At 70.8% G+C, this 56651-nt stretch carries 54 protein-coding genes and 1 pseudogene (1 of these 55 running past the window's edge); 22 read left to right on the top strand and 33 right to left on the bottom strand.

Annotated features, from left to right (window positions below):
- A protein-coding gene (locus ACWDSL_RS05190; RefSeq protein WP_450481864.1) for a TIGR02680 family protein crosses the window boundary here: on the top strand, nt 1-3095 show its 3' portion. It extends 1180 nt beyond the left edge of the window; 3095 of the gene's 4275 nt are visible here — the last part of the coding sequence; its start codon lies off the left edge, out of view; the stop codon is at nt 3093-3095.
- The gene (locus ACWDSL_RS05185) at nt 3092-4366 is read left to right on the top strand and encodes a TIGR02679 family protein (protein ID WP_450481863.1); all 1275 of its coding nucleotides are present in this window, start codon (nt 3092-3094) and stop codon (nt 4364-4366) included. The genes ACWDSL_RS05190 and ACWDSL_RS05185 overlap by 4 nt, the downstream gene beginning before the upstream one ends.
- Before the next feature lie 101 nt (nt 4367-4467).
- Here the strand turns inward: ACWDSL_RS05185 and ACWDSL_RS05180 are convergent, their stop codons facing one another.
- The 5 genes from ACWDSL_RS05180 to ACWDSL_RS05160 form a co-directional block, all read right to left on the bottom strand.
- The gene (locus ACWDSL_RS05180; RefSeq protein WP_450481862.1) at nt 4468-5661 is read right to left on the bottom strand and encodes a sensor histidine kinase; all 1194 of its coding nucleotides are present in this window, start codon (nt 5659-5661) and stop codon (nt 4468-4470) included.
- Between the two features lie 157 nt (nt 5662-5818).
- Nucleotides 5819-8350: an FtsX-like permease family protein gene (locus tag ACWDSL_RS05175; protein ID WP_450481860.1), complete on the bottom strand. Its 2532-nt coding sequence runs from the start codon at nt 8348-8350 to the stop codon at nt 5819-5821.
- Nucleotides 8347-9144, bottom strand: a complete 798-nt coding sequence (locus ACWDSL_RS05170; RefSeq protein WP_450481858.1) for an ABC transporter ATP-binding protein — start codon at nt 9142-9144, stop codon at nt 8347-8349. Before ACWDSL_RS05170 ends, ACWDSL_RS05175 begins: the two co-directional genes overlap by 4 nt.
- Nucleotides 9145-9400: 256 nt before the next feature.
- Nucleotides 9401-11077 (bottom strand): SWIM zinc finger family protein, encoded by a 1677-nt coding sequence (locus tag ACWDSL_RS05165; RefSeq protein WP_450481856.1) that lies wholly within the window; start codon nt 11075-11077, stop codon nt 9401-9403.
- Nucleotides 11078-11151: 74 nt separating this feature from the next.
- Nucleotides 11152-12585: an ATP-binding protein gene (locus ACWDSL_RS05160; RefSeq protein WP_450481854.1), complete on the bottom strand. Its 1434-nt coding sequence runs from the start codon at nt 12583-12585 to the stop codon at nt 11152-11154.
- 246 nt (nt 12586-12831) lie between these two features.
- Here ACWDSL_RS05160 and ACWDSL_RS05155 point away from each other — a divergent pair, with 246 nt between their 5' ends.
- From ACWDSL_RS05155 to ACWDSL_RS05125, 7 genes and pseudogenes are all read left to right on the top strand, one after another.
- Nucleotides 12832-13311: a hypothetical protein gene (locus ACWDSL_RS05155; RefSeq protein WP_450481852.1), complete on the top strand. Its 480-nt coding sequence runs from the start codon at nt 12832-12834 to the stop codon at nt 13309-13311.
- Nucleotides 13312-13324: 13 nt separating this feature from the next.
- On the top strand, nt 13325-14818 hold the full coding sequence (locus tag ACWDSL_RS05150) for a hypothetical protein (RefSeq protein ID WP_450481850.1): 1494 nt from the start codon (nt 13325-13327) through the stop codon (nt 14816-14818).
- 33 nt (nt 14819-14851) lie between these two features.
- The gene (locus ACWDSL_RS05145; protein ID WP_450481848.1) at nt 14852-15433 is read left to right on the top strand and encodes a hypothetical protein; all 582 of its coding nucleotides are present in this window, start codon (nt 14852-14854) and stop codon (nt 15431-15433) included.
- Nucleotides 15434-15964: 531 nt separating this feature from the next.
- Nucleotides 15965-16375: pseudogene (locus ACWDSL_RS05140) on the top strand (lytic polysaccharide monooxygenase); the annotation flags it as partial.
- A gap of 182 nt (nt 16376-16557) precedes the next feature.
- A complete protein-coding gene (locus tag ACWDSL_RS05135; protein ID WP_450481846.1) occupies nt 16558-17097 on the top strand; it encodes an RNA polymerase sigma factor in 540 nt (179 codons plus the stop codon).
- Nucleotide 17098: 1 nt separating this feature from the next.
- Entirely contained in the window at nt 17099-17737 is a 639-nt protein-coding gene (locus ACWDSL_RS05130) for a hypothetical protein (protein ID WP_450481844.1), read from the top strand.
- A gap of 243 nt (nt 17738-17980) precedes the next feature.
- Nucleotides 17981-18205 (top strand): hypothetical protein, encoded by a 225-nt coding sequence (locus ACWDSL_RS05125; protein WP_450481843.1) that lies wholly within the window; start codon nt 17981-17983, stop codon nt 18203-18205.
- A gap of 4 nt (nt 18206-18209) precedes the next feature.
- On the opposite strand, the gene ACWDSL_RS05120 is transcribed toward ACWDSL_RS05125, so the two are convergent.
- From ACWDSL_RS05120 to ACWDSL_RS05105, 4 genes are all read right to left on the bottom strand, one after another.
- Nucleotides 18210-18671: a hypothetical protein gene (locus ACWDSL_RS05120; RefSeq protein ID WP_450481841.1), complete on the bottom strand. Its 462-nt coding sequence runs from the start codon at nt 18669-18671 to the stop codon at nt 18210-18212.
- Between the two features lie 37 nt (nt 18672-18708).
- Nucleotides 18709-19107 carry a DUF427 domain-containing protein gene (locus tag ACWDSL_RS05115; RefSeq protein ID WP_450481839.1) on the bottom strand — a complete coding sequence of 133 codons (399 nt, stop codon included), beginning with the start codon at nt 19105-19107 and terminating at the stop codon, nt 18709-18711.
- An 85-nt stretch (nt 19108-19192) separates the two neighbouring features.
- Nucleotides 19193-20923 (bottom strand): PHP domain-containing protein, encoded by a 1731-nt coding sequence (locus ACWDSL_RS05110; protein WP_450481837.1) that lies wholly within the window; start codon nt 20921-20923, stop codon nt 19193-19195.
- A 170-nt stretch (nt 20924-21093) separates the two neighbouring features.
- Nucleotides 21094-21642: a MarR family winged helix-turn-helix transcriptional regulator gene (locus tag ACWDSL_RS05105; protein WP_450481835.1), complete on the bottom strand. Its 549-nt coding sequence runs from the start codon at nt 21640-21642 to the stop codon at nt 21094-21096.
- Between the two features lie 184 nt (nt 21643-21826).
- Between ACWDSL_RS05105 and ACWDSL_RS05100 the strand changes: the two genes are divergently transcribed.
- Nucleotides 21827-24136 (top strand): MFS transporter, encoded by a 2310-nt coding sequence (locus ACWDSL_RS05100; protein WP_450481833.1) that lies wholly within the window; start codon nt 21827-21829, stop codon nt 24134-24136.
- A gap of 95 nt (nt 24137-24231) precedes the next feature.
- On the opposite strand, the gene ACWDSL_RS05095 is transcribed toward ACWDSL_RS05100, so the two are convergent.
- Nucleotides 24232-24498, bottom strand: a complete 267-nt coding sequence (locus tag ACWDSL_RS05095; RefSeq protein WP_450481831.1) for a hypothetical protein — start codon at nt 24496-24498, stop codon at nt 24232-24234.
- A gap of 230 nt (nt 24499-24728) precedes the next feature.
- Between ACWDSL_RS05095 and ACWDSL_RS05090 the strand changes: the two genes are divergently transcribed.
- Nucleotides 24729-25490 (top strand): thioesterase II family protein, encoded by a 762-nt coding sequence (locus tag ACWDSL_RS05090; RefSeq protein ID WP_450481829.1) that lies wholly within the window; start codon nt 24729-24731, stop codon nt 25488-25490.
- Nucleotides 25491-25543: 53 nt separating this feature from the next.
- Here ACWDSL_RS05090 and ACWDSL_RS05085 read toward each other — a convergent pair whose 3' ends face one another.
- From ACWDSL_RS05085 to ACWDSL_RS05040, 10 genes are all read right to left on the bottom strand, one after another.
- Nucleotides 25544-26758, bottom strand: coding sequence for an MFS transporter (locus ACWDSL_RS05085; RefSeq protein WP_450481827.1), 1215 nt, complete (start codon nt 26756-26758; stop codon nt 25544-25546).
- 80 nt (nt 26759-26838) lie between these two features.
- The gene (locus ACWDSL_RS05080; RefSeq protein WP_450481825.1) at nt 26839-27351 is read right to left on the bottom strand and encodes a GNAT family N-acetyltransferase; all 513 of its coding nucleotides are present in this window, start codon (nt 27349-27351) and stop codon (nt 26839-26841) included.
- A gap of 37 nt (nt 27352-27388) precedes the next feature.
- On the bottom strand, nt 27389-27952 hold the full coding sequence (locus ACWDSL_RS05075; protein WP_450481823.1) for a GyrI-like domain-containing protein: 564 nt from the start codon (nt 27950-27952) through the stop codon (nt 27389-27391).
- Complete coding sequence (locus tag ACWDSL_RS05070; RefSeq protein ID WP_450481821.1) at nt 27949-28791, bottom strand: MerR family transcriptional regulator; 843 nt, start codon at nt 28789-28791, stop codon at nt 27949-27951. Before ACWDSL_RS05070 ends, ACWDSL_RS05075 begins: the two co-directional genes overlap by 4 nt.
- 59 nt (nt 28792-28850) lie before the next feature.
- Entirely contained in the window at nt 28851-29333 is a 483-nt protein-coding gene (locus ACWDSL_RS05065; protein WP_450481819.1) for a hypothetical protein, read from the bottom strand.
- A 119-nt stretch (nt 29334-29452) separates the two neighbouring features.
- On the bottom strand, nt 29453-29977 hold the full coding sequence (locus tag ACWDSL_RS05060; protein ID WP_450481818.1) for an RNA polymerase sigma factor: 525 nt from the start codon (nt 29975-29977) through the stop codon (nt 29453-29455).
- Nucleotides 29978-30128: 151 nt separating this feature from the next.
- Entirely contained in the window at nt 30129-30329 is a 201-nt protein-coding gene (locus tag ACWDSL_RS05055) for a DUF397 domain-containing protein (RefSeq protein ID WP_450481816.1), read from the bottom strand.
- 26 nt (nt 30330-30355) lie between these two features.
- A complete protein-coding gene (locus tag ACWDSL_RS05050) occupies nt 30356-30556 on the bottom strand; it encodes a DUF397 domain-containing protein (protein ID WP_450481814.1) in 201 nt (66 codons plus the stop codon).
- A gap of 19 nt (nt 30557-30575) precedes the next feature.
- Complete coding sequence (locus ACWDSL_RS05045; RefSeq protein WP_450481812.1) at nt 30576-30785, bottom strand: DUF397 domain-containing protein; 210 nt, start codon at nt 30783-30785, stop codon at nt 30576-30578.
- A 9-nt stretch (nt 30786-30794) separates the two neighbouring features.
- Nucleotides 30795-31676 (bottom strand): helix-turn-helix domain-containing protein, encoded by an 882-nt coding sequence (locus ACWDSL_RS05040; RefSeq protein ID WP_450481810.1) that lies wholly within the window; start codon nt 31674-31676, stop codon nt 30795-30797.
- Between the two features lie 225 nt (nt 31677-31901).
- Between ACWDSL_RS05040 and ACWDSL_RS05035 the strand changes: the two genes are divergently transcribed.
- Both ACWDSL_RS05035 and ACWDSL_RS05030 read left to right on the top strand, forming a co-directional pair.
- Nucleotides 31902-32336: an ATP-binding protein gene (locus tag ACWDSL_RS05035; RefSeq protein ID WP_450481808.1), complete on the top strand. Its 435-nt coding sequence runs from the start codon at nt 31902-31904 to the stop codon at nt 32334-32336.
- Nucleotides 32337-32426: 90 nt separating this feature from the next.
- Nucleotides 32427-33134, top strand: a complete 708-nt coding sequence (locus ACWDSL_RS05030; protein WP_450481806.1) for a hypothetical protein — start codon at nt 32427-32429, stop codon at nt 33132-33134.
- A gap of 26 nt (nt 33135-33160) precedes the next feature.
- Here the strand turns inward: ACWDSL_RS05030 and ACWDSL_RS05025 are convergent, their stop codons facing one another.
- The 5 genes from ACWDSL_RS05025 to ACWDSL_RS05005 all read right to left on the bottom strand — a co-directional run bounded on the left by ACWDSL_RS05025 (nt 33161) and on the right by ACWDSL_RS05005 (nt 38129).
- Complete coding sequence (locus tag ACWDSL_RS05025; RefSeq protein WP_450481804.1) at nt 33161-35470, bottom strand: ATP-binding protein; 2310 nt, start codon at nt 35468-35470, stop codon at nt 33161-33163.
- An 84-nt stretch (nt 35471-35554) separates the two neighbouring features.
- Entirely contained in the window at nt 35555-36190 is a 636-nt protein-coding gene (locus ACWDSL_RS05020; RefSeq protein ID WP_450481802.1) for a DUF6879 family protein, read from the bottom strand.
- Nucleotides 36183-36452, bottom strand: a complete 270-nt coding sequence (locus tag ACWDSL_RS05015) for a hypothetical protein (RefSeq protein WP_450481800.1) — start codon at nt 36450-36452, stop codon at nt 36183-36185. The genes ACWDSL_RS05020 and ACWDSL_RS05015 overlap by 8 nt, the downstream gene beginning before the upstream one ends.
- A gap of 107 nt (nt 36453-36559) precedes the next feature.
- The gene (locus tag ACWDSL_RS05010) at nt 36560-37525 is read right to left on the bottom strand and encodes an ADP-ribosylglycohydrolase family protein (RefSeq protein ID WP_450481798.1); all 966 of its coding nucleotides are present in this window, start codon (nt 37523-37525) and stop codon (nt 36560-36562) included.
- 64 nt (nt 37526-37589) lie between these two features.
- A complete protein-coding gene (locus ACWDSL_RS05005) occupies nt 37590-38129 on the bottom strand; it encodes a YceI family protein (protein WP_450481796.1) in 540 nt (179 codons plus the stop codon).
- Between the two features lie 130 nt (nt 38130-38259).
- On the opposite strand from ACWDSL_RS05005, the gene ACWDSL_RS05000 reads away from it, so the two are divergent.
- Nucleotides 38260-38775 (top strand): MarR family winged helix-turn-helix transcriptional regulator, encoded by a 516-nt coding sequence (locus ACWDSL_RS05000; RefSeq protein WP_450481794.1) that lies wholly within the window; start codon nt 38260-38262, stop codon nt 38773-38775.
- Nucleotides 38776-38841: 66 nt separating this feature from the next.
- On the opposite strand, the gene ACWDSL_RS04995 is transcribed toward ACWDSL_RS05000, so the two are convergent.
- Nucleotides 38842-39951, bottom strand: coding sequence for a ferritin-like domain-containing protein (locus tag ACWDSL_RS04995; RefSeq protein WP_450481792.1), 1110 nt, complete (start codon nt 39949-39951; stop codon nt 38842-38844).
- Between the two features lie 251 nt (nt 39952-40202).
- Here ACWDSL_RS04995 and ACWDSL_RS04990 point away from each other — a divergent pair, with 251 nt between their 5' ends.
- From ACWDSL_RS04990 to ACWDSL_RS04975, 4 genes are all read left to right on the top strand, one after another.
- Nucleotides 40203-41132, top strand: a complete 930-nt coding sequence (locus tag ACWDSL_RS04990) for an AurF N-oxygenase family protein (protein ID WP_450481790.1) — start codon at nt 40203-40205, stop codon at nt 41130-41132.
- 55 nt (nt 41133-41187) lie between these two features.
- A complete protein-coding gene (locus tag ACWDSL_RS04985) occupies nt 41188-42081 on the top strand; it encodes a TetR/AcrR family transcriptional regulator (protein WP_450481788.1) in 894 nt (297 codons plus the stop codon).
- Between the two features lie 34 nt (nt 42082-42115).
- The gene (locus ACWDSL_RS04980; RefSeq protein WP_450481786.1) at nt 42116-42382 is read left to right on the top strand and encodes a hypothetical protein; all 267 of its coding nucleotides are present in this window, start codon (nt 42116-42118) and stop codon (nt 42380-42382) included.
- A 208-nt stretch (nt 42383-42590) separates the two neighbouring features.
- A complete protein-coding gene (locus ACWDSL_RS04975) occupies nt 42591-44009 on the top strand; it encodes an NlpC/P60 family protein (RefSeq protein WP_450481784.1) in 1419 nt (472 codons plus the stop codon).
- 1 nt (nt 44010) lies between these two features.
- Here the strand turns inward: ACWDSL_RS04975 and ACWDSL_RS04970 are convergent, their stop codons facing one another.
- From ACWDSL_RS04970 to ACWDSL_RS04950, 5 genes are read right to left on the bottom strand one after another with little or no spacing between them, the layout of a single operon-like run.
- Nucleotides 44011-45378, bottom strand: a complete 1368-nt coding sequence (locus ACWDSL_RS04970) for a styrene monooxygenase/indole monooxygenase family protein (RefSeq protein ID WP_450481782.1) — start codon at nt 45376-45378, stop codon at nt 44011-44013.
- A 12-nt stretch (nt 45379-45390) separates the two neighbouring features.
- Nucleotides 45391-46017 carry a GTP-binding protein gene (locus ACWDSL_RS04965; RefSeq protein WP_450481780.1) on the bottom strand — a complete coding sequence of 209 codons (627 nt, stop codon included), beginning with the start codon at nt 46015-46017 and terminating at the stop codon, nt 45391-45393.
- A 7-nt stretch (nt 46018-46024) separates the two neighbouring features.
- Nucleotides 46025-46402 (bottom strand): DUF742 domain-containing protein, encoded by a 378-nt coding sequence (locus tag ACWDSL_RS04960; RefSeq protein ID WP_450481779.1) that lies wholly within the window; start codon nt 46400-46402, stop codon nt 46025-46027.
- On the bottom strand, nt 46399-46884 hold the full coding sequence (locus tag ACWDSL_RS04955) for a roadblock/LC7 domain-containing protein (protein WP_450481777.1): 486 nt from the start codon (nt 46882-46884) through the stop codon (nt 46399-46401). The genes ACWDSL_RS04960 and ACWDSL_RS04955 overlap by 4 nt, the downstream gene beginning before the upstream one ends.
- Nucleotides 46881-50102: a nitrate- and nitrite sensing domain-containing protein gene (locus ACWDSL_RS04950; protein ID WP_450481775.1), complete on the bottom strand. Its 3222-nt coding sequence runs from the start codon at nt 50100-50102 to the stop codon at nt 46881-46883. The genes ACWDSL_RS04955 and ACWDSL_RS04950 overlap by 4 nt, the downstream gene beginning before the upstream one ends.
- A 347-nt stretch (nt 50103-50449) precedes the next feature.
- Here ACWDSL_RS04950 and ACWDSL_RS04945 point away from each other — a divergent pair, with 347 nt between their 5' ends.
- Nucleotides 50450-51223, top strand: a complete 774-nt coding sequence (locus tag ACWDSL_RS04945; protein ID WP_450481773.1) for a protein phosphatase 2C domain-containing protein — start codon at nt 50450-50452, stop codon at nt 51221-51223.
- Between the two features lie 163 nt (nt 51224-51386).
- On the opposite strand, the gene ACWDSL_RS04940 is transcribed toward ACWDSL_RS04945, so the two are convergent.
- On the bottom strand, nt 51387-51869 hold the full coding sequence (locus ACWDSL_RS04940; protein ID WP_450481771.1) for a MarR family winged helix-turn-helix transcriptional regulator: 483 nt from the start codon (nt 51867-51869) through the stop codon (nt 51387-51389).
- A gap of 262 nt (nt 51870-52131) precedes the next feature.
- On the opposite strand from ACWDSL_RS04940, the gene ACWDSL_RS04935 reads away from it, so the two are divergent.
- A complete protein-coding gene (locus ACWDSL_RS04935; RefSeq protein ID WP_450481769.1) occupies nt 52132-52980 on the top strand; it encodes a lysozyme in 849 nt (282 codons plus the stop codon).
- A 174-nt stretch (nt 52981-53154) separates the two neighbouring features.
- On the opposite strand, the gene lon is transcribed toward ACWDSL_RS04935, so the two are convergent.
- Nucleotides 53155-55602 (bottom strand): endopeptidase La, encoded by a 2448-nt coding sequence (gene lon / locus ACWDSL_RS04930; RefSeq protein WP_450481767.1) that lies wholly within the window; start codon nt 55600-55602, stop codon nt 53155-53157.
- A gap of 161 nt (nt 55603-55763) precedes the next feature.
- On the opposite strand from lon, the gene ACWDSL_RS04925 reads away from it, so the two are divergent.
- Both ACWDSL_RS04925 and ACWDSL_RS04920 read left to right on the top strand, forming a co-directional pair.
- Nucleotides 55764-56363, top strand: coding sequence for an RNA polymerase sigma factor (locus ACWDSL_RS04925; RefSeq protein ID WP_450481766.1), 600 nt, complete (start codon nt 55764-55766; stop codon nt 56361-56363).
- Nucleotides 56360-56651 (top strand): zf-HC2 domain-containing protein (locus ACWDSL_RS04920; RefSeq protein ID WP_450481764.1); only part of this gene is annotated, 292 nt, incomplete at its 3' end. The genes ACWDSL_RS04925 and ACWDSL_RS04920, both read left to right, overlap by 4 nt.

Genomic DNA, 56651 nt, shown 5'->3' with positions numbered 1-56651 from the left:
CGGCGGAGCGGCTGGCCGAAGGGGTCGACCACCTCGGGAGTCGACTTGCCGAACTCGGCACAGAACACCGGGAGTTGCTGACGCACGCGGAGAAGGCTGGGCTTCCCACCGGCCATCTCGGCGAGACGGTGGCCCTGTCACGCACGGTCCTCGCCCCGGCCGCCGAGACGGAGCTGACGACTCCGGACGGGGAGACGCGCACCGTACGGCACCGGTCGGCGGCCCGGGCGGACACGGCCACCACACAGGAAGGACTGCGATCCTGGCAGAACCAGCTGGAGGATGCCGAGACGGTCGCGAAAAACCGGGCCCGGATGGTCCAGGAAGTGACCCGCCTCATCTCACGGGCCGACGCGGCCCGCGCCGGAGCGGCTCAGGCCGATGCCGAGCGGGAACGGCTGGAGGGCGAGGCGGAAGACGCCGCCGGCCGTCTCGACGTCAGCCGCCAGAAGGTCGCCGAGGAGAGCGGCACCTATGCCCGCCGCGTCGCTGAGTGGGCGGCGCACACGCGGGCCGCGTTGGGGCCCGACTGCCCGCCGCTGGACGCCGTCCATTCCACGGTCGGCCACGAGACCTCCGCCGACGCGCCGTTCGCGGACCGCACGCTGCCACCCGACATCGACAGCCAGGCGTGGCTAACCACTCAGGCCGCACTCGAACCGTACGGCGAGGAACTCACCGGACGCCGGGACGCACTGGCGCTCAGCGTCGGCCGACTCGATGAGGAACTCGACCGCCTGACGGAGCAGAAGCGGGACTGGGAGCAACGTACCGACCCTGAGCCGTCGGCCCCGCGCCATCGCGTCGCCGAGAGGACGCCGGGCAGCGGAGCCCCCTTCTACCGCCTCGTGGACTTCGTGGACGACCTGGCACCGGCCGACCGGGCCGGTCTCGAAGGGGCGCTGGAAGCGAGCGGAATCCTGGACGCGTGGGTAAGCGCGGACGGCGTCCTTCTCGACCCCCGCACCCGGGACACCCTCCTCCAGCCCGGTCTTGTGCTGTCCGACGGACCGACTCTCGCCTCGGCCCTGCGCCCAGCCCCTGAACCGGGGTGCGGGGTGACGTCCGCGCGCGTGGAGCGTCTGCTTGCCTCGATCGCGCTCACACCGGCCGCGCGGAACTCCGCGCACAACGCGGTGTACCAGGACGGAAGTTGGCGTCTGGGTGTGCTCAGCGGCCGTCACGACAAGGGCGACACCGAGTACGTGGGGGCCGCCGTACGCGCCGAGACCCGGCGGCGCGTCCTCGCCGAGTTGGAGGAGCGGATCACTCAGACGGAACAGCGGCTGGCAGGCGTCCGCGAGGAACTCGCCGTAACCGATGCCATGCGTCGGGCTCTCACACTCGCGGAACGGGACTTCCCCCGGGCGCGAAATCTCGCGAACGCGTGGAGCAGGACCGAATCAGCCGAGAGGACCCTGCGTGACCTGACCGCCAAGGCGACCCGGGCGGCACGGCAGGCCGAGGACGCCCGTGCTCTCGCGGTATCGGCGCGCGCCGACGCGGACGCCACCGCGACCGCTCACGACCTGCCCGGCGACCCCGATGCCTTGGACCGCGTACGCACCGCGCTGGCCGCCCTGCTCAGCGGTGTCGGGCATCTTCGCAGGGCGGTCGGTGGCACGGGCGAGCGGCTCGGCGCGAATCAGACGGATGCCGAACGGTACGAACGTGCCCGAGAGGATCGCCTGGCCGCGGAGGAGGGCTACCGGGTCCACCTCACCGGACTGCGCACCGCTGAGCAGGACCTGCGGACCCGCGAGGAGGCCATCGGGTCGTCCGAGGAGGAAATCCTCACCCGCGAGCAGGAAACCAAGCAGCGCATCGCGAACGCCGTCCGCGCCCTGCCTGGGGCGCAACGAGCGCGCGATGACCTCCACGACCGGCGCGTGCGCGCGGAAGAGGACGAGAAGCGGCTGCGCGGGACCCTGGCGGACCAGGAGACGGCGGTCATCGACACCGGCAGCGCTCTTCGCGGTGGACTCGGCCGACCGGAGGTGGTGCTCGGCGCCGGCCTTGACCGGTCCTCGCTGCCCGAGTACGTGTCGGACGATCCCAGCGGGGACGTCCGCAGCCGTCTGCGCGCGCTGCGGGCCCTCGCCGAGGCCGTGGAGCAGGCACTCGGACGCCCGAAGGGCAAGGTGTCGGACAGCACCCTGCTCAACCGGCACACCGATCTGCGCGACCAGCTGGCCGGCGGGTTCGACGCACAGCTGGAGGAACGCGACGGGATCAAGGTCTGCCGACTGGTCGACGACCACGGGTCCCATGACGTCGCGGCCGTCGGCGAGCGGATCGCGGTCCAGGCCGCGGAGGCCCGGGGACGGCTCACCGAACGCGAGCGTGAGGTGTTCCAGCGGTTCCTGACCGGCGAACTCGGCGACCACCTCTCGGCACAGGTCATCACCGCGGCGAACCTGGTCGCGGCTCTCAACGACACCCTGCGGACCGTGCGCACCTCCCACGGCCTCGGTGTCGAGCTGCTGTGGAAGCTGGATGAGGACGTGGACGCGGACGTCCGGGCAGCCGTGGACCTGCTGCGCAGTCCGTCGAGCCTCCGGACGCGTGAGGAGACCGAGCAGCTCCGCGAAGTACTGCAACGCCGGATCGAGGACGCCCGACGCGCCGACCCGTCAGCCGGTTACGCCGCCCATCTGCGGACCGCCCTGGACTACCGCGACTGGTTCCGTTTCCACACCTTCGTGGTTGAGGACGCGGCCCCTGGCCGCCGTAGGAAGCTGACCGGCCGGACCGGGCTCAGCCAGGGCGAACAGCGGGTCCTCTCCTACCTCGTGCTCTTCGCCGCGGCCGCCGCCCACTTCACGAGCCTCGCCGAGTCGGCACCGCACGCGCCACGCCTGATCCTCCTGGACGACGCCTTCGCCAAGGTCGACGAGCCGACCCATGGCCGGCTGGGCCGTATCCTCGTCGACCTCGATCTCGACTTCGTCCTCACCAGCGAACGGCTCATGGGCAACTGGCCCGAGGTGCCATCCCTGCACATCTACGAGTGCCTCCGCGACCCCCATGTGCGCGGGGTGGCCACCCTGCACTACACCTGGAACGGTCGGCACCGGCGTCTGGTGTCCGTATGAGCGGGCTGCCCCCCGCGACGCGCGACTGGCTGACGGGACCGGGACTCACCCGGCTTTGGGAAGGCATACGCAAACGCCTGGAGAGCAACGGTGTACAGGCCACCGGTTCGCTCCGGCTGGCCGCGCTGAACACCCAGGAACGCAACGACCTGTCCCTCCTCCTGGGCAAACCCCTCACCGGTGCCGCCGTGACCGTACGGCTCGACGTGCTCGACGCACGGCTGCGCGCCTCGGCCGCCGGACTCGGCCTCAGGGACACCCTGGAGGAACTCGGCCCGCCCCTCACCGACCGCCGTGCCATCCGCGCGGACACGACGGCACGGCGGGAGCAGGTGTGGTCGTCCCTCGCGTCGTCCCTGGACGCCTCCCCGCTCGCCGGCCAGGAATGGCCCAGGCGGTGGTACGACCTGTTGCACCGGGCCGGGGTTCCGAGGGGAGTGACGCCCGAAGCGGCGATCTGGACACTCCAGCAGGCGGTCCAAATCCTCACCGTTCTCCTCGGTCCTGAACGTAGCGGCAACGCCCTCGGCCGAGGAGAACTCGCCGCCATGACGACCGGCTCCGCGCACGGCCTGGACGACGGCACTTGGCTCGCACGCCTCGTCCAACGCGGTGTCGCCCTCGCCCATGGCACCGAGTTCCCCGACGACGCGGCCGGCCGACGCGCTCTGTGGCGGCTGGTGTCCGTAACGCCGGACGAGGTCTCCAGCACAGTGCTGACCTACGGGCTGCGCCCCGCCGGCGAGGGCTGGCGGGAGTGTGCCCTGCGGGAGCGGGCCAAACATCACGCCGAAACGCACCTGACACCGCGCGACCTGCACTCCCTGCGGCTGCATCTCCCCGCCGCAACGCTCATCCACATCTGTGAGAATCCGCGCGTGGTGGAAGCCGCGGCAGACGCGGCCTGCGTCCGGCCCCTCGTATGCACGTCCGGCAGCGCCGCCACGGTGGTCATCACGCTTCTCGACGCCCTCGCCGCCACAGGCTGTCGCTTCGCCTACCACGGCGACTTCGACTGGCCAGGGATCGTTCTGGCCAACCGGGTCACCCGCCGCTACGACGCCATGCCGTGGCGCATGGGCACCGCGGATTACGAGCACCTGGCCGCTCGCAGCCAGACTGAGGGCATCCCCCAACTGGCGCTCGACGGCCAGCCGGTCAGCGCGGACTGGGACCCGGATCTCGCCCCTGCCATGACGGCCCTCGGCGTCGCACTCCACGAGGAGGCCACTCTCGACCTTCTGGTGGACGACCTGTCACGTCAGACGTAGGGGCGTCGGCACCATGCTGGGCACTGGGAGCCGTCTGGGAGCCAGGTCGTCGACCACGACCACGCGGATCCGGTCGTTCACGTTGTCGGTCACAGTGTCGGTCATGGTCGGTCCTGGCTGTGGGTGGGAAGGGTGGCGAGGACGCGGGTGCCTTCCCCGGGGGAGCTGGTGACGGTGAGCTCGCCGTCGAGTTCGGCGAGCCGTCGCCGCATGCCGTCTAGGCCGAAGCCGCGGGCGTCCTCGACGACGAACCCGTGGCCGTCGTCGGTGATCTCCAGCTCTACTACGCCCGGCGATGCGCTGAGGAGCACGCCGACGGTGGAGGCGCCGGAGTGCTTGCGTATGTTGGCGAGGGACTCCTGCATGCAGCGCAGCAGGGCGACGCGGGTGTGCTGGTCCAGGTCGATGTCGGGCAGTTCGGCGGTGGCGGTGAGGCCGGTGTCCTGGGTGAAGCGGTCCAGGGTTCTGCGCAGGGTGGCAGCGAGCGAGCCGGCCGTGACTGCGCCCTTGGGGACTCCGGAGCCGACGAGGACCCGGGCCTCGGCGAGGTTCTCGCGGGCGGTCTGTTCGATGGAGATGAGTTGCTGGGCGCAGCGTTCGGGGTCGCCGTCGGCGGCGGCGCGAGCGGCCTCCGCGAGCACCACGATGGAGGCGAAGCCCTGGGCGAGGGTGTCGTGGATCTCCCGGGCGAGGCGCTCGCGCTCCTCGGCCGCCCCCTGCCGCTGATAGGCCGCTGCCAACTCCTCCTGGGCACTGGTGAGTTCGGCGGTCAGCTGTTCCTGCCGCTCGTTGCTCTGGTCGATGAACCGGTGCATCCACAGGCCCAGGCCCGCCCCGGCGACGTAGGCGACCACGGTAACCACCAGGTTGCCGGTGCGGAATTGAGAGCTCCAGTCCTGGCCGATCGCGCCGCCGAACACGGCGAGCGCGGCGGCCGCCCCGCTGAGCGTGACCGCGTCGCGCGGGGCGCGGGTGTAGAGCCAGAACTGCGGCAGCGACATCACGTAGAGGGCGGCGGCGCCGTCCAGGGAGTAGGACGTCGCGCCCAGGACGAGGGCGAGGACGGCGAGGTAGGCACGGCGGCCCAGGACGGGGTTGTCCGGGCGGGTCAGGACAACGATGTGGCACAGCGCGACCAGGACGAGCAGGCCGAGCGTTCCGTACTTCCGGGCCGACGACTCGTCGAGCACGGCGACGGCCGTCGGCAGCAGGCCGAGCAGGATCCAGCACGCCATGTTCCAACGGCGGATCCGATCCAGGGTGGGCCGGTCGCCCGGCTGCTGCCGCTGAGTCAATTGATTCACCTCGTACATAGGGCAGTTGAGTAGCGACCGACGGTCCGTTCGGGACAGCCAACCGAGCGAGCGGAGTTATGGCTCACGTGACTGTCCTCGAAGCCGACGGTGCGCTCATCAGTGGGGCGAATGATCCTCGATGCGGCACCAGTTCGCACTAGTCCTTGATACCCGCCATGTCCCCAGGGCGGCCCCGCAGCACGGCCCCCGCCGCCAGCAGCGTCGTCGTCAGCGTCAGTGCCGCCGCCGCGGCCAGGACCACGACGAGGATCCACGGGGAGCCGCCGGGTAGCGCCGTGCCGAGGACGCTCATGCTGAGCGGTACCAGCGTCGCCCCCGCGACCAAGAGGCCGAGGACGATGCCCGCCAGGGCCACCAGGGACGCCTCGACCGCCATCATCCGCAGTACCTGGCGGCGCGTGGCGCCGATGAGCCGCTGGAGCATGAACTCCTTGCGCCGCTCCGTCGTCGCGAGGACCTGTGTGTTGATCAGGGAGAGCGTCGCGTAGCCGACGACGACGCCGAGAACCAGGTACGCCATCCACGCCTGGGTGTCGTCCGCCTCCGCCTGCGCCGCCTTGAGCGCGTCTGTGCCCGACACCCGCAGGCCGGGCTGGAGCGCGGCCAACTTGGCCAGGGACGCCATGAGCCGGGCGCGGTCGGTGCCGGCCGATGCTGTCACCAGGATCTGGGGCACGAGCGCGCCGTCCGTGTGTCCGACCAGCACCGACGCCGGAACGAGCGCGATCTCGTAACCACGCCGTCCCTCGACCGTGGCCACCAGTTTCAGCTTGACCTGTGTGCCGTCGCCGAGCCGCATCGGGACCAGGTCGCCGAGCTTGCGGTCCTTCGCGTACGTGGCGGGCAGCGCCACCGAGTCGCCGCTGAGGGCGGTGAGACTGCCGCTCGCCGCGTGGTAGGCCGTCGTACGGTCCAGGCCCTGTGGGGTGACGCCCCGCATCGACAGCTCGGTGGGTTGCGGGCCCGCGTCCTCTCCCTCGCCCGGGCGCATCGGCTCGTCCGGCTCGATGTACCCGGTCGTGGGGATCTGCGCGGACGCCGCCGCCACCCCCGGCTGTCTGCGGACCGTGTCGACGAGGTCGAGCGGCAGTCCGCCGGAGGCCGACGTCACGACCGCGTCCGCGCGCAGGTTCTCGTCGAACGCCCGCTCGGCGCCTTCGGACTGTGTGGTCTGCATGTAGATCAGGCCGACCGCGAGACCGCTCGCCAGCATCACCGGCATCACGGCCGAGGCGAGGCGTGCCGTACGTGCCCGCGCGTTGTGCGCGGCGAGCTCACCGGCGAGCCCGGACACCATGCCGACGGGACGGCGCAGTACGGCCACCATGGCGCGTACGACGACAGGACCGAGCAGACCGAACGCCGCCGCCCACACCATTGCCGCCGGCGTGGCGACACCGGCCGCGTCCGGCCCGGCCGAGCGCGCGGTGCCCCAGGCGAGGGCCGCGCCCCCGGCCATGCACAGCAGCCCGACGATCAGCCGGAACGCACTGAACCAGCGGCGCTGCAGCGTGGCCTCGGCCAGCGCCTCGGTCGGGCGGGTGCGCGCCGCGGCCTGTGCCGCGATGTACGCCGAACCGATCGCGGTGAGCAGGGCCGTGCCCACACCGACGATCACCGGCACGGAGCCGGCCCGGTACGCGATCGGCCCCGGTACCACGCCCGCGTCCGCGAACGCGTCCAGGAGCCAGTGCCCGAACCAGGGCCCGGGGATGGTGGCGAGCCCGGTGGCGACGACCGCGAGGAACAGGGTCTCGCCGAGGATGAGGCGGCGCAGCTGCCCAGGGGTCGAACCGATCGTGCGCAGCAGGGCCAGCTCGCGCTGCCGCTGCTGGATGGAGAGGCCCAGCGTGCCGGCCACCACGAACACGGTGACCATCGCCGACAGACCGCCGAAGGCGGCGGCGAGCGGGATCAGGTCGCTGCCGTCGGCCACCACGTCCGGGTCCTCGGCGCGGCCGCGGTTGTCCCCGGTCAGTACCGTGATCGGGGAGCCGTCGAGGACCGTGCGGACGGCCGAGGCGACCTCCTGGGTGTTCGCGCCGGAGGCCGGGAAGACACCTATGTTGTCGGTCGTGCCGACGCGGTCCGCGACCCTGGCGGCCTCGGCGTCCGCGAGGAAGACGTCGCCTCCGCCGTCCGGCCCGGTGGCAAGGCCTGAGACCTGATAGCCCTTCTGTGCGCCGTGGACGAGGAGCTGGATCCGCTCGCCGGTGGTCAGCCCCGTACGGTCCGCGAACGCCTTGCCCAGGACGATCTGGCCGTCCTCGGTGGGTGCCGTGCCGTCGGTGAGCCGGTAGGGGGAGAGCTTGGCGGAGGACCAACCGTGGCCGGTGACCTTCCCGCCCTTGACGAGGGCCGCGGGGAAGGACATGTCCTGAACCGCCGCCGCAACGCCCGGTACCTTGACGATCTTTTCCGTCAACTCGGCGTCGATACGCAGTCGTTCCGGGAAGACGAGGTCTTTCTGTGTGTACGTGTAGCGCTGGTCGCCGGTGACGACGATCGGTGCGGCGGCCAGCCGGTGCGGTGGCGCCGCGTTGTGGATCCCGGTCTCCAGGAGCCCGCCGGAGCCGATGACGATGACGGCACCGAGGAACAGGGCCATGAACGAGACGATGAAGCCGCTCATGTGGTGGCGCAGGGTGTGCGCCGCGATCCGGATCATCGGCGCGCCTCGTGTCCGGTCCGCTGGATGTTGAAGGGGTCGCCCCAGGTGCCCAGCTTCTGCAACTGCTCCGTCACCTGCTCGACGGTCGGCCGGTCGACTACGCCGGTGAGCCGGCCGTCGGCCAGGAACACGACGCGGTCGGCGTACGAGGCAGCCACCGGGTCGTGCGTGACCATCACCACGGTCTGTCCCACCACGTCCACCGACTGCCGTACCAGCGTGAGCACTTCGGCGGCGGTGCGCGTATCCAGGGCGCCGGTCGGTTCGTCGCCGAAGATCACCGCGGGCTGGGTGACGAGCGCCCGCGCGATGGCGACGCGCTGCTGCTGACCCCCGGAGAGCTCACCGGGACGGCTGCGCCGCTTGCCGGACAGGCCGACCTGTTCGAGGACTTCGTCGACGACGGCCTTCTTGGGGCGTTTGCCCGCCAGCCGCAGCGGCAGTGTCACGTTGTCCACCACGCTCAGTGCCGGAAGGAGGTTGAACGCCTGGAAGACGAAGCCGATGCGCTCGCGGCGGAACTTGGTCAGCGCCTTCTCCCGCAGCGAGGCCAGGTCGACCCCGTCCAGGTGCACCGCACCCGATGTCGGACGGTCGAGGCCCGCGGCACAGTGCAGGAAGGTGGACTTGCCCGAACCCGAGGGGCCCATGACGGCGGTGAAAGTACCCCTCTGCAGACTGATGCTGACGTTGTCGAGTGCGGTCACTCGGTTTTTCGGTCCGCCGTAGAGCCGGCTGACGGCGTCGAGCCGGACGACCGGCCGAGCATGCGGGTCCTGTGTCCCGTCCATGGGCTGTCCTTTGGCCTGGGAAAGGGGGTGGCTTGGGGGTGCGGGGCGTATCACCGGGGGGGGAGAGATGGGCGCGCCCCGCTGCCATTCATGCTCTTCGTACGGGGTGTGGTGCCGACAGCGGCAAACAGTTGAACCTGAGGTCCACCGAACGGTGGACCCCCGTACGGCTCAGTGGAAGCTGAGGGTGTGGTGGACGGTCACATTGCCTTCGCCGGGCACTCGAAGGCGCGGCTTTCGGGGGTCGGTTGTGAGTTCACAGACCGTGCTGGTCGAGGAGTCGCATCAGGTTGCGTTTGCGCTTCTGGCCGGCGCGCAGGGCGGTGAGGTACGTGGTGAACTCGTCCTGGGCACCCAGACGGCGGTGGCAGTCGCGGATGCTCAGCAGCAGGCTGGTCAGCTGCTCGTAGATCGAGTTGCCCGTCTGCTTCGTGAGGGGTTCGGCCAGGCGCCGGTAGACGCTGAGCGCGTCGGCGGGGCGGGTGGCACGGGCCTGGTCGGCGAGGGTGAGCCACTGTTGGTCGTGGGCGCCGGTCTCGGTGGCGGCTTGCCAGGCCGCGTCGGTGTCCTTGTCGTCGAGCAGGGCGTCGATCAGGGCCGGGCCGCCGTACCGAGAGTGCTGTTGCCGCTCCGCGTCGGCACGCAGCAGAGCCAGCGCTCCCTCACGCTCGGCCGGCCAGCAGTCCGCGGCTCGGGCCGCGGCTCGCAGTTGCTGGTACGCGAGCAGGGTGCGGCGGGCGCCGAAGTGGTCGCGGCGCAGGGTCACGGCATCGGGGAGCCGGTCCGCCTGCGCGTAGCGGTCGCAGAGGTAGTCGACGAGGGCAGTGTCGACGGCGGCGGGGTCGCGGGCGTCCTGGATGCCGCGTTCCGCCCAGCGCAGGGCCTCGTCGGGGCGCCGGGCGGTGTCCAGCTCGTGGGCGATGACCAGGTGCGTGTGTCCGTTCGGTGCCAGGTCGGCCGCATGCACGGCGATCGCCGCGTCCACATCACCTCCTGCCTTGGCCAGACGCTCCATCAGGTACTTCTCCGCCCAGCCGCGGCGGTTCCCCCGCCATGCCTCGACCGCCAGCTTCCGCAGGACGGCCATCCCCTCTTCGCCGAGGACGTCCTCGTAGTCGAGCGGATCGATGTCCGTGAGCCCGTCGTCCACGTCGCCGAGCGCATGGCCGACCAGCCAGCGCGCGAGTTCCTCGGGGTCGGGGCGTGCCGCACGGCACGCGTCGAGGTGGGCGTCGGCGAGGTCCGCACCGACCTGCCCGAGCCATCCGTCCGAGTCGTCGACGCTCTCCACCGCGTCGGCGAGCAGCTTCATCGCCTCCCGCGCCAGGGTGATCGCGTCGTCGGCCCGGCCCGAGCCGGTGAGTGCGCCGATCGCGGACACCGCCTGCCCGGCCTGGTCGGCGTAGGCGCGGGCATCGGCGTACTCGACGTATCCGTACTGGGCGAAGGGGGTGATGTCGAGGAGATCGCGGATGCGGGCCTGGACCGCGGCGAGGTCCCCGCGGGCGCTGGCGGCACGCAGTTCCAGGCGGCGCCGCAACTGACGGTCCTCGGTGATCTGTTCGCGTACGAGGGCGAGCAACTCGCCCTTGGACAGGCCGGACAGCCACCCGGCAAGGTCCTTCGCTCGGTCCCGGGCCGCCTTCCGCTGCCGCGGCAGGCTCTCTCGCCGGGCGAGCACGGTCAGGCCGAGGGCGACCAGATGCTTGCAGAAGTTGCCCTCCATGCCGTACGGGCAGTCACACTCACCGGACAGCCCGCCAGGCCCGTCCAGCGCCAGCTCCACCTCGTACCGCTCCGTGCCGTGGACACTCGCGGTGACCCAGCCGTCACCGACCTCGACCCCGGACACCGCGTCCAAATACCCCCGCCCCCGCTCGAAAGAGCGCGGACCGGCCAACGCCCGCAGAGCCGACTCGCTGAACCCTTCCATGGCCTCCTCCGCTCCCGTGCCGCCTGCTGACCCCGGCATCCGCCCTCTGGGGCGCTTGCCCGCCGCTCCCCCGGCTACTGCCACGCGCGGACCAAGTCCTCCGGACCCCAGTGCGCCGCGAGCGGCAGGTCGTCCTCGATGCCGCAGCGGGAGACGGCGACAAGCGGGGTGTCCGGTTCGGCGCCGGGCACCGCGAGCATGTCCCGGGCCAGGGCGTCGTATTCGCGGCGGCCGAATGGATGGGACTCCAGCCACTTGATCGAGCCGATGAAGTGCACCGCGCCCGCCACTGGTTCGCGGTCGGCGCCGATCAGGTCGATCTCGGGGTTGTTCTGCCGGTTCCACCAGCCGCCGACCGCTTCTGTGTGGGGCCATTGGTCATCGGGGAGCAGGCGCAGCAGCGACTCGCGGATGACCGGCTCGACCGCACGTCCTCGCCAGGTGGTCCACGACCGCTCGATGCGCTCCAGGGCGAGATCCCCGCGGCCGCGTTCGATGAGCGGGATTCCCCGCTGCAGGAAGGCCAGCCAGAACCTGAGATACGGGTCGGCGATCCGGTAGCGCTTGTTCTTGGTGTCGGCCTTGGTGGAGAGCGGCAGGTCGGTGGCCAGGATGCGCTTGGTCTGCAGGGTATGGAGGAGCGGGGAGAGGGTCCCGGAGGGCAGTGCGCCGGCTCCGCCGGCCTGCGCGGCGATGGTGGAGAAGGTCCGCTCGCCGCTGCCGACCGCCTCCAGCACCGCCCGCGAATGCGAGCCTGAAGGGAACTCCCCCAGCAGCGACAGTTCACCCGCCACCAGCAGGGGCGACAGAGGGTTGGCCACGGCCTCGCGCAGGAAGTCCGTACGGCCCATCCCCGACCGCCACGACTGGACGATCTCGGGGAAGCCCCCCGTGATCAAGAGCGCGTCCACCGCGTCCGCCGCGCCCAGGGAGGTCATGGCCTGCACATCGGCCAGGTGCAGCGGACGTACGGTCATCTTCGCAGCCCGGCCGAAGAACGGACGGCCGTACGACTGCAGCGCCTCCATCACCGACATGTCGCTGCCCACCAGGATCAGCAGCACCGGCTTGGCGGACAGGTGACGGTCCCAGACCGTCTGAAGCGCCCCTTCGAATTCCTGGTCCTGCTCCACCAGCCACGGCACTTCGTCGATCACCGCGACGCTCGGGGCATCGTCCGGCACCGCGACGGCCAGGGAACGCAGCGACTGGTTCCAGTCCGCGGCGTGCAGCCCAGCCACCAGTTCCGCCCCGGGCAGCGCGGACTGCGCGAGCGCCGCGGAAAAGTCCGCCCGCTCGGCGACGGCGTTACGGCCCCGAGTCGCCTGGAAGACCACGTACGGAACGCCGGACCGATCGCAGAACTCCTGGACCAGACGAGACTTCCCCACCCGACGCCGCCCCGTCATGATCACAGCCTGGCCCCGAGTGGCTCCCGCGCCCCCCGTCACAAGACCCAGTTGCCTGGCCAGCAGGTCGAGGTCAGCAACCCTGCCCTTGAACTCCATCCCTGCTCCACCCGTCGGCATCAAACATAGTTTCGATCTTACGTAGATCGAAACTTACTTAGATGCTAGCTCCCCTCCATGGGCAAGGCAGGCGATTCCAGAAAGGTCGACACGTCGGCTCAGGCCCGCTCAGCGGCAACGAGTGGGAACCGCCCGGCCAGCCCTTGGCGTGTTCCTGACTGACCGCATCAATAGTTTGCTAACGTGATGATAAAGAGTCGAAACAGCCGAATCCGGGGGGTAAGGATGACATTCGACAGTGAATGGGCGGAGCTCGTATCCGCCGCGAAGGACCAACAGTCGACTGGAATGCGACTGAATCAGGCCAAGGCAGGTCCGGGCGGCTCCGGGGCGAATCACGATCTTGTCGTCCACCAAGACGATCTCGGCGCGGTCGGGCATGAAGCTTTCGGGTTGCATGGGGAACTGCGCAAGAAGGCCGACATCGCCGGCGCGGGCATCGACAAGAGCGGGGCGGGCTCCACCGCCCAGGCGGCCAGAGAGTTCTCGGCGCGTCAGCTCACCATGGGGGATGAGCTGTTCACGACACTCGAGGTCTGGGGCACGCAGGTCAAGACGGTCCTGCAGATGTGCGCACACGTCTCGAACCACCTCGATTATTCGAAGAAGGCTCACGCGAAAGACGACGCGGAGATCGCGGCTTCACTGCGCCACCGGAATGGTTCAGCGGTGTCGGTCTCCGAGATATCCAAGTACGTGAAATAACGGGGCGCATATCATGGGAAAGTTCTTCTCGTACTCGGATCTCATCTCGTTGGATCTGGGAAAGTTGAGCACCGCGGTCAGCGACTGGAAGACCATGGTCGGCGATCTGGACAAGCTCAGGACCAGCGTCTACAGCGGTTTGGTGCAGAAATCCGACGCAGCGCGGTGGCAAGGCGTCAATGCGGGGGTCACCAAGGACTTCGTGCGCAGTACGGCCAAGGAGTTCCTCGATCTGCACGCCGAGGCGCAGAGCATCTACAACGTCCTCCAGGACGCGCACACCGAGCTGACGGGCGTCCAGAAGCGGGCCAAGACGCTGACAGAGGAGGCCCGTCGGGGGGACCCGTCGAGAGAGCCGCCAGATCCCGGTCTGGTCGCGTCGGACGGGGGCAATGGCACGGTGAAGGTGCAGATGGCGAACATGTGCACAACGAAGGACACCCCGCAGCGCACCCTGGACTTGATGAAGTGGTACGCCGACACACTCACCGGTCTCGTGTCGCACGCCTCGGAGATCGACGCGGCCGTCACGCGGGCGCTGCGGAAGAGCCACGGTGGCGACCCCTACAACGCGGGCCACGCCACATACACATCACTCGACGAGGAGCAAGTGCCCCGTGCCACGCAGTTGGCCTCGCTCGGCAAGGACGCGAACGACAAACAGCGGGCCGAGTTGCGGAGGCTGTGGCAGTCACTGAGCCCCGACGCGCGGGCCGAGCTGTGGAAGGGGCACAAGGACGATCTGCTGGCAGCGGGACTGCTGAGTCCTACGGTCAAGCGGGCGGCGCCGGACCCGGGGTCGGGGCCGCACGGTGCCGAGTCCCCCGGCGCGGCGGAGCGGCGGACCAGGGAGAAGATGAACCTGCTGGCCGAGGGCGCCGACTGGCGGGGGATGAATGACGCCTCGCGCCATATGGCGCACTACCTGGACAACAGCGGCGACCCCATGAAGCTTCCGGTGGACAAGATGATGTGGGACGACGGGGGATTCAGGGGCCACATCGATCAGAGCATCAGGCAGAACCAGAGCGAATGGCGTAAGCAGGCGCTGGAGGAGTTCAAAAGAAACGGTGGCCAGCCGGTCGCCATCCCCGTGGAGAGCAAGAACCGCGACTACAGCTTTGACCAGGGCACGGACCCGAACTGGTTTTACGCGGTGGGCTCGACCAGATCGAATGTCAGCGGGGTGGTCACGGTCGTGCCGGACGCCAACGGCCAGCCCAAGGTCGGCCTCGACTACCAGGTCAACGCCTGGGACCGCTACAACTGGGACGAGGGCAAGGGGGTCAGCATCGGACCGATCGACGTCCCCGACGGACAGCCGGCCCGCCTGCACAAGACAGGTCTCGCCCAGGAGTTCGACATGTCGGGCAGCAGCTCGGTCAAGCACTACGATCTGGGCGGATCGACCCCGAACGATGAGCCGCTCCCGGGCCCCGATGAGCCGGGGCGCGAGGGCGGACGTACGGACCCCGGACGGGAGCAGCAGGACGCCAATGGCCGTTGAGCACCACCCATCAGAACCCATCGGGAGCCAGCAGTGCGCCGCCGACTTCTCGTTGCTGGAGTAGTAGTTCTCGCGGTCGTCGTCTCGGCCATCGTCGCCTTCGCCTTCGTCACGGAGGACACACTGTCCGACCAGGCGGAGCAGGACAGGAAGTGCTGCTGGAAGCGTGGCGCCACGCCACGCTGGATGAGCGAGACGATGGGCCTCCGGATCCCGGCGGCGGCCGCGGACGGGCGCGCCGGGTACAAGACGAGTTCGCGCTACGACATCGGGATCCTGGCCTTCACGCTGCCCAGCCGGGAGGCGGACGCGTACCTCTCCCGGCTGGTCCCGGAGGACGAGGAGATGGTCGCCAACCTCCATCCGGAGCAGAAGGGGTACGAACCGATGGCACCCTTCGCGCATCTGGGGCTCCCGGAGCCGGAGACCCTGGTCAAAGGCATGCGGCGGATCGGTTTCTGCCCGGACGGGCTCACCTCCCCCGAGGGGAAGCGTCTTCGCTACTGCGTGGACCTCTTCGCCCATGAGTTCACACCGGGCAGCACGCGCGTCTACGTCCGGTCGACGATCGAACCTGGTGTAACGCCGCCGCCCCCGACCGGTCCCGGTGCATGAGCTGGTTCATGGGCCCATTTCCCTTACGTTATTCGGCCCCATCCGGCCCCATCCGGCCCCATCCGGCCCCGGACAACTGGTGCACGACGAAGTTCATGTGCTGCGTGTGACCGACCCAGGATCCGCCAAGAGGGGCCGGTCCGGCGGATCGTCGAGCAAGACGCGTATGCCGAGGCCGCGTCCGCTGAGGAACGCGAGGTCGGCGACGTAGCGGCGATGCGCGGGGTCCCGGTCCGGGCCGGTGACCAGCCGCAGCCGACTCCTGGTCGCCCCTGTCACCCCATCCGTGGAACGACCGTCCACAGCGGCGCGATCCTCTGACGTATGACCGCTGCACCGCCCCTGATTGAAGGGTGAAGGGGGACGGTCGGTGCGGAAAGAACGCGATTCCGGCCACTGATCACGTCTTGTCCTGCTGATCAGGGGCGCCCGCCCCGGACGATCACGGTGCCGCCGGGGTGTACCAGGCCGACCGGTCACACCGGCGAACCATATGTTTCGCTTCTGTGTCGTCGGGCACCCTCATCGCGCCTGTACCGCAACGGCTCCGCCGGCAACTTCCCGGCGGTCGTCCCCGACGGCCAGCTGTGCAGCGGCGGGCACACCGAAAGCAACCGCTACAACTCGCTGGACACCGTGGGCGCATGGCAGACGACGAACATCGGCAACAAGTTCACGGTGAAGCTGTACGACCAGGCCAGCCACGGCGCGGACTACTTCCTGGTCTATGTCAGCCGCCAGGGCTACGACCCCACCACGCAGCCGCTGAAGTGGAGCGACCTGCAGCAGGTGGCCAAGACCGGCAAGTACGGCCCCAGCCAGAACTACTCGATCGACGTCAGCACCTCGGGCTACACCGGGCGCCACGTCGTCTACACCATCTGGCAGGCCTCGCACATGGACCAGACGTATTTCCTGTGCAGTGACGTGAACTTCAGCTGAGCCACCCAGCACCAGCAGCAGCACGAAGGGCGGCCCGCCGAGAGTCTGGCGGGCCGCTTTGGCTTGCGGCGGCATCCCCGCGTCCCCACGTCCCCGCGTCCCCGCGTCCCCGCGTCCCCGCGTCCCCGGATGAACGTTTCCCGGCGTTGCTCCGTCATCAGGGAAACGAGGAGGAACCGCGGATGGCCGGATGGCGCAGAGCAAGATCGGTCAGCCCGGACGAGTCGTCGCCGCTGACCGAGCCGGAGTACGTCAAGCGGGTGCGCGCGATGCTCGTCCTGGGTGGTGTGCCCTGGGACCAGCTCGACGACGGGGTTCAGCAAGTGAGGCTGAAACTGCTGGAGGAGCAGGCCAAGCCGGGGCAGCCGGCGATCCGCGAACCGATGGCGTGGCTCACGGCGGTCGCATCCCGGGTCGCGGTCGACTGGCACCGGGCCAGGACCAGGGACGCGGGCCTGCGCGAGCGGCTGGCCGCACGCTGGTCGCGGCGTCCTCCGGCGGAGCATCCCGAAGAGCATCGCGTCCTCGCGCTGGCGGTGTCCCGTGGGCTGGAAGGGCTGTCAGCCGTGCAGCGGCAGGTGCTGACGCTGCGCTATTACGCGGATCTACCCGTGCGCGATATCGCGGTGCTGCTGGACGTGCCGGAGGGCACGGTCAAAAGCCGACTTCACAGCGCCGTTGCCGCGCTGCGGAAACAACTCCACGACATGGAGGTGATCTGAGATGGCCGACACCGCTGATGTGACGGAGCCGACGGAATCGGAAGAGAACGATCTGCGGCTGGCGCTGCGAATGATCGGCGAGGAGGCCGGCCGGGCCGACGTACCGCCACGGTCCGCTCCTCGCACCATGTGGTGGCGGCGCCGGGGCACCGTCAGGGGTGTCCTCGTGGCCGCGGCGGCGTTGAGCGTCGGGGCGCTGTTCTTCTCGCTGGTGGACGGCCGCTCGGTCCGGTCGTCCGCCGGGGACGACGGGCGGGGGCTGACGGACGTCCAGTGGGTCGCCTGCGCCCGGATCGCCGCCGAGGGCGAGGTGGTCTCGGTACGCGACGCCTCGCGGCCCCACCAGGTCGTCGTGACCCTGGCCGTGCAGGACTGGATCAAACCCGAGCGGGGAGCGAAGGAGATCGAAATCAACACCGTCGACCCCGAGTGGCTGGAGGAAGAAGCCTTCAAGGCGGGCCAACATCTGCTGATTGTGGACACGGACCGTCCCACCGGCGAGGCCGACTACTACCAGGGCCGCCACGCCGAACAGCAGCGAGACCTGTTCAAGCGCTACCTCTCCAAGGCGGCGAAGACGGAGTGCCCGGCCTTCTGGCGGGAGCAGGACGATGGCGGCGCTGTGCCGCCGGACAGCTGACCGGCTGTCGACGCGAGCTGTCGACGCGAGCCGAGGGGCCGTACGGCGACGCCGGACGGACCGTCAGCGCCCTCTTCCCGCACGCTCGCACACGCCTGGACGGCCCGCTGCGAGCGTGCGGACGACGACGTTAGCGGGACGTTAGTGGAGCGTTAGTCGGGCGGCAGTGGCACGGCAGCGGGCGGGATCAATGTGGTTGTCGTACCGATCAGACCTCTCCGACGCCCCCTCAGGAGATCCGCCATGCGACCCCTCACCTTCGCCGAGTGCCGCGCCCACGCCGTGCAGATCACCGCCGTCGCCCTGACCACGGTGGCCGCGCTGACCGTGGTCGTCTGCGGGAGTGTGGACGGTACGGGGTTGCGTACGGAGGGGAACGCGGATCACAGCCGTGGGACGCAGACGGTCACCGTCGACCCCGTACGGGCCTCGCTTGTCGCTGACACCACCCAACCCATGGGGCGGTAGGGACTCACCCTCGCGGGCACGGGACGCCCGGGGCGGAGCGGTTCGGGGAGCAGGGCACCAGCGCGAGGGACAGGAATGACGTGCGGCCGACGTAGAAGCCGACGGACACATCGCCCCCGTGCGTCAGCGTGTCCGCCGCCGTGGCGACCAGGCGGGACAGCCGGGCCGTGTCCGCCTGCTGCTGGGAGTGGAAGCCCGGGGCATGTTCGGTGAGCTGTCCGCCCAGCCAGGCGGCGGCGTCCTTGGGCTCCTCGAAGGTCTCGCGGATGAGGCAGGGGGCCTTGAGCAGCCAGTGTGCGGTCTCCGTCGGGGGCAGCTCCGAGCGTCTGAAGGCGTCGACCTGCCGGCGGTGGTGCTCCTGGTCCTCCGGGGTGACCGGGGGCCTGGGGCGGTCCGGCAGGCGGCGGAGTACGTCCTGGTCGAACAGTTCCTTCTCGCCCAGCCAGGAATACGCGTGGATGTGCACACGACAGCTGTTCCCGCCGCCGCGCCATCCGTTTCTCTCAGTCGGCCTCCTTCACCGAGATGTCGGCAACGGTGTCGTAGAACGACAGGTGGTCCTTGATCTCGGCCACGGAGTCGAGCGGGTCCGGGTAGGCCCACACCACATCGGGCCGCGGGCCGCCGCCGCCCTCCGTGCCGAGATACGTCCAGTACGCCGCCTTGCCCTTGAACGGGCAGGTGGTGTGCGTATCGGTCGGCTCGAAGAGGGACAGGTTCACGTCCTGCGGGGGCAGGTAGTAGCGGACGGGCAGGCCGGTTTCGGAGAGGAGCAGCGGGCGGCGCGACTCCGCGACGACCCGGCCGTCGATCGTGACCGTGACGTGCTGGGTGCCGCGGCTCACCTCCACGCGGTGGCCTGTGCCTTTGCCGGTGCCGGTGCCGGGGTGCTGGGTCGTCATGGGGGATCCTCCTGCGGTGGGCGTTCCGAGCGGTTCCTCATATACGTCAACGCAGACCCCGGGCCGGCGATTCCGTCTTCTTCCTTCAGCCCGTCACGTCGATGAAGATCGGGTTCGTGTAGCACCAGGTGTCCGCCCACGGGTCGCCGTCGCCCGGCTTGTGCGGGATCGGGCCGTGCGGGTCCACGGTCGCGCCCAGCAGGCCCGTGCCGTGGCGGTTGCCGTCGCTGCCGCGGAGCCGGAGGTAGCCGGACTCCTCGGCCCTGGCCAGGGGGATCCGCAGGGTGTACGTACCGGTGCGGCCGGATACGTCCGCCGTATGTACGACGCGGGTGTCCGGGGCGCGCCATGCGTCGCGGTCGCGCGCCGGGCCGCGGACCGCGCCGCGGATCACGTCGAGGTGGGCCAGGCGCGGCAGGACGCCGTGGAAGTTGGGGCGGGAGGCGGTGGTGACGGTGACCGTCAGGGTCAGCCGCTCGCCGCGGCGGACCCGGAGCCGGCCGCCCAGGGTGACCCCACGGCCCCTGCCGCCCCTGCCGCCCTGGCCGTCGCGGTCGTCGCGGTCGTCGCTCTCGCGGTGCAGCCGTACGTCCAGGGCGTCGATCAGCTGCCCGTGGTCCACCCACACCCGCCCGGCCCGCAGCCCGGCCATCACCTGCCGGTAGCCGTACGCCGTCACGCCCACATGCGTACGGCTGAACTGCCCCGGCCAGAAGTCGCTGCCCGGCTGCTCCTTGTCGGTGTTGACCGGGTCGGGCAGCCTGCCCGTGTTGTCGAAGTTCTGGCCGGGCTGCCAGTCGCCGTTGCGCCAGGTGTCGTGGACGGTCCGGTGGTTGTCGGAGTTCGTGGTGATCGAGAACAGCCGGCCCTCGGACAGCATCGCGTCCCACAGCCCGCCCACCGTCGCGGTCATCCAGTCGAAACCGCCGTACGTGACGTATGCCTCGGCCGGGTAGCCGGGCCAGGACTGGGCGGACGGCTTGTTCTCGTACTCCCCTCGGACGGCGGTGGCACTGCCCCAGCCGGGCAGCGCCGCGCCCTGGGCGCCCGGGGCGCCCTCCGCGCCGATCATGACCTCGGGCGCGGCGTCCCGCCAGGCCCGCAGCTCGTGCGGGGAGTCGATGCCCAGCCGCAGCGGGTGGTTGGCGAGGACCAGCACATCGTCGACGTAACCGCTCTTGCGCTGCTCGGCGAGCCACTTGATGCCCGCGACCGCCAGCGCCTCGTTCTCGGCGGTGCTGTCGGTGCGGCCCAGCAGCTTGCCGTCGTAGCGGAGCTCGAAGGTGCGCAGCAGGTCGGCCTCGTGGGGGCCGGGCGGCGAGAAGACGGTGCCGTGCTCGGCGCCCGGGATGTACCACTCCAGGCCCTGGAAGATCAGCGTCCGCGGGTTCTCGGCGCGGGCCTTCAGGACGTCGTCGTGTTCGGCGAGCGCCCCGCCCGCGTTGGCGTGGCCGAAGTTGCTGTGCTCGGTGAAGACCATCCAGTCGAGGCCGAACTGCGCGGCGCGCTGGGCCTGCTGGGACGCGGTGTACTTCGCGTCGTGGCTGTAGACCGAGTGCACATGGTGGTCGCCTACCAGGTAGACGAGGTCCGGGTCGCCATCGCTGTTGGCGGCGGTTGCCGCGGGCGCCTCGGCGGCCGACGCCGACGCCGCCGTGGGCGCCAGCGCCATACCGCCCGCGAAGCCCGCGCCGTACAGGCCCGCGCGGCGCAGCAGCCCGCGCCGGGAGACGCCCTGCGCGTCCAGCGAGCGGGCCGGTACCTCGGGGTCGGCCCAGCGGGGGAGGGCCGGAAGCGGGTCGGTCGGGCGTGGCATTGGCGCATCTCCTCGTTCGGGCCGGCCGGGCCGGTCTGTTCCGTTCCGTTTCCGGACCGGTGCCGGGTGACCGTACGAGGGGGTGGCCACGGGCGCCCCAGCGGCGGGCGTACGGGGGGTGAACAACCCCCGGGGCCCCGGCCACGGGGCCTCAGGCCCTCGCGTGCGTGCTACGCGTCCTGCGCGTTCTGCGCGTTCTGCGCGTTCTCCGGGCGTGGCCACGTACGTCCCTCGTCCGCCTCCACCTCGCGGTTGAACCGCGTCAGCGCGTCCTCGAACCGCCGCACCTCCTCGGACGTCCAGCCCGCCAGCACCCGCTCCAGCTTCGCGCGGCGGCGCTCCCGGTCGGCGGCCAGGCGCTCGGCGCCGAGGGTGGTGGCGCGCAGTTTGCGGGCGAGGCCGCCCTTCGGGTCCGGGATGCGTTCGAGCAGGCCCGCGCGGAGCAGCGCGCCTGTCTGCCGGTTGACGGTCGAGACGTCGAGGCCCAACGCGTCGGCGAGTTGGCCGATGGACAACGCGCCCTCTGTGTCCAGGAAGGAGAGGAGGAAGTACGCGGAGCGGTCGAGGCGGGCCTCCCCAGCGCCCGAGCACTGGTCGGGCTGGTCGGGCTGGTTGCCGGGTTGGTTGCCCGGCTGGCCGCCCTGGCCCTTACGGTCCCTCGGCGTCAGCAGATTGCACCTGGCGACCAGCATCAGCTCGCGTTCCAGCTTCTCCAGCACGCTTCCTCCTCGTCGCCCAGCCGCTCGTCCCGGGAAATGTGCACGATACACACCGTGTGTAGGATGCACATCTCATCATTCCTTATGCCTTTCATATCGAAGGTCATCCGGTCATTCACCAGCACACCCACCCGGAGGCGGCAGCCGTATGTCCCCGTCAGCTCCAGCAGCCCGCGTCGAGCCCTTGAGCTCGGCGCCGCCCGGCCAGAAGCAGCTCCCGCGCGAGGTGGGCGCCGGCTTCGTGGCCGTGCTCGCGTTCTGCGGTATCGCCGTCTCGGTGATGCAGACGCTGGTCGTTCCGCTGGTGACCGAGCTGCCGCAGCTGCTGCACACCTCCAGCTCCAACGCCTCCTGGGTGATCACCGCCACCCTCCTCGCGGGCGCCGTGTCCACCCCGGTCATGGGGCGGCTCGGCGATATGTTCGGCAAGCGCCGGATGCTGGTGGTGGCCCTCGGGCTGCTGGTCGTCGGCTCGCTGGTGTGTGCCGTCACCTCCGACCTGGTGGTCATGGTGATCGGCCGGGCCATTCAGGGCGGTGCGATGGGCGCGATACCGCTCGGCATCAGCATCATGCGCGACGAGCTGCCGCCCAAGAAGCTGGGCTCCGCGATGGCCCTGATGAGCTCGTCGCTGGGCATCGGCGGCGCGCTCGGCCTCCCGGCCGCCGCGTTCGTCGCCCAGCACACCAACTGGCATGTGCTGTTCTACGGCGCCGCCGGGCTCGGTGTGCTCGCGCTCGCCCTCGTGCTCATCGTCGTCCCCGAGTCGGCCGTACGGACCCCCAGCCGCTTCGACGCCATCGGCGCGATCGGGCTCTCGGCCGGTCTGGTCTGTCTGCTGCTGCCCATCACCAAGGGCGGCGACTGGGGCTGGTCCAGCGGCACCACCCTCGGGCTGTTCGGCGCGTCCGCGCTGATCCTGCTGGTCTGGGGGTTCGTGGAGCTGCGGACCGCCGAGCCGCTGGTGGACCTGCGGACCACCGCGCGCCGTCAGGTGCTGCTGACGAACCTCGCCTCGATCATGGTCGGGTTCTCCTTCTACGCGATGTCGCTGATCCTCCCCCAGCTGCTGGAGCTGCCGAAGGCCACCGGCTACGGCCTCGGCCAGTCGATGGTCATGGCGGGTCTGTACGTCGCGCCGATGGGCGTGGCGATGATGCTGGTCTCGCCGCTGTCCGCGCGGATCAACGCCACGCGCGGGCCGAAGGTGTCGCTGCTCCTGGGTCTGATCGTGATCGGCGCCACGTACGGCAGCGGCATCGTGATGATGGACCACGTCTGGCAGGTCGTCGTGCTCTCGACCGGGCTCGGCATCGGCGTCGGGATCGCGTACTCGGCGATGCCGACCCTGATCATCAGCTCCGTACCGGCCTCGGAGACGGGCGCGGCGAACGGGCTGAACACCCTGATGCGGTCCATCGGCATGTCCACCTCCAGCGCGGTGGTCGGCGTGATCCTCGCGCACCAGACCACGGACTTCGGGCGGCTCGCGCTGCCCAACACGGACGGGTTCAAGATCTCGTTCGCCGTCGCATGCGGGGCCGCCGCCCTGGGTCTGCTGATCACCCTGTTCCTGCCCAACCGGCGCCGTACGCCCGTGACGGGCCAGCCGCAGACGGCCCAGGCGCAGGCGCAGACGGCCCAGCCCGTGGCGGCGGCCGAGGCCGATGAGCCCGCCCCCGCCGCTGAGCCCCTTGCCAGTGGCGGCGGTGTCCGGGGCCGGGTGCTCGGGTCCGGCGACGTCCCGCTGCCGGGTGCCGCCGTCACCCTCATCGACAACACCGGCCGCCAGCTCGGCCGTACGGTCAGCGGTCCGGACGGCCGGTACTCCCTGGCCGCGCCCGACGCCGGCAGCTTCGTCCTGATCGGCTCGGCCCCTGGCCACCAGCCGCAGGCGGCCACGCTGCTGCTGTCCGACGCCCCCGTCACCTGTGATGTGCGGCTTGCCGGAGGCGGCGGGCCCACCGGGACCGTACGGACCTTCGGCGGCGAACCACTGGCCGGGGCGACGGCCATCGCGATCAGCCCCGACGGTGCGGTCGCCGCCACGGCCACCGCCGACGAGAAGGGCGACTTCGCGCTGCCCGAGCTCACCCCCGGCTCGTACACGCTGACCATCAGCGCCGAGGGCCACCGTCCGCACGCCGCACAGCTGGAGATCACCGGCACCGGGCAGCCCCCGCGGATCGACGCCGAGCTGCGGCCCGCCGCCAAGGTCCGCGGCACCGTGCGCGCCCAGGGCGGGCGGCCGGTGGAGGACGCGCGGGTGGCGCTGCTGGACTCGGCGGGCGATGTGGTCGGGCAGTGTGTGACCGGCGTGGACGGGGCGTTCCACTTCGAGGGGCTGACCGACGAGCACTACACGGTGGTCGCCAGCGGTTACGCACCGGTGACCATGCCGGTCACGCTCGGTGGCGCCAAGGGTTCCGGGGGCTCCGAGGGCCCCGGGGGCTCCGAGGCGCGGAACGTCGACTTCCTGCTGAGCCACGGCTGAGCAGGAGCTGAGAGAGCTGGTCCTGCTCCGGTACCGAACGCGGTACTGGGGCAGGGCGAGGGCGCCGGCAGCGAGCGCGCGCCCCTGGAATGCTCCTATTCCTCCATGGCGCCCTCCTCGTCCGGAAGGCTCTCCTCCTCCGGGAGGCTCTCCCATGCCTCCCCCCTCCTGAACAGCTCGTACCCGTCCTCCTCCGCGATCGTCTCCGCCTCGGCGCGGCTGTGGAGGGGGACCTCATAGGTGTGGCTGTCGACCGTCGCGTGGACGCCTTCGCCGTCGGTGATCGTTTCGATCGCGTGCGTCTCGTAGATGACGCGCCCCGGCTCGGCCGTGCTCCAGACCACGTGCATGCTCACTGCCATCGGACACTCCCGAAGGACGAGCCCCCTGGTATCAGGGTCTCACCTGCCGACCTGGTCTTCACCGATCTTCCGGCGCACCACCCGGACCATTGGGGCAGCACCTAGACCCTTGGCCGACGCAAGCTCGGAAACAGGGGTCTGTGCAAGGGTGTTGACGAAAGGATGTCGACGACGGGCCGGGACCGCACCTTCCCCAGGAACCGGCAGGGGTAGAGGAAGGAAGCACGACGATGACGAGCATCGCTGCGGATGCCGAAACGTGGATCAGGCGGTACGAGAAGTCCCCGGACAGCGCGTTACGGCTGGTGTGCCTGCCGTACGCCGGCGGGTCGGCCAGCTACTTCTTCCCGGTGGCGAAGGCGCTGGCGCCCTCGATCGAGGTGCTCGCCATCCAGTACCCCGGGCGCCAGGACCGGCACCGTGAGCCCTGCATCGACGACATCGGCAAGCTCGCCGACGCCGTCGTCGGGGCGCTGGAGGGGCTGGACGACAAGCCGCTCGCGCTGTTCGGCCACAGCATGGGCGCCACGCTGTCGTACGAGGTGGCGCTGCGGCTGGAGGAGCGGAAGGTGATGCCCGTCCGGCTGTTCGTCTCCGGGCGGCGGGCGCCGTCCCGGGTCCGGGAGGAGTCCGTGCATCAGCGGGACGACGCGGGGGTGCTGGAAGAGCTGCGCATGCTGAACGGCACGAACGGCGAGGTGCTGGAGAACGAGGAGCTGCTGCGGATGGCGCTCCCGGCGATCCGCGGCGACTACCGGGCCATCGAGTCGTACCGCTGCGAGCCGGGGCGGCGGATCAGCTGCCCGATCACCGCGCTGACGGGGGATGCCGACCCGAGGGCGTCGGTCGACGAAGTGCGCGACTGGGAGAAGCACACCACCGCGGAGACGGATCTCACGGTGCTCAGCGGCGGGCACTTCTTCCTCAATGACCATGTGCCTCAGGTCCTCAAGATCATCTCGGAGCGGCTGCTGCCGGTCACCCGCTCCTGACGCGGGGCGAGGAGCCTCGGGCCCGGGGCACCATCGTGCCCCGGGCCTCCCTTTCAGCGCCGATTTGCGACCGCGACATTCACCAGGGCCAGTACCGCGAGCGCGCCCCCGAACCACATCACACTCGACACCGCGATCCCGTCCGCCGCCCGCCCGCCGAGCAGCGCGCCCAGGGATATCGCCACATTGAACACCCCGACGAACAGCGCCGAGGCCGCCTCCCGCGCCTCCGGCTCCGGCACCGCCTGGAGCACCCACGTCTGCGAGGTGACCGACACCCCTCCGTACGCCAGTCCCCACAGCATCAGCAGCACCGTGGCCCCCGGCGTCGTCCCGCCGGCCACCGGCATCAGCAACACCGCGGCCGCGAGCAGGGCGAAGATGACCATGAGGGTGCGGCGCGGATCGCGGTGGGCGGTGGCGCCGGCCAGGAAGTTCCCGGCGATGCCCGCCACGCCGTACGCGAGCAGCAGCGTGCTGACCAGCCCCGCCCCGACCGCCGAGCCCTCCTCCAGCACCGGACGTACGTAGGTGTACGCGCCGAAGTGGCCGGTCACCAGCAGCAGGGTGGTGATCAGGCCGGTGCGCAGCCGGGCGTTGCGGAACAGGCCGGGCACCTCGCCCAGCCGGATCGCGCGGTCGGCGGGCAGCGGCGGCAGCGTGACGGCCAGCGCGGCCGCGACGGCCAGCGACAGCGCCCCCACCACCGCGAACGCGGCGCGCCAGTGCACCACATCGCCGATGAGCGTCCCGACCGGCACGCCCACGACCGACGCCACGGCGATGCCGCTGAAGACGACCGACGTGGCGTGGCCGACGGACTTCTCCGGCACCAGTCTGGCCGCCAGACCCGCCGCGATGGACCACACGCCGCCGATGCTCACCCCCACCAGAATCCGGGCGAACAGCAGCACGGCGAAGCCGGGCGCGAGCGCCGACAGCAGGTTGGCGGCGGCCAGCAGCCCCATCAGGCCGATGAGCAGCAGCCGCCGGTCGAGCCTGCCGACGGTGGCGGCCAGCAGGGGCGCCGCCACGGCGGCGACGAGGCCGGGCACGGTCATGGCCAGGCCGGCCGTACCGGCCGAGACCCCGAGCGCGGAGCCGACCGAGGTGAGCAGGCCGACCGGCAGCATCTCGGTGGTCACGACCGCGAAGGTGCCGACCGCCACGGCGGCGACGGCGAGCCAGTTCCCGAGCGGCGAGCGCACGGATCCGGCCGCGGACCCGGATTTGCCTGCCGGGGTGGTGAGTTCCGTGGTATTGGACATGTCTCAAGCGAACAGCCGGGATCGGCCGGGATCAACGACGTTTTCCCCAGCGTTCGATGAGGGGTGTCAGCGGGGCGGGGTCAGCCCACCTCACGCCGCATGCAGACCCGCGGCCACCGGTCGAGACCGTGCGCCGCCTCGCTCCGCCGGATCTCCCGGAGTCCGGGGGTCAGTTCGTCCTCCCCCAGGGCCCGGAACCCGCACCGCGCCGCGTAGTACGGGGCGTTCCACGCCACATCGACGAACGTGGTCAGCGTCAGCGCCGACGCCCCCTCGTCCACCGCCCGCCCCGCCGCATGCTCGATCAGCGCCCGGCCCACACCGCGCCGCGCGCTGTCGGGGTGCACGGAGACCTGCTCAATATGCATGTTCCCGTCCACCGGGTCGGTGATCAGATATGCCACGGCCCGGTTCTCGCCGTTCGCCGCGACCCAGGCCCGCCCGGCGCGCTGGTACGTCCCCAACTCGTCCAGGCTCAGCGGCTCGTCGTCGGCGATCTCGTCCATGCCGATGTCCCGGAAGCACAGGCCCGCGGCCCGCTCGATGTCCTGCAGGACGGGAAGCTCTTCGATGGTGCTCAGTCTTATCCGCACGCGCCCATCATCCACGCGCCCACCAGCTACGTGCCCATCAGCTACGCGCCGGGCGCACCGGCTGCCGCAGGATCGTGTGCATCTTCGCCGGATCGGTCTCGCGGACGTCGGAGAGATAGATCTCGTGGTGCATCCCTGCCCGCTCCAGGCCCTGCTCGGCCATGTACGCGTCCAGCAGGGCCAGGGAGACGGGCTCGTCGGCGTAGTGGCCATGGTGGGTCAGCTGTACGCACCGCCCCTCGGTGAAGGTGACCAACTGCACCCGGTCCACCGCGAGGCCCGACGGCCGGGCGTAATCGCGCGCCCGGTCGGCCGCGGGCGGATCCAGGTCGTCCGGCAGCCGCAGGAACAGGTGCCAGCGCCACTGGTCGCGCGGCACCTCCAGATACGGACGCGGGTCCTCCACCCACCAGCGGCCCTCCAGCGGCGCCGCGTGGGGCGAGGGCAGCGCGGCGGCGACGGCGTACAGGGCCGAGACGCAGATGCCGTACTCGTCCCCGCCCGGTTCGCCCTGCCCGGTCACCCCCAGGCCGTGGACCGGCCCGAACGTCACGAGCTCGGGCTTGTCGGCGGCGGTGTACCAGGCGTCCAGGTCGTTCACAGGGTCTCCTCCAGGGGGATCAGCAGCTGGGTGACCAGCTGGTCGGGGGCCGTGACGGCGGGGTCGTCGAGGTAGAGCTCCCTGATGGGCCCGGTGACGGTGTGGCCGCGTTCGACGCACCAGGCCACCAGCGCGTGGGCGGTCAGCGAGATCTGGTCGTACGGGCCCGTGTGGGTCGCGCAGCCGAACGTGCCGCCGGGGAGCAGGTCCGCCGTGGTGCCCGGCGGGGCCGGGCGGCCTTCGGGGAGCGCGGCCGTGATGGTGATGGGGATGTGCTCGCCCAGGTCGACGGGGAAGAGCCCGACCAGCCGAAGCCCCTCCGCCCCCTCCTTCGGTTTCCCGTGCTCCCCTGGTTCCCTGTGCTCCCCCGCCGCCAGCAGCGCCAGCAGCCTGCCCACACACGCCCCCGTGACCCGCCCGATGTCCTCGGGCGAATCGGCCACATCGCGGACGACGGCCACCCGCTGCGGCTCCTCCCGCCGCAGGGTCACCTCGGCGGTGGGCAGACCGTCGGCCAGGATGCGCTCCAGGGCGGCGAGGGACCGGCGGCGCCGGGCGAGCTCGTCGTCCAGCCGGTCGCGTACATCGCCCAGGGCGCGGGCGGGGTCCTGGGTGGAGAGCACGTCCTTGATGGCGGCCAGCGGCACGTCCAGCGAGCGCAACAGGCCGATGGACATGGCGTCCCGGGCCTGATCAGCACGGTAGTAGCGGTATCCGGTGTCAGGGTCCACCCTGGCGGGTGGCAGCAGGCCGAGTTCGGCGTAGTGGCGCAGCTGTTTGACGCTGAGCCGTACGACACGGGCGAACTGGCCGATGGACAGGGGTGCGTCGTCGTTCACGCGCCCCAGCATGGCCTCTCCCACGGAGGGAGACTCCAGCGACCTGCCCCTTCAGCGGGTCAGCGGGTCAGGCCCAGCGCCTTGAGCACACCGTCGCTGAGGGCCACGCGGTTGTGCGGCCCGGCCTTGGCACGGCCGGCCTCGATCCCGTACGAGCCCTGGGTGGTGTTCACCGGGACGTACCGCCCGTGGCCCATGTACGCCAGCAGCAGGACGTACTCGTGCCGGACGGTGAGTTCGGGTCCCGAGGGCAGCGCGGTGCCCGGCCTGGTGTACGACACATGAAGTGTGCGGCCGGGGGACTTGCCCTTCCCCGTCGCCACCACACTCACCGTCGCGGTGGTCTCCAGGTTCCCCTCCTCCTCGGTCTCACGGGTGGCGGCGACGCGGGCGCGGACGATGACCTCGGCGGACCGCTCCAGGTCGCCGGTGCTCCTGTAGTACGGCTCGTCGGCGGCGGGGGGTTCGGCCGAGCGGCCACCAGATCCACTGCCCTGCGAGCCGTACACGGTGACGAGTGTGACGGCAGCGACAGCGGCCACGGCCCCGCTCAGGACAAGCAGCCCCCGCCGACGTACACGCCGTTCGGACGCCCTCACGGGCTCTTGAGGCACTGTCTCCGGGACCGGATTCGCCTGCTGCATCAGGGACTTCACACGGATCATGCGGACTCCAAGGGCGAGGGGGCCGGGGCCCGGTAAACGTCGCGAAACGCCTTGCGCGCACGGTGCAGCCGCACCCACACCGCCGGTGCGCCACACCCCAGAACGGCGCCGGCCTCGGCCGCGCTCAGCCCGTCCCAGTAGCTCAGCACCAGCACCTCGCGGTGGTGGGCGGGCAGGCGGTCGAGCGTGTCGAGCACCGCCGAGTCCTGGCCGGTGGCCGCCGTACGGCCCTGCTCCTCGGCGATGCGCCGGTGCAGCTCGCTCAGCCGGGCCTCGGCGCGGTAGTGGTTGCGTACGAGATTGCGGGCGGTGACGAACAGCCAGCCGGCCGCGATCTCGCCCGCGTCCTCGAGGGTGCGCTCCCACGCGATACGGAACACCTCCGCCGCAAGCTCCTCGGCCGCGCCGCGGTCGCCCACCCTCCGGTGCACAAAGGCGACGATGCGCGGGTGCTCGCGCGCGTACACCTTGGTGAACCGCGCCGAGCGCCCGCGCCCGTCCCCCGTTTGAATGGTCTTCACGCCCCCTATATGTCTCGCGCGCCCGACATCCTTACGCAGGCTGGGCTCAGGAGTCGGAGCCTGTGTTTGTGGTGAGTATGAGACAGCGACACGCCGTCGCGTCGGCGTGTCGCTGTCTCATACTCACCGCAAAGTCGCTGCCGACGGCTGATCAGCCTGTGAGGCGGTCGAAGTCCCCGGCCTTCGCGGCGGCCGTGAAGGTGGCCCATATCGCGCGGGTGGTCGCGGCGGTGACCTGGGGATCATCGCTCTCCCGGAAGTGGACCAGCCCGTCGGGCCCGGCCGCGACCTCAACGCACTCGCCTTCGCCTCCACCGCTGTACGAGGACTTGCGCCACGCGAGCTGGGACATGGGGCTCCCCTGACTCAGATATGGAATCAGGCCGAGAAGCGGTCGAAGTCGCCCGCCTTGACAGCCGCCACGAACACCGCCCACCTCACGCGGGTGGTCGCCGCAGTGATGTCAGGGTCGTCGCTCTCGCGGAAGTGGATCAGCTCATCGGGCCCAGCTGCGATCTCAACGCATTCACTTTGCGGACCAGTGCTGAACGAAGACTTGCGCCACCCAAGCTGAGACATTGCCCCTCCAGTGCTGCGGCTACGGATTCAGACTCGCGAAGTCGTCGAAGTCACCCGCCTTAATGGCCGCTATGAAGGCTGCCAACCTCGGACGGGTCGTCACCGCGACCACATCCGGGGCGTCACTCTCCCGTAGAAGGATCAGCCTGTCAGCGCTGACAGCCACCTCGACACAGTTGCCGTTGCCTCCCCCGCTGTACGAAGACTTGCGCCATGCGAGCTGAGACATCCCTCTCCCCTACAGCCTGTACATCAAATGCTGAATAAGACCCAGCGAGTCCTGGGACTCGTGGGACTCCGGTGTGGCCTCCGGATCGACAGGAGCCAGCGCCGACTCGGACAGCCGTTCAAACATTTTGGCGTACTCATCGATGCGTCCACCATCCCGGAGGAACGTCGAGTTCAGCGGATTCTCGAGAATCACTGTCTCCAGCCCCCGCACACTCCTGCCGAAGAGGCCGAAGGAGCTGCTGAAGGCCGAGTACGGGCCCGCCTCGAATGGGAAGATCTGCACCGTGACGTTGGGCAGCCGGGACACTTCGATCAGCCGTAGCAACTGCCTGCGCATTGTCTTCGCACCGCCGACCTGAATGTGCAGCGACGCTTCATGGATGATCGCGCGGAAGACCACAGGAGTGTCCGCGATGAGGACGCGCTGCCGTGCGATCCTGAAGTCCACGAAACGATCGAGACGCCGCGAATCCCTCTCGGATTCGCCGATCACCGCTCGGGCGTAGTCCTCGGTCTGCAAAAGCCCCGGCACGAAGAGCGGTTCGTGAATGCGGATCTCGCTCGAACGGGACTCCAGCTCCGCCAAGTCGCGTCCCACGGGCGCGACCACATCACGGAAGTCGTCCCACCAGCCGCGGCCTCGGTCGTGGGCCATCTCCATAAGCTCTTCAAAGAGCGGCCCCTCCTCACACCCATAGGCCCGTAGCAACTTGTACAAGCCGTTGCGAGGCACATCGACGCGCCCGGCCTCGATGTGACTGATCCGCGTGCGGTCAGCGTCGAGCAGCGCACCGACCTCGTCGCCGGACATGCGCGCTTGAGTTCGCAGTCTTCGCAGCTCCACACCCAGACGACGCTGCCGCTCGCTGGGATTTGTTCTGGGTGGCATGGCGTTCCTCCTCGTGGCCGTGCGCAGTGTTACGCGCCCCATCGCGGGCAGTCCACCCGCTTACTCGCACATCACCCTTACGAGGCAAATCCAGCGGAACAAGTTGTAACTACTTCACGGATGACCCTACGGTCGCAGGCAATCCGAATGCGCCGCGAGCACACAAGTGGACGCCAAACGAAGCCACTTGGAATCGCTGAGGCGCACCACACCCAGGAGGCCAACATGCCGCCTTCCGACTCCCACCTCGTCTCGCTCGTCTTCCCGCCCGAGCCCGTCTGGGTCCGGGCCGCCCGGGAAGCCGTCCGTACCCTCCTCGCCGCCGCCGACCGGCGGGACCTCGCCGACACCGCACTGCTGCTGACCTCCGAGGCCGTCACCAACTCCGTGAACGCCTGCCTGCGCAGTGGCTGCTCGACCCCAGTCACACTCTTCGCCGAGTGGACCGACCCCCACCACCTCCGCGTCCTCGTGCAGGACGAAGCCCCCGGCCTCCCCGTCCCCCACGCGCCTGCCATGGAGGACGAACATGGCCGGGGGCTGGCGCTCATCTCGTACGGCGCCGACGCGTGGGGCGTATTCGCGCACGGGCCGGGGCCCGGCAAGGCGACATGGTTCGAGCTGAGCCCTCTTTCCCTCACCCCCACCGCATTCGGGTGAATTGGACCCGCTCCCGCCGCGTACAGCGATCCGCTCCCCCGTGAATCACTCAAAGTGGGTGTCCTGACGTCGGAGTGATCGGAGTCCACCGTGCGTCGACCACGTCTGCTGACCGCCTGCGCCGCCGCCCTGATCGGCCTCTCCCCCACGACACTCGGCTCTGCCTCAGCGGCACCGTCCCCGGCCGCCGCCCCCGAGCGGGTGACCGGGACGGTCAGCCTGTGGTCGGCCGACTACAAGGGCGCGGGAAGTTACGTCGACTGCCCGAGGATGGACCACCCCGTCGACCTCACACTCGTCCTGGACACTCCACCACTGGAGAGGCAGTACATCGACCGCTGCAACGGCACGATGCGCATCGAGTGGTTCGTCACCTATCGATACACGGGCCCGACCCAGAATTCCAACTTGGCCTCTCCCAGCGGAAACCAGGTCAACATCCATGTGCGCGGAGTTCTGTACGAGGGCGAATCCGAGCAGACGATGGAAAAGCAGGGCGAGGTCGACAAGGACTTCTCCGTCGCACCCGGCCGCCCGCTGCAACAGACGGTCGAGCTGCTCAACCAGGCGGACGCCGCCCCCAACGACGCGAGAATGACCGACAGGGCCTGGGCCCAGTTCGACCTCAAGGACGAGGATCCGCTCGCGCAGCCCCAAGGGCAGTCCCCGCTCGCCCCGCTGAAGCTGGACAAGCTGGATGTGCTGGACAAGCTGCCCGGCTTGGGCAAGGTGGGCAATGGGAGCGGGCTGCTGGACAGCCTGGGCGGCCTGGGCGGGAAGCCCCTCTCCATTCCGTAACATCCGTAACGCCGGACCCCAAGCGGTCAGCGATCGTGCGCCAGTCGGCTCTCGATCCGCTCGCGCAGCGTCACCGCACGCGCATCGTCGTAGTCGGCCAGGAGCCGTAGGGCTTCGCCCCAATGCCGCCTGCCCGCTGCCGCGTCTTCGGTGAACAGCGATGTCGCGAGGCCGTCCAGGGCCAGAGCATGGTGCCAGGCGTCACCCAGTTCCTGGTGGACCGCTGCTGCCCTGCGGAAGAAGTCGGCCGCTTCACCAGGGCGATCGAGGCGCTGGTAGGTCCTGCCCGCGCCGTACCAGGCGAGCGCTTCGCGGCTGCGGTCGCCAAGGCGGCGGTGGATCACGGCGGATCGCTGGTAGGAGATCAGCGCCTCGGCACACTGCCCGAGCGCTTGCTGGGCATCGCCCAGATAGAGCAGCCAATACCCCTCCATCACGCGGTCGCGCAGCTCCAAGGCGATATCCAGGGCGTCGTGAGCGGTCCGGGCGGCTTCGGCCGGCTCGCCGCGTTCCAGGTGGATCGCGCTGCACATGCGCAGGACATTGCCCACGCTGCCCTTGTTCGCCATCCGCTCATGTACCACAAGGGCTTGTTCAAGATTGCTTTCCGCTTGCGCCAGACGCCCGGCCTCGAACTGCGCTGTGGCGAGATTGGCGCGTGCGACCGCTTCCCAGTGCGCGGCGTCGAGCTCATGGAAGACGGTCAGGGCTCGTACGAAGTGCTCCTCCGCGTCGCGTAGCCGTCGGGAACGGAGGGCGAGCAGCCCCAGAGCGTTCAGCGCGGACGCCTCGCCCCGCATATCGCCGAGTTCCCGTCGGATTGTCAGCGCCTCGCGGTGCGCGTTCAGGGCCTTGGGAAGGTCGTTGAGCCGCCGGTAGGCGAATCCAAGGCTCTCCAGGATCTTGGCTTCGCCGACCCGGTCACCAAGACGTCGTACCGCTCTCAGGCCGATCTCTCCCGTGACGAGCCAGTCGGTGACGGCGGCCGACGGGGCCTGGGCGCTCCAGAACACCGCGGACAGTTGCCAGGCGTAGCGATCAAGTCCGGCCTTCTCAGCAGCGCGTACCGCGGCGACGAGATTCGGCTGCTCCCGCTCGGACCAGTCGACGGCCTGGTCGTAGTCGGAGAAGGACAGGGGAGCGGCCCTCTCGTCCGCCGGGTCCAGCGAGACGTGTTCGCGGGCGGGGGTGATCCAGCTCTGTGCGGCATCGGCCGAGTGCAGATACCAGTCGAGTACGCGCCGCAAGGCAGCGGCGCGGCTGTCGGCCGTCTCGTCCAGGCGGCTCTGCTCGGTCGCGTAGGCGCGCAGAAGATCGTGGAACTCGAACCGGTCCGGTGCGGTCTGCTCCAGCAGATGCGCCCCGACGAGCACATCCAGCAGCTGCCGCGCCTGCCGCACGCTGATACCGGCGAGAGCGGAGACGGCTCCAAGGCCGAAGACGGGCCCCGGGTGCAGACCGAGCAGCCTGAAGAGGCGGGCCGCGTCCGGGGGCAGTGCGCGGTACGACCAGGCGAACACCGAGCGCACCGCGTCGGCGTCCTGCTCGTCCCCCGTGCTCAGCGCCGCCCACAGTGCGGACTCGTCGCGCAGGTCGGCGATCAGCTCGTCCAACCGCATATGGGGGTGGCTCGCCGCGCGCTCTGCCGCGATACGCAAGGCCAAGGGCAGCCGCGCACAGAGTCGGGCGAGCTCGGCCAGCTTCTCCGCGTCGTCCTCAGGGCGATAGCCGGACGTCACGGCGCGCAGCAGGGACACCGCCTCCGGCTCGGGCAGGGTCCCGAGGGTGATGCGGTGCGCCCCATCGCGTACGGCGAGCCCGGACAGTCGGCCCCGGCTGGTGACGATCACCAGGCAACCGGCGTGGCCGGGCAGCAGCGGCCGCACCTGGGCCACGGTGGCGGCGTTGTCCAGGACGATCAGCGTTCTGCGGTCGGCCAACAACGAGCGGAACAGCGCCGACGCGGCCTCGGTGTCCGTCGGCACCGCGCCCGGCTCGACGCCGAGGCCCGTGAGGAACCGGTGCAGTGCTTCCTGTGCGGTGACCGGCTCGCCCGGATCGTAGCCCCGTAAGTTGACGTAGAGCTGGCCGTCGGGGAAGGCGGCCTTGACCTGGTGGGCCCAGCGGAGGGCCAGAGATGTCTTCCCCGCTCCGGCGGTGCCTGCGATCACGCATATGGCGACGACGACGGAGGAGTCGCCCTCGCCACCGGCCAAGATCGCGTCAAGGCGGTGCAGCTCCTCCGTACGGTTGACGAAGCCCCTGATGTCACCGGGCAGTTGCCGCGGAACGACCCGGGTGGGGTCGTCCGCCGCCCGGGTGCTGTGAAAGTGCACTCCTCCGGAGATGGCTCCCGCTTGTACGACATCGCGCGAGGATCCCGACAGATCGTTGTCCGTGTCGTCGTCCCTGGTGATCGCTTACACCGCTTTCCGCTGGGGCGGCTGCGGCGGCGAAAGGTGCGCCACGCGGCGTTCGAAGTAGGACAGCAGATCTTCCCCGACCTCGTACAGCTCCCTGATGAAGCTCTCCCAGCGCTTGGTCAGCTCGGCGTCCGTGAAGCGGATCGCTCCGTCCAGGAAACCGGCCTCCGTGTAGACGACCTGGTACAGGACCTGGCCGCCGACCACGACGACTTCGGGCAGCGGGCCGGTGGTCTCCAGCGCGCCCAGGGCAGCGGGCGTGACGACTCGAATCTTCTTACCGGCCTCCGACTGCACGCGCAGCGCATGCAGTTCCCACTGCATATAAGGCGTCAGCGGCTCTTCCACCACGCGAACGCGGTGGAAGTCGGTGCCGCGCTCCCGGTCGCGCTGGGCCGCCTTGAGGTGTGCTTCCCGCTCCTCGCCGAGAAGCCGCAGGGAGTCCTCCCACTGGCCTCGGCAGAACACTCCCCAGGCGTCGTCCAGTTCCTCGAACTCCTGCTGCCGCTCGAACTTCCAGGAGAGCCGGTCGCGGAGCTCCGCTCGACGCTGCCGGAATTCGCTTCGATAGGCATCAAGGGGCAGTCGTTCCCCTTGGGAGATGGGGAGTTCGAGGGCGCTTCGGTCAGGCATCCGCGATGTCCGGCTTCGCGGAGCGGAGCATGTTTCCTGGAATGACCACTAGGCGCTCATCCGAGGCGATGGTGACATCCGCGGGCAGACGTTCGGCGTAGGCGTCGGTGAGATCACGTCCGACGATCGCGATGTCACCGTTCCCGAGCTCCCAGATGTCCGGGCAGCCGTCGTCATCCCTGGTGTTGCCCAACTCCTTGGCCGACTTTCCCAACCGCCGCACGAATAACGTCGACGGATCGGCTTCCCAGGGACGGGCCATGTCGTCTCCCCCTCTGTGCTCAGTTCGATCGCTACCGAGCGTATGAAGAGCGGCTACGTACCGCAAGAAACCCGTCGGCCAACATGGCCAACGGGCATCCACTCGGGCTACGACAGCGCCGCCACCCACGCGGGCAGTGGCTCACGCCGTTCCAGCCAGGCGGCCGGGACGGCCGATACGCCTGTGCCCGCGCCTACGACGCCGCCGACGATCGCGCAGGTGGTGTCGACGTCGCCCAGGCCCTCCGCCGTGGCCCATAGGGCGGCGATCAGGTCGTCCTGGTGGCGGGCAGCGCACCAGAGGGCGAAGGGGACCGTGTCGTCGGCCCGGATGCGGCGGCCGCTGCCGAGCAGGTCGGCGGCCTGACGCGGGGTGGTGGTGGGCGGCAGGGCGATGGCGTGGATCAGGCCGTCGCGGACCGGGCCCGGCGGGGTGCGGTCGGCTACCTGGGCGAGGAGGTCCGGGGTCGGCTCCGTAGTCGGTTGCGCGGTTCGTTCCGGGGTCTGGACGCGGCCGGCCGTGAGGGACGCCGCTACCGCGACCGCGACCGCGCCGGCGATGCCCTGGGGGTGGGCGTGGGTGACCTCGGCCGAGCGGCGGGCCTGTTCGGCGGCGCGGTCCGGGTCCGCGCTGAACCACGCGCCCAGCGGCGCGACCCGCATCGCCGCGCCGTTGCCGAGGCTGCCCTCGCCGCCGAACAGGGCGCGGGTGGCGGACGGCCAGGAGGTGTGGGCGGCGGCGAGTGACGGCAGGAGTTCATGCATACCGCTGCCGTAGCCGCGCCCGGGGTCGGACAGGAAGGTGTCGGCCAGGGTTTGCGCCAGCCGCGGTTGGTCGATCTTCCCGTGGTCGTTCAGCACGCTCAGTAAGCCGAGCGCCATCGCCGTATCGTCCGTCCACGGCCACGGCGACTCCTCCGGGACCGCCCGCGCCCGGATCTCCCCGTACGCCCGCCGCCGGTCGCGGAACAGCGGGAACCAGCGTTCGCCGAAGGCGTCGCCGAGGGCCAGGGCCTCGATGCTGCGGCGGGCGGCCGACGGGTTCGGAGTTGGGGTCGCGGTCATGGTGCGCATCGTGCCAGTGGGGGGATGTTCGCCGCACCGCGGTTTTTCGGCCCGCCGAGACGCTGTTCGTCCCTTACGAGCGGCCGCGGGTGAAGTGGGCCTCGACCGTGATCGCGGTCTGGCCCTTCATCATGCCGAGCTTGTTCCAGGTGAGCCCGAAGTCGGCCGGGTCGACGGACAGTTCGGCGGTCAGGGTGACCCCGTCCGCGGTGGCGCCCGGTGCGGTGGCGGTGAAGGCCAGCGGGCGGGTGGTGCCGCGGACCGTCAGCTCGCCGGCGATCTCCACCGCGCCCCGGGGGTCGGGGGTGGCGCTGTGGGCGGTGAAGACGAGGGTGGCGTGACGGTCGGTGTCGAAGAAGTCCGCGCTGCGCAGATGGGCGTCGCGCTTGGCGTGGCCCGTGTCCACGGAGGCCGCGTCGATGGTCAGGGTGCCGCTCGCGGAGCCGTCGGGCAGGACCTCGCCCTCGCCGTCGACGCTGGTGAAGTCGCCCTTCACCGTGACCATGCCCCACATGGTCTTGTGCTGGAGGCGGACCCGCGTGCGTGCCGGGTCGAGGACCCAGGCGCCTGGCTGGACGGCGGGGAGGGGCGTGGTGGCAGCGGGTTCGGGCATGGCGGAAGGCCTTTCGTACGGGCAGGTCGGGCGACCATTTAAGTAGCCAGATATTAAGTAGCTAGTTAGACAGTAGCTGGCGTTGATACCCTGAGCAAGACCGGTCGACAGCGCGAAAGGGGTGCGAGACGTGGCGGAATGCCCGGAGACGGCCCACGTGGGCGATGGGGACGGCTCCCGGTGCCCCACCTCGGAGGATCACGCGCTGCTCCAGCAGTGGGACGTCCTGCAGTCGGGGATGCGCCGGCTCACCGATCAGCTCCTGGACGACGTCGAGACGAAGACCGGCCTGGCGCCGTCGTCGTTCCAGGTGCTGTGGTTCCTGCTCACCGCCCCCGAGAACGCCGCGCCGATGAACCAGCTCGCCGCCACCCTCGGCTTCACCACGGCCGGCACCACCAAGGTCGCCGACCGGCTGACCGAGGCCGGGCTGCTCGAGCGCCACCCCTCGCCGTGCGACCGCCGGGTCATCCTCGCCCGGCTGACCGAGCCGGGCCTGACCGCCGCCGTCACCGCCGCCCTCACCCTGGCCGACGCCCTGCGCAAGCGCGTCGTCGGGCCGCTGGGCGCGCAGAGCTTCGGCTCGCTCGTGGACGGGGTCGGCGCGGTCGACCCCGCCCCGAGGCCCCGGGACAGCTGCGGCTGAGGCCCCAGGCCGTCACCCCCTGACCTCAGCCATCCACCACCCCGCAGTCCTCAGCCCCGTCAGCCCTCAGTCGTCCGCCGCGCCCTCGGCGATCGCCGCCGCCACCTCCCCCGTACGCGCCGCCTCCTCCGCCCTGAAGCGCCGCGCGTCGAGCCGGTCGGCCAGCTCCTCGTCCTGCGCCATCAGCTGGTCGAGGTCTCCGTCACCCAGCTCCAGCACGCCCAGGTCGACATACGCGCGCCGCAGCCGCGCGCCCCACAGCCCGATGTCCTTCACACACGGCACGATCCGGCTGAACAGCAGCTTGCGGAAGATCTGGAGCTGCGGCGCGCGTTCGGTGTACTCGTGGGCCTCGGCGCTGGAGATGCCGAGGTTCTCCAGGACCTCGACCCCGCGCAGCCGGTCGCGCATCAAGTAGCAGCCCTCGATGACGAATTCCTCGCGTTCGCGCAGCTCCGCGTCCGTGAGCTGCCGGTAGTAGTCGCGCAGCGCCATCCGCCCGAAGGCGACATGGCGGGCCTCGTCCTGCATGACATAGGTGAGGATCTGGCGGGGCAGCGGCTTGTCCGTGGTGTCGCGGATGAGCCCGAACGCGGCCAGCGCCAGGCCCTCGATGAGTACCTGCATGCCCAGGTACGGCATGTCCCAGCGGGAGTCGCGGAGGGTGTCGCCGAGCAGCGCGGCCAGGTTGTCGTTGATCGGGTAGAGGGTGCCGAGCTTGTCGCGCAGAAACCGGCTGTAGATCTCGGCGTGCCGCGCCTCGTCCATGGTCTGGGTGGCGGAGTAGAACTTGGCGTCCAGGTCTGGGACCGACTCCACGATCCGAGCCGCGCACACCATGGCGCCCTGTTCACCGTGCAGGAACTGGCTGAACTGCCAGGCGGCGAAGTGGTGCCGCAGCTCGCCCTTGTCCCGCTCGGTCATCTTGCCCCAGTGCCGGGTGCCGTGGAGGGGCAGGGCATCGTCGGGGGTGCCCAACGGGTCGTACGGGTCCACCTCCTGGTCCCAGTCGATCCGCTTCACGGCGTCCCACTGCTTGTCCTTGCCCTTCTGGTAGAGGGCGAGCAGCCGTTCGCGGCCTTGGCCGTAGTCCCAGCTGAAGCGGGCCGCCCCGGTGGCGGGCACCTGCCACTTCGGATCCCCGGGGTCCATCGCGTAGAGCTCCTGCGTCGACATTCGACGCCTCCTTCGCCTTGCTCGCTCCCCCGTATACGAATGGGAAAACGCGGGCTCACACGTCTAGTACGGCCGGGCCATATGCCGCTCGAGGATCGGTCGAGCGTATCGGCGGCCCGCTCTCCGGGCGGGCTTGACGCGGCCGTACGCAGGGGATTGACGTGCTTGCTGACACAGCGTCTCATAAGACGTATCCGCCGGTAACCCTCCCGGCGGCCCCGCCACGACCGAGGTACGCCGAGGTGCCACGCATGACGACCACGATCCGACCCACCGCGCCACGCGATGCGCTCGGGCTGCTCAAGGACCGCGAGGCGGTGGCCGAACGGCTGCTGAAGTCCTCCGCCCGGCACTCCTTCGACCCGGACACCGAGCTCGACTGGGACGCGCCGTACGAGGAGGGCATGTGGTTCTGGCCGCCGGAGCTGCTGTCCCTGTACGACACGCCGATGTGGCGGCGGATGTCCGAGGAGCAGCGCGTCCTGTTGTCCCGGCATGAGTTCGCCGCGCTGCTCTCGCTCGGCATATGGCTCGAGGTCATCCTGATCCAGCTGCTCACCCGCCATATCTACGACAAGCCCTCGACCAGCGCGCATGTGCGCTACGCGCTCACCGAAATCGCCGACGAGTGCCGTCACTCGAAGATGTTCGCCCGGCTGATCGCCAAGGGCGGCACCCCCGCCTATCCGCCCGCCCCGCTGCACCACAACCTCGGCCGCTTCTTCAAGACGGCCTCCACGACCCCCGGCTCCTTCACCGCGACCCTGCTCGGCGAGGAGATCCTGGACTGGATGCAGCGGCTGACCTTCCCCGACGAGCGGATCCAGCCGCTGGTGCGCGGCGCGACGCGGATCCATGTGGTGGAGGAGGCGCGCCATGTGCGGTACGCGCGGGAGGAGTTGCGCCGCCAGATGGTTTCGGCGTCCCTGTGGAAGGCGGAGGTGACCCGGGTCGGCTCGGGCGAGTTCGCCCGGGTGTTCGCGCGCGCCTTCGTCAATCCCCAGGTGTACGCGGACGTCGGGCTCGACCGGCGCGCGGCGGTCGAGCAGGTGCGGGCGAGCGCCCATCGGCGCGAGGTGATGCGTACGGGCGCGAAGCGGCTGACCGACTTCCTCGACGACATCGGCGTGCTGCGGGGCGCGGGGCGCCGGTTGTGGCAAAGCTCGGGCCTGCTGGCGTAGAGGGGAACCGAGCCCAGAAAACAATTCGCACGCAGGGCCGGTTACGCTGCCAGGCATGACGACAGGCAGCGGCACCGCCCCGGCGCAACCGGCGGCGACAACGACCCGTGCCGCGGCGTCGCCCGCGACACCCGCCACACCGGCACCCGCCACACCGGCGGCCGGCACGCCGACTTCCGACACGCCGGAGGCCGACGCCGCGGCCCCCGCCACCCCGGCAGCGGCGGCCCGCCGCGCTACGCGCCCCGCGTATCGCAGGCTCGGCGTGGAGGAGCGGCGGGCCCAGCTGATCGCCGCCGCGCTCGGGCTGTTCGCCCATCGCGCGCCCGAGGACGTCTCGCTGGACGACGTGGCCACCGCAGCCGGAGCCTCCCGGCCGCTCGTCTACCGGTACTTCCCCGGCGGCAAGCAGCAGTTGTACGAGGCGGCGCTGCGCAGCGCCGCCGATGAGCTGGAACTGTGCTTCGCCGAGCCCCGGAGCGGCCCGCTCACCGTACGGCTTGGCCGGGGGCTCGACCGCTATCTCGCCTTCGTGGACGAGCGCGACGCGGGGTTCAGCGCGCTGCTGCAGGGCGGCAGCGTCGCCGACACGTCGCGGACCAACGCGATCGTCGACGAGGTGCGGCGCGCCGCGGCCGATCAGATCCTGCTCCATCTGGAGGTGGCGGAACCGAGCCCGCGGCTGCGGATGATGGTGCGCACCTGGATCACCGCGGTCGAGGCCGCCTCGCTGATGTGGCTGGACGAGGGCAAGCAGCCGCCGATGGCGCAGCTGCGCGACTGGCTCGTCGACCACTTCGTCGCGCTGATGGCCGCCACGAGCGCGAGCGACCCGCAGACGGCGCGGGTGCTGCGCGCGGCGCTGGCGCTGGAGACGGCGGAGGGGCAGGCCGGGGCGTTGGCCCGGCGCGTGATGCCGGTGCTCGGCGACGCCTCCCACCTGCTGTGAGACGGCGGCTCCCACCTCCTGTGAGACTGGGCCGGTGAGAAGCGAGGAGACGCCCTTCCTGGGCGGGCCGCTGGACGGCCGGGTGCTGCCGGTGCTGGTCGGGATGACCGGGCAGCCGCCGAAGACGTACGAGGTGCCGGTGCCGGACGAGGGCGGCGGCCCGCCGACGGTGTACGTCTACCGCCGGGTGCCGGCCGCCACATCGCGGCGGCTGGGGCTGGTGCGCGGGTGGCGGTACGAGTACGACCCGGAGGGCAAGGCGCAGGGCGGGCTTAAATGGCCCTGGTCAAAGCCGGGCTGACGGTACGCCAACACCTGCGGTAGCGCCGCCCGACAACACCACCGCTCGCACAGGCATACGACGGAACGGGCGCGCGGATCGACCGCCGGACGGGTGACCGTATTGGCCCGACTCGCGGATAATTCTCCAGAATATACGACTGGTCATGTCACGATCGCCCCGAGGTCGACTCGTCGAGCCCGGAGGTGAACCCGTGTCAGGACGCATCGTGCGATCTGTCTGCGCGGCGGCGCTGACCGCGGCCACCGCGCTGGCCGCGCCCGTCCCGTCGGCGCCGGCCGCCGCCGCGCCCGTGCCCGCCCCCGCACCCGCGCCCCCGTCCGCACCCGCCGAGCAGTCGGTCGCGGAGCTGCTGACGCAGCTCAAGACGCTGTACCGCAAGGCCGAGGAAGCGAGCGAGGCGTACAACGCCACCGAGGAGAAGCTGCGCAAGCAGCGCGCCAAGACCCGGGCGCTGACCGCCGCCCTCGCCCGCACCCGCGCCCACCTCGCCATCAGCCACGACGAGGCGGGGCAGCTGGCCCGCGAGCAGTACCAGGGCCGCACCCAGCTCTCCTCGTACCACTTCCTGATGGCGCTGCTGTCCCGGAGCCCGGACCAGGTCACCGAGCAGACGCGCGAGCTCGGCCGGGCCGCCGACCGCCAGGCGATCCTCGTCGAGCGGCTGACCAGAGGGGAGGCACATGCGGAAAGGCTCGCCAAGCGCGGCCGGGCCGCGCTGAAGAAACAGCTGTCCCTCGCGACCAAACGGAAGAAACAGCGGGACAAGGTCGAAAAACGCCTCACCACCATCGAGCGGACCCTGGCCTCATTGACCCTCCGCCAGCTGCGCGAGCTGGCGGAGCGGGAGTACGAGGAAACCGAGAGGGCACAGCGGGAACTGCTCGCCTCCGGCGTCCTCGACCCGCCGGTGGACGACACCACGGGCGGCCCATGGGACGTCGACGCCGGCAGCCGCACCAACCGCGGCAGAGCCCCCGACCCCAAGGCCGAAGACGCCCCGCCGGACACCCCACCCGATACCCCGTCCGATGCCCCGTCCGACGCCCCCTCCGACACACCGCCGGACGCCGCCGCGGACCCCGGGGACACCGGCACCGCCCCGGAGCAGGAGCCCGAGCCGGAGCCGAAACCGGAGCCGAAACCGGAACCGGAGCCCAAGCCGGAAGAGAGCGAGGAACCGCCCCCGCAAGGCAAGGAGCCCCCTCGCAAGACGCCCGGCCACCGCCGCACACCCCGCCGCCACTCCGCCTCCGTGGTGGCCGGGCAGCGGGCGCTGAAGTATGCGCTGAACCAGATCGGCAAGCCGTATGTCTGGGGAGCGGAGGGGCCGGGCTCCTTCGACTGCTCGGGGCTGACCTACCAGGCGTGGGCGCACGCCGGACGGTCCATCCCGCGCACCAGCCAGGAGCAGTGGCGCCGCCTGCCGCGGGTGAAACTCAACGAGCTGCGCCCCGGCGACCTGGTGGTCTACTTCAAGGGCGCCACCCATGTGGCCATCTACGCGGGCAACGGCATGGTGGTGCAGGCCCCGCGCCCGGGCAGCCGGGTCAAGCTGTCCCCGCTCGCCTCCAATCCGCTGCGCGGCGCCGTACGCCCGACAGCGCGCGGCAAGACCAAGGGCTGACTCAGCCCACCTGCTCAGCGGCCTCGCCGGCCGTATCAAGCGCATCGGCCGTATCGACCGCGTCGGCCGCATCGGCTCCCGCGCCCTCGGCGCCCTCGGCGTCCTCGGCGGCACCCGCTGCTTCCGCCTCCTCCGCCTCCTCCAGATACGCCGCGGTCTTGTCCGGCTCGTAGAAGAAGTTCTCGAAGTCGGCCGGGTCGTCGAAGCCGTTGGCGAAGCGGTGCGCGACCGCGGGCAGTTGGCCCGCCGCGCCCAGGAGGCGCACGATGTGGTCGGGCGGCGGGGCCAGCATCGCGTTCGTCCACTTGGTCACATGCCGCGCCGTCGCCCAGAACCGCGCGAAGGTCCGCCGCATCCAGGCCTCGTCGAAGGGCCGGTCGCCGTGTTCGACGATGCTCGACAGGTACGAGGCGGCGCATTTGGCCGCGGAGTTGGAGCCCTGCCCCGTGAGCGGGTCGTTGGTGACCACGACATCGGCCACCCCGAGGACGAGCCCGCCGCCCGGCAGCCGGCCGATGGGGTCGCGGACGGTCGGGGTGTAGCGCCCGGACAGTGTGCCGCCCGCGTCCGTCAGCTCGACCCGGGTGGCCCGCCCGTACTCCCAGGGCGTGAACCACTCCATCAGCTCGAGGGTCAGGGCCAGATGCTCGGAGGGGTCGGTGACGCCGTCGAAGACATCGGCGGGGCCGCCGGGGATGGCCTCCCAGAACAGGATGTCGGCCCGCCCGGAGGTGGTGAGGGCGGGCATCACGTACAGCTCGCCCACATCGGGCACCAGATTGCAGCGCACCGCTTCGAGGTCGGGGTGTTCCAACCGGGGGGCGAGGCCGTGGACATAGGCGACGGCGAGGGCGCGCTGCGGGGAGGTGTACGGGGAGCGGGCGGCGTCCCGGCCGAAAAGGTCGCCCAGTTCGCCCTTGCCCGCCGCGACCAGCACCAGGTCGTACCGCTCCGCGAGGAAGTCGATGTCGGAGACGGCCGCGCCGTGGATGACCAGCCGGCCGCCGCGCCGCTCGAAGGCGTCCATCCAGCCGGCCATCTTCAGCCGCTGGTCGACGGACTGGGCGTAGCCGTCCAGCTCGCCCACCCAGTCGACCAGGCGTGGATGTCCCAGCGGGGTGACGGGGCCGGCGACCGAGACGCCCAGGCCCTGGATGCGCGGGGCCTGCTCCTCCCAGAAGTTGATCTCCAGATCGCGCTCATGCTGGAGCGCGGTGCGGAACATGCACTGGGTGGACATCACGCGGCCGACGCGGATCTCATCGGCCGTGCGGTTGGACATCAAGGTGACCTCGTACCCCTGGGCCTGGAGCCCCAGGGCGAGTTGGAGCCCGGACTGACCGGCCCCGACGATGAGCATCCTGCGCATGGCGGGGCCGGGTCACTCGGGCGAGATGTCCACGGCGAACCTCACCAGCGCCAGCAGTGCGTCGACCACCGAGATGCGATTGCGGGCATCCATGATCACCACGGGCACCTTCGCCGGTACGGACAGCGCGTCCCGCACATCCTCCGGCTCGTACACCGGGGTCCCCTGGAACTGGTTGACCGCGATGACGTACGGCAGCCCGCAGCTCTCGAAGTAGTCGAGCGCCGGGAAGCTGTCCTCCAGGCGGCGGGTGTCGACCATCACCACGGCGCCGATCGCGCCGCGCATCAGGTCGTCCCACATGAACCAGAACCGCTGCTGGCCCGGTGTGCCGAACAGATACAGCACCAGGTCGGAGTCGAGCGTGATCCGGCCGAAGTCCATCGCGACCGTCGTGGTCAGCTTCTGCGGGGTCGCGGCGAGATCGTCCACGTTCTCGCTGGCCCGCGTCATCAGCGCCTCGGTCTGCAGCGGTGTGATCTCCGAGACCGAACTCACGAATGTCGTCTTGCCGACGCCGAAACCCCCCGCGATGACGATCTTGGTGGCGATGGGCGCCCGCGAACGGTCGTCCTGCCACCCCTGGAGCGCCTCGTCGGCCCCCGGTATCTTCGGCACCCGTAGCGGTGCCGCCGTCATCGTCGTCTCAGAGTCTGCGAAGTCCACTGAGCACCCTTTCGAGCAACGCGCGTTCCGGCTGTCCGGGGCCCCGCCCCGTGCCGTACACGCGGATCTTTCCCTGGTCCGCGAGGTCGCTGAGCAACACGCGCACCACACCGAGCGGAATCTTGAGCAGCGCGGAGACCTCCGCGACCGAACGCATCCGACGGCAGAGGTCGATGATGGCCCGGATCTCCGGCACCATCCGGGAGGCCGGCCCGCTGAGCGCGGGCTCGACCGCCCCGTCCGGGGTCTCCAGCGTGGCCACGAAGGTCTCGACCAGCAGCACATGGCCGGACCTGGTCCGGCCGCCGGTGAGCGAGTACGGGCGTACGCGGGCGGCCTTGTAGGACGCCGACGTCACTGCGCGGACTCCAGGGACCGGCGCAGTTCGGTGCGGAGTTCGGGGGTGAGCACATGCCCGGCCCGGCCGACGAACAGCGCCATGTGGTACGCGACCACGGTCATATCGCAGTCCGGTGTGGCGTGCACACCCAGCAGCGAGCCGTCGCTGATGGACATGACGAACAGACTGCCCTGGTCCATCGCGACCATCGTCTGCTTGACGACCCCGCCGTCCATCAGCTTGGCCGCGCCCAGCGTGAGGCTGCCGAGGCCGGAGACGATGGTGGCCAGGTCGGCGCTCGACCCCTTGGGGCCGTCCTGGTCCTTCGGGTCGGCGGCGGCCTCGATGTGCCGCGCGTCCGAGGACAGCAGCATCAGCCCGTCGGAGGAGACGACGGCGACCGAGCGGACGCCGGGGACCTCCTCGACCAGGTTCGACAGCAGCCAATGCAGATTACGGGCCTCGGAACTCAACCCATACGTGCTACTGGGCGCATTCACCTGCGTGCCTCCTCAACCGTGCCACCCTCGTCCTGCGCCCCCGATTGTCCCCGCTGCCGCTCCCCCGCCGCGCCGCGACTCGCGATTTCGGCCTCGGCATCGCGGCGTCCCTGGCGCGCGCCCTTCTGGAAACCGCCGAGCCTGCGCCGCAGTTCCTCGGCGTTCACCGCGCCCGTGCGCTCCTGGGGGTCGGTGTCCGGCAGAACCACGTTCTTCGGGGTGCGCTTGGGAAGTCCCTTGTCGGTGAGGCGCCTTCCGCGCGCCTCCGCCGCGTCTGCCGCTCCGGCCGCTCCTGCCGCTCCTGGGGTTCGCTGACCGGGCACTCCGGACAGCGCGGCCCCCGACCCGTCCGGGGTCGGCTGCCCGTCGTCGCCGGGACGGGTGTGCTCGGCGGGCTCGACCAGATACGCGCCGGTGACCGATCGCGTGGAGTCCGTGGGCTCGGCCGGCGCCGAACCCTCGACGGGCCCCCAGGCGTCCGCGCCGACGGGGCGGATGCCATGGCCGCCGATCGTGTCGCCACCGCTCCGCTGGATCGGCCGGCGCGGGTCGGCGACCTGCTCGCCCCGGTGCCCGGAGAGCTGGATGGTCCGCTCGGCGGCCTCCACCAGCGGGTCCGGGGCCTGCTTCGGGGCGCGCCGCGGAAGCATGGGCAGCGTGCCGCCGTCCGACGGGCCCGGGGCCGGGTGGCCGCGCGGCGGGGTCGGGTCGGGGGCCATCTCCAGGCCACGGCTCGTCTCCAGGCCGGGAACGGCCGTCGCGGCGGAGTCCGCGGTCCGGGCACGCGGCTCCTGGGCCGGCTCGTCGGCCGGCGAGCCGGGCAACGCCCCCACCGACGGTCCGAGCACCGGGGTGGCCGACGTTCCGGCCGCCGGTCCTGCCGACGATCCGACCGGCGATCCGGTCGGGGTCCCCTGGGGGTTCGCCGCCGTACGGGCCGGGCCGCCGGAGCCGTCCCCCGCGCCCGGGCGCGGCAGCCCCAGGCGCCCGCCGCGCCGGTGCGAGAGCGTCCGGGGCGACTCCAGATCGGCGGCTGAGGTCCCGGGGGCGGAGGTCCCGGAGGCGGAGGCTCCGGCGAGGGCCGGACGGGACTGCCCCGGAAGGGTGTTGGAGTTGGCCTCGGCCACCGAGCCAGGGAAGGACGGCAGCGAGGTGCCGCCGTACGAGGACCCCGCGGGCGCGGCGGGCGGCAGGCCGGTGCCGGGCGGACCGGCGGGCAGGATCTTCGTCGGGAGGACCACCACGGCCGCGACCCCGCCCGGCTTCTGCTCGCGCAGTTGCACCCGTACGCCGTGCCGCGCGGCCAGCCGGGTCACCACGTACAGGCCGAGCCCCAGCGGGTCCTCGGGCTGCGGGCCCTGGCAGTACTCGGGCACCGGGTCGGACAGCCGGTTGTTGAGCTCGACGAAGCGCTCGGGCGTCATGCCGATGCCCTCGTCCTGGACGGAGAGCATGACCTCGCCGCTCTCCAGCAGCCAGCCGGAGATCTGCACCAGGGTGTCCGGCGGCGAGAACGTCGTCGCGTTCTCCAGCAGCTCGGCGATCAGGTGGCTGATGCTGTCCGCGGCGTACCCGGCGACCTGGGCGTGCTGCGGCAGGGCCTGGATCTGCACCCGGTCGTACCGCTCGACCTCGCTGATCGAGGCACGCAGCACATCCAGCAGCGGCACCGGCCCCGGATGCGCGGCCTTGTTCTCGGAGCCCGCGATGACCAGCAGGTTCTCGCCGTAACGGCGCATTCCGGTGGCCAGGTGGTCCAGCTGGAAGAGGGTCTGGAGGCGGTCCGGGTCCTGCTCGCGCTCCTCCATCCCCTCGATGATGGTCAGCTGGCGCTCGATCAGGCCGAGGGTGCGCAGCGCCAGGCTGACGAAGCTGCCGTGGACGCGGGCGCGCAGACCGTCGAGGCGGGTGGAGACCTCGTCCCGCTCGCGGCGCAGCTCGGACCGCTCGTCGGCGAGCCGCCGCCGCTCGTCGACCAGGCGGGCCCGGTCGGCCTCCAGCTTCACGGCGCGCTCGTGCTCGCGCACCGCGGCCTGGTGCATCTGGTTGACGGCCCGTACGGCGTCCGCGAACTCGTCGTTGCGGCCCTTGAAGGCGATCGGCTCCTCGGCCACCGGGTCGCCGGCCACCCGCCGCGCGCCGAGCCGCAGCGCGGCCAGCGGCCGGGTCAGCGAGCGGGCGGCCTGGATGCTCATGCCGATGGCCAGCAGCAGACAGGCGCCGAGGATGCCGATGCCCACCTCGAGGTCGGTGACCTCGTCGTCGCGCAGCTTCTCCAGATGTTCGATCTCGGCGGTGGCCAGCGAGGACTCGACGCCGCGCATCCGGTCGATACGGGCGGACAGGCTGGACTCGACGCGCTCGCCGCCCAGGAACAGATCGGTGTCGGAGAGCTGGGGCTGGTCGGTGAGGCGGGCGATATAGCGCTCGGCGGCGGTGACCTCGGTGCCGTTGACGGTGCGGGCGTAGCGGTCGCGGGCGGAGGCCGGGGCGAGCTGGTTGAAGTCGGAGAGCGCGGACTGCTCGCGGACGTTGGTCCGCTGGGCCGCCGAGGTGAGCTTGGGCTGCGCGCCGCCCGCGGCGAGCGCGCCGAGCAGCAGCCCGCGGGTGGCGGACGCCTCTTCCGTGGCGCGGCCGAGGGGGGCCAGCGCGGCCGCGGAGCCGTCGTCGGCGCCGTCCCGGAACTTGCGGGCCAGGGTGTCGGCGAGGCCGCCGAGGGCCTGGATGGTCTCGGTGTAGTTCTCGTACACATCGAGCGCCGAGCCGCTGCCGGTCAGCGCCTGCTGGCGGACCTTGGGCAGCGCGTCCAGCAGCCGCCGCACCTCGGCCGGGGTGCCCGGACCGACCTCCTTGACCTGCCGGTCCACCCGGGCCCGCTGGCTCTCGGAGACACCGGCGCCGGAGGCGGAGTTACGGCCGGCCGCGACGTACTCGATCATGGCGTCGCGCTCATCGGCGAGGGCGTGGGCGAGGGTCACCGCACCGCGGTTGGTCTCGGCGAGGTCGACGAGCTTCTGGGCGTCGGTGGTGTCGTCCAGTGCGCTGAGGACGGCCGGGGCCCCGGCTCCGAGGACGGCCAGCGAGACGACGGCGACGGACACGGCCAGCCGATTACGGACCCGTGCGGTGCTGCGCTGCGGCGACGCCTCCTGCCGGCCCTGCCGGGGTGGCTCGCCGCCCTGCTCATGGTTGCTGCCCCGAAGCCGCTTCTTCCGCACCGGTGCTCACAATCTCTTCTCGCCCGACCCACTGTGGTTCAGAGGTGACGACGGTTCAACAATTGTGTGATTCCCCACCTCTGGTAGGGGTTCCGACCCTTTCAGGACGACTTCAGGACGGGCATACATCACCCACCCCACCGCCCGAACGAGTGAACCGCATTGCGTAGTTGACCACCAAACTTCGGTCGCGGGCCATACCCTCCTTCAACCTTTCACGGGTTGGAAATCACCAGACCTCCTGGGAAGATGCTCCCTCGCGCATTCCCGCAACCGTCAATTCCGGCCAAGCCGGGACAAGCGGGGCGACTCGGGGATGATGGACCCCGATCCGGCAGACTGGCCGGATGCGCATCGAACTCGCCACCGCCCCCGGTGATCCCCGCGTCCCCAACGAGGACTACGCGTCAGTAGCGTTGCCCGCGTCAGGCCAGGGTGGGGTGCTGGTGGTACTGGACGGGGTGACACCGCCCGAGGAGGACTACGGCTGCGTCCACGACGTGCCCTGGTTCACCGCCCGGCTGGGCGGGGCGCTGCTCGAACTGTCCGGATCGCACCGGGATATGCCGCTGGCGGATTGCCTCTCCCACGCGATCGAACGTACGGCCGAGGCGCATGGCTCAGAATGTGACCTTTCTCACGTTAGAACGCCTCAGGCGACAGTAGTCGCGGTGCGGTGGGACGCGGAGCGGGTCGAGCATCTGGTGCTCTCCGACTCCGCGTTGCTGATCGAGCGTACGGACGGCACGGTCACACCCGTACTCGACGACCGTATCGACCAGCTGATCGCCGCGGGACGCCGGCCCCTGGCCCCGCTGCGCAACGTCGAGGGCGGCTTCTTCACCGCCGCCGCCGACCCGGCGGTCGCGCGGCGGGCCGTCACCGGCACCTCCCCGCGCGCGGGGATACGGGCGGTGGCGGCGCTCACCGACGGGGCGGCGCGGTGGGTGGAGGTGTTCCACGAGGGCGACTGGGCCGAGTGCTTCGAACGGCTGCGGAAGGAGGGCCCGCAGTCGCTGATCGACCGGGTACGGGCGGCGGAGGACGCCGACCCGGACCGCATCGCGTACCGGCGGGGCAAGACGCATGACGACGCGGCGGTCGTCTTCGCGGAGTTCTGAGGAGTTCCAAAGGGTTCCAGCGGAGTTCCCCGGGCCCGCGCGGTCGCCGGGCGCGTCGGCGCCGACCCCTCAGCCGTACCCCCGCATCCCCACCCGTCCCCCGAACGCCACACCCGCGTCGCCGGGTCGGCGGACCTTGCCGATCCTGACGTACATGAGAGGCCTACTCCTGCGGCGAAGCTGCGTCCTGCCCGGGCTCCTCGGTGACCTGCACGGAGTTCAGCCGGTGCAGCAGCCGGGCGAGTTCGGCCACTTCGCTGCGCTCCCACGCCGCGAGGCGGCGCGCATACCGCGCCCGCCGGGCCACTCGCACCCGACGGAACCGGGCGCGCCCCTCATCCGTCAACTGAACCAGGAAGGCCCGGCCGTCGGCGGGGTCGGGGGCCCGGGCCACCAGCCCGAGGTCCTCCAGTGCCCGCAGTTGGCGGCTCATCGTCGCCTTGCCGACGCCGAAGTAGGCCGCGAGATCCGTGGCCCGCTGCTGTCCGGCGTCTTCCAGCCGCATCAGCAGTCCATACGCGGCGGATTCCAGTTCGGGGTGGACTTCTCGCGCCAATTCACCCGAAGAGGCGCGGGCGCGGCGAAGGAAAACCGCCAATTCGCGTTCCAGAGCCAGGAATGCATGGTCTACACCAATTCCGCCCATGGTGCGTCCCTCACCCCCCTCGGGGGGCATTGCCCCGTTGTTGTGCACGTCAGAGCCCTCTCCGGATTTTCACGGCGTGAAATTTTCTTTCAGACGCGGCCGTCGCCGCAGCTCCGTCAGTATTTCGCAGGATTAGACCAACGGCAGCAACCCGACCCCCTTCCGCGCCGCGCATCTACGCCCGTAGAGTCCTGTCCTACCTGACATGGCCATACCAATGACACGTGCACCTCTCCCCACACGAGGCCTTCGGAGGCACGCCATGCCCAAGCACAGACCTGGTACGACCCGGCGCACCCTGACCGCACTCATCGGCATTCTCGCCGGTCTCCTCGCGATGAGCTTCACGCTCTCCGGTACGGCTTCGGCCGCCCAGGGCAAGAGCGGAAAGGCCATCCCCCACCCCGAGGACGACTGGGCCGGCTCACAGATACTCAAGCACGAAGGCGGATCCACGACCGGTGAGGAGCCGCCCGGGCTGCTCGCCTCCGTCGAAGGCGTGGACGTCAGCAGCCACCAGGGCAATGTCGCCTGGTCGACGCTCTGGAGCAGCGGAGTCCGCTTCGCCTACGTCAAGGCGACGGAAGGCACCACGTACACGAACCCGTACTTCGCGCAGCAGTACAACGGTTCGTACAACGTCGGCATGATCCGCGGCTCGTACCACTTCGCCCTGCCGGACAATTCCAGCGGCGCGGCGCAGGCCACGTACTTCGTCAACCACGGCGGTGGCTGGTCGAAGGACGGCAAGACGCTCCCCGGCGCGCTCGACATGGAGTACAACCCCTACGGCGCGACCTGCTACGGCAAGAGCGCGAGCGCGATGGTCAGCTGGATCAAGGACTTCAACAACACCTACAAGTCACTCACCGGCCGCGACCCGGTGATCTACACCTCGACCAGCTGGTGGAAGAGCTGCACCGGCAACTCCAGCGCCTTCGGCAGCGTCAACCCGCTGTGGATCCCGCGCTACGGCTCCTCCGTCGGTGAACTCCCGGCTGGCTGGGGCTTCCACACCATCTGGCAGTACACCTCGTCGGGCGCGACGGTCGGCGACCACAACCAGTTCAACGGCGCGATCGACCGGCTGCAGGCCCTCGCCAACGGCTGACGCCCCCCGCGTCAGCCCTTGGACCCTTCGGCTCCTCGGCTCTTCGCCCTCCGGTGTACGGACCTGACTGTCCGTACACCGGGGGGGCGTCGGCCGTTTTTGGCCCATGGGACACGGAAGGCCCGGAACCCCCGTGCGAACGGGAGCCCCGGGCCACCGCACCGGTGGCGTCCGTCACGCCGCCACCGGAACCTCCGGGGCGGCCGGAGCGGCAGGCGTGGCCGCCGGGGTGAGGGCCAGTTCCAGGACGCGGCGGACGTCCGAGACCGGGTGGACGTCGAGCTTGTCCAGGATCTCGGCGGGGACGTCGTCGAGGTCGGGCTCGTTGCGCTTCGGGATGATCACGGTGGTCACCCCGGCCCGGTGCGCCGCCAGCAGCTTCTGCTTGACGCCGCCGATGGGCAGCACCCGCCCGGTCAGCGAGACCTCACCCGTCATCGCCACGTCCGGGCGCACCTGGCGGCCGGAGAGCAGCGAGGCCAGGGCCGTGGTCATCGTGATGCCCGCGCTCGGGCCGTCCTTGGGCACCGCGCCCGCCGGGACGTGCAGGTGGATACCGCGCTCCTTCAGGTCACCGACCGGAAGCTCCAGCTCCGCGCCGTGCGAGCGCAGGAACGAGAGCGCGATCTGGGCGGACTCCTTCATCACGTCGCCCAGCTGACCGGTGAGGGTCAGCCCCGCGCCGCCCGTCTCCGGGTCGGCCAGCGACGCCTCGACGAACAGCACGTCCCCGCCCGCGCCGGTGACCGCGAGCCCGGTCGACACGCCCGGCACGGCGGTGCGCCGCTCGGCCGGGTCCTGGGCGGACTCGGGGGTGTGGTGCGGACGGCCGATCAGCGGCCGCAGCTCGTCGGTGCCGATCGTGACGGGCAGCTTCCGCTCGCCCAGCTCGTGCTGGGCCGCCACCTTGCGCAGCAGCCGCGCGATAGACCGCTCCAGGGTCCGTACGCCCGCCTCGCGGGTGTACTCGGCGGCCAGCTTGCGCAGCGCGTCGTCCGCCAGCGCCACCTCGCCCGGCTCCAGGCCGGCCCGCTCCAGCTGGCGGGGCAGCAGGTGGTCGCGGGCGATGGTGACCTTCTCGTCCTCGGTGTAGCCGTCCAGGCGGACCAGCTCCATGCGGTCGAGCAGGGCCTCGGGGATGGCCTCCAGGACGTTGGCCGTGGCGAGGAAGACCACGTCGCTCAGGTCGAGTTCGACCTCCAGGTAGTGGTCGCGGAAGGTGTGGTTCTGCGCCGGGTCCAGGACCTCGAGCAGGGCCGCGGCGGGGTCGCCGCGGTAGTCGGAGCCGACCTTGTCGATCTCGTCGAGGAGGACGACCGGGTTCATCGAGCCCGCCTCCTTGACGGCCCGTACGATCCGGCCGGGCAGCGCCCCGACGTACGTACGCCGGTGGCCGCGGATCTCCGCCTCGTCGCGGACGCCGCCGAGCGCGACGCGCACGAACTTGCGCCCCATCGCGCGGGCGACCGACTCGCCGAGCGAGGTCTTGCCGACGCCGGGCGGGCCCACCAGGGCCAGCACCGCGCCGCCCCGCCGGCCGCCGACCACGCCAAGTCCCCGGTCGGCGCGGCGCTTGCGCACCGCCAGGTACTCGGTGATCCGCTCCTTGACGTCCTCCAGGCCCGCGTGGTCGGCGTCGAGCACGGCCTTGGCGCCGGCGATGTCGTACGCGTCCTCGGTGCGCTCGTTCCAGGGCAGCTCCAGGACGGTGTCGAGCCACGTGCGGATCCAGCTGCCCTCGGGGCTCTGGTCGGAGGCCCGCTCCAGCTTGTCGACCTCCTTGAGGGCCGCCTCACGCACCTTCTCGGGAAGGTCGGCGGCCTCCACCCGGGCGCGGTAGTCGTCGGACTCGTCCTCAGGGTCGCCGTTGAGCTCGGCCAGCTCCTTACGGACGGCCTCCAGCTGCCGCCGCAGCAGGAACTCGCGCTGCTGCTTGTCGACGCCCTCCTGGACGTCCTTGGCGATCGACTCGGCGACGTCCTGCTCGGCGAGGTGCTCGCTCAGCCAGCCCACGGCCAGCTTCAGCCGCGCCACCGGGTCGGCCGTCTCCAGCAGCTCCACGCGCTGCTGGATGGACAGGAACGGCGAGTAGCCGGAGTTGTCGGCCAGCTGGCCGACGTCGTCGATCTGCTCCACCCGGTCCACGACCTGCCAGGCGCCGCGCTTGCGCAGCCAGCTGGTGGCCAGCGCCTTGTACTCCTTGACCAGTTCGGTGACGGCACCGGGCAGCGGGTCCGGAACGATCTCCTCGATCTGGGTGCCCTCCACCCACAGAGCGGCGCCGGGACCGGTCGTCCCCGCGCCTATGCGCACCCGGCGCACACCGCGGATGAGCGCGCCCGGGTCGCCGTCGGAGAGCCGGCCCACCTGCTCGACCGTGCCGAGCGTGCCCATGCCCGCGTACGTTCCGTCGACGCGCGGCACGAGCAGGACGCGCGGCTTGCCGCTGCCGCTGCCGCTTGACCGGGCGGCTCCGCTTGATCGCGAGGCGGCCTGGGCGGCCTCCACCGCGGCTCGTACCTCGGTGTCGGACAGGTCCAGCGGCACCACCATGCCGGGCAGCACGACCTCGTCATCGAGGGGCAGCACGGGCAGGGTGAGCGGTGTGGACGTCGAAGCCATGATCTCCCCTTCGGCAGGCAAGTTGAGCTATGCAGACTCAATGCGCGAAGGCCCGCCGATGTTCCCGGCCCCGTGTTCGCTCTGAGCGATCACGGCGTCGGCGGATGGTGAACCGCCATCCCCTCAGTAAGCGATAGAGGGGCGTGAAACTGTTCCGCCCCATGGGGGCAGACCGAAGCGACGGGGAGTTGCTGCGAGCCGTAGCGCAGGGAGACGCGCAGGCGCTCGCCGCGCTCTACGACCGGCACGCCGGCTGGCTGCACGCGCGCCTCACACGCCGCTGCCAGGACGCCGAGACCGTACGCGAGGTCTTGCAGGACACCTTCGTCACGGCCTGGCGCACGGCCGACGCGCACCGCGGCGGCGAGGCGGGCGGCTGGCTGTGGACCATCGCGGCCCGCCGCCTCGTCGACGCCCAGCGCGCCGCCGCCCGCGCCGCCCGGGCCCAGGCCGCCCACGCCCGCCACCAGCCGGACCCGGCCCGCGCCACGGCCCCCTCCGCGGAGGAGCGGGCGCTCGACGCGCTGGAGTACGGGGACGTCGGCGCCGCCCTCGACCGCCTCTCCCCCGAACTGCGCGCCGTCCTGCGCGCCACGGTCGTCGACGGCCTCACCACCCGCGAGGCCGCGCAACTCCTCGGCATCCCCGAGGGCACCGTCAAAACCCGCGCCCAACGCGCCCGCAGAGAACTCCGCGCCGCCCTCACCGAGCGGCGCTCCACACCCCCGCACCTCCTGGACGCTCTCGGAGGCACCGCATGACGCTCCGACGACTGATCAAGCGCGGCGGCCCCGCCGCTGCCTGGCATGTGACGCCCGCCCACGCGGCGTCGTACGCCGACGGCTCACTGCCGGAGACCGACGCATGGTCGGTCGAGAAGCACGTCGAAGCCTGCGCTGCTTGTGCGGAACGCGTCTCAGCCGCGGTCCGCGCGGGCACGGCGGCGCCCGCGCTGGCGGACATCCGGGCCGCGGTGCTGGCCTTCGCGGAGGCGGGGGCGGACGCGGCGCGGGATACGGCGGGCGCGGGGGCACCCCCTGCGGCGCCCG

Source organism: Streptomyces sp. NPDC000941, from assembly GCF_053599555.1.
The sequence above is the reverse complement of the archived record's forward strand: the minus strand, read 5'-3'. Positions and strand labels throughout refer to the sequence as shown.

What these genes read in the sequence shown, in the direction of transcription:
- ACWDSL_RS05160 (WP_450481854.1), bottom strand. Translation starts at nt 12,585, where the DNA reads ATGGAGTTCAAGGGCAGGGTTGCTGACCTCGACCTGCTGGCCAGGCAA.
- ACWDSL_RS04985 (WP_450481788.1), top strand. Translation starts at nt 41,188, where the DNA reads ATGACGACAGGCAGCGGCACCGCCCCGGCGCAACCGGCGGCGACAACG.
- ACWDSL_RS05005 (WP_450481796.1), bottom strand. Translation starts at nt 38,129, where the DNA reads ATGCCCGAACCCGCTGCCACCACGCCCCTCCCCGCCGTCCAGCCAGGC.
- ACWDSL_RS05040 (WP_450481810.1), bottom strand. Translation starts at nt 31,676, where the DNA reads ATGCCACCCAGAACAAATCCCAGCGAGCGGCAGCGTCGTCTGGGTGTG.
- ACWDSL_RS05110 (WP_450481837.1), bottom strand. Translation starts at nt 20,923, where the DNA reads ATGCCACGCCCGACCGACCCGCTTCCGGCCCTCCCCCGCTGGGCCGAC.
- ACWDSL_RS05055 (WP_450481816.1), bottom strand. Translation starts at nt 30,329, where the DNA reads ATGTCCCAGCTCGCGTGGCGCAAGTCCTCGTACAGCGGTGGAGGCGAA.
- ACWDSL_RS05155 (WP_450481852.1), top strand. Translation starts at nt 12,832, where the DNA reads ATGACATTCGACAGTGAATGGGCGGAGCTCGTATCCGCCGCGAAGGAC.
- ACWDSL_RS05050 (WP_450481814.1), bottom strand. Translation starts at nt 30,556, where the DNA reads ATGTCTCAGCTTGGGTGGCGCAAGTCTTCGTTCAGCACTGGTCCGCAA.
- ACWDSL_RS04935 (WP_450481769.1), top strand. Translation starts at nt 52,132, where the DNA reads ATGCCCAAGCACAGACCTGGTACGACCCGGCGCACCCTGACCGCACTC.
- ACWDSL_RS05115 (WP_450481839.1), bottom strand. Translation starts at nt 19,107, where the DNA reads ATGACGACCCAGCACCCCGGCACCGGCACCGGCAAAGGCACAGGCCAC.
- ACWDSL_RS04925 (WP_450481766.1), top strand. Translation starts at nt 55,764, where the DNA reads ATGGGGGCAGACCGAAGCGACGGGGAGTTGCTGCGAGCCGTAGCGCAG.
- ACWDSL_RS05165 (WP_450481856.1), bottom strand. Translation starts at nt 11,077, where the DNA reads ATGGAAGGGTTCAGCGAGTCGGCTCTGCGGGCGTTGGCCGGTCCGCGC.
- ACWDSL_RS05035 (WP_450481808.1), top strand. Translation starts at nt 31,902, where the DNA reads ATGCCGCCTTCCGACTCCCACCTCGTCTCGCTCGTCTTCCCGCCCGAG.
- ACWDSL_RS05085 (WP_450481827.1), bottom strand. Translation starts at nt 26,758, where the DNA reads ATGTCCAATACCACGGAACTCACCACCCCGGCAGGCAAATCCGGGTCC.
- ACWDSL_RS04995 (WP_450481792.1), bottom strand. Translation starts at nt 39,951, where the DNA reads ATGTCGACGCAGGAGCTCTACGCGATGGACCCCGGGGATCCGAAGTGG.
- ACWDSL_RS05090 (WP_450481829.1), top strand. Translation starts at nt 24,729, where the DNA reads ATGACGAGCATCGCTGCGGATGCCGAAACGTGGATCAGGCGGTACGAG.
- ACWDSL_RS05020 (WP_450481802.1), bottom strand. Translation starts at nt 36,190, where the DNA reads ATGCCTGACCGAAGCGCCCTCGAACTCCCCATCTCCCAAGGGGAACGA.
- ACWDSL_RS05135 (WP_450481846.1), top strand. Translation starts at nt 16,558, where the DNA reads ATGGCCGGATGGCGCAGAGCAAGATCGGTCAGCCCGGACGAGTCGTCG.
- ACWDSL_RS04990 (WP_450481790.1), top strand. Translation starts at nt 40,203, where the DNA reads ATGACGACCACGATCCGACCCACCGCGCCACGCGATGCGCTCGGGCTG.
- ACWDSL_RS05015 (WP_450481800.1), bottom strand. Translation starts at nt 36,452, where the DNA reads ATGGCCCGTCCCTGGGAAGCCGATCCGTCGACGTTATTCGTGCGGCGG.
- ACWDSL_RS04945 (WP_450481773.1), top strand. Translation starts at nt 50,450, where the DNA reads ATGCGCATCGAACTCGCCACCGCCCCCGGTGATCCCCGCGTCCCCAAC.
- ACWDSL_RS05175 (WP_450481860.1), bottom strand. Translation starts at nt 8,350, where the DNA reads ATGATCCGGATCGCGGCGCACACCCTGCGCCACCACATGAGCGGCTTC.
- ACWDSL_RS04940 (WP_450481771.1), bottom strand. Translation starts at nt 51,869, where the DNA reads ATGGGCGGAATTGGTGTAGACCATGCATTCCTGGCTCTGGAACGCGAA.
- ACWDSL_RS05045 (WP_450481812.1), bottom strand. Translation starts at nt 30,785, where the DNA reads ATGTCTCAGCTCGCATGGCGCAAGTCTTCGTACAGCGGGGGAGGCAAC.
- ACWDSL_RS05095 (WP_450481831.1), bottom strand. Translation starts at nt 24,498, where the DNA reads ATGGCAGTGAGCATGCACGTGGTCTGGAGCACGGCCGAGCCGGGGCGC.
- ACWDSL_RS05010 (WP_450481798.1), bottom strand. Translation starts at nt 37,525, where the DNA reads ATGCGCACCATGACCGCGACCCCAACTCCGAACCCGTCGGCCGCCCGC.
- ACWDSL_RS05185 (WP_450481863.1), top strand. Translation starts at nt 3,092, where the DNA reads ATGAGCGGGCTGCCCCCCGCGACGCGCGACTGGCTGACGGGACCGGGA.
- ACWDSL_RS04965 (WP_450481780.1), bottom strand. Translation starts at nt 46,017, where the DNA reads ATGACGGCGGCACCGCTACGGGTGCCGAAGATACCGGGGGCCGACGAG.
- ACWDSL_RS05125 (WP_450481843.1), top strand. Translation starts at nt 17,981, where the DNA reads ATGCGACCCCTCACCTTCGCCGAGTGCCGCGCCCACGCCGTGCAGATC.
- ACWDSL_RS05130 (WP_450481844.1), top strand. Translation starts at nt 17,099, where the DNA reads ATGGCCGACACCGCTGATGTGACGGAGCCGACGGAATCGGAAGAGAAC.
- ACWDSL_RS04970 (WP_450481782.1), bottom strand. Translation starts at nt 45,378, where the DNA reads ATGCGCAGGATGCTCATCGTCGGGGCCGGTCAGTCCGGGCTCCAACTC.
- lon (WP_450481767.1), bottom strand. Translation starts at nt 55,602, where the DNA reads ATGGCTTCGACGTCCACACCGCTCACCCTGCCCGTGCTGCCCCTCGAT.
- ACWDSL_RS05170 (WP_450481858.1), bottom strand. Translation starts at nt 9,144, where the DNA reads ATGGACGGGACACAGGACCCGCATGCTCGGCCGGTCGTCCGGCTCGAC.
- ACWDSL_RS05150 (WP_450481850.1), top strand. Translation starts at nt 13,325, where the DNA reads ATGGGAAAGTTCTTCTCGTACTCGGATCTCATCTCGTTGGATCTGGGA.